63 protein-coding genes and 1 other annotated feature are annotated in these 56712 nt (G+C 37.4%); of the genes, 27 read left to right on the top strand and 36 right to left on the bottom strand.

Going from position 1 to position 56712, the window contains the following annotated elements; translation table 11 throughout:
* Positions 1-591: 591 nt before the first annotated feature.
* Positions 592-1236 (bottom strand): alpha/beta family hydrolase, encoded by a 645-nt coding sequence (locus ACE1TG_RS17730; RefSeq protein WP_375053737.1) that lies wholly within the window; start codon positions 1234-1236, stop codon positions 592-594.
* A gap of 391 nt (positions 1237-1627) precedes the next feature.
* On the opposite strand from ACE1TG_RS17730, the gene ACE1TG_RS17725 reads away from it, so the two are divergent.
* On the top strand, positions 1628-2809 hold the full coding sequence (locus ACE1TG_RS17725) for an FtsW/RodA/SpoVE family cell cycle protein (RefSeq protein ID WP_375053736.1): 1182 nt from the start codon (positions 1628-1630) through the stop codon (positions 2807-2809).
* The gene (gene prpE, locus ACE1TG_RS17720; protein ID WP_375053735.1) at positions 2809-3549 is read left to right on the top strand and encodes a bis(5'-nucleosyl)-tetraphosphatase PrpE; all 741 of its coding nucleotides are present in this window, start codon (positions 2809-2811) and stop codon (positions 3547-3549) included. The genes ACE1TG_RS17725 and prpE overlap by 1 nt, the downstream gene beginning before the upstream one ends.
* Here the strand turns inward: prpE and ACE1TG_RS17715 are convergent.
* From ACE1TG_RS17715 to yjbM, 3 genes are read right to left on the bottom strand one after another with little or no spacing between them, the layout of a single operon-like run.
* Positions 3537-4418 carry an RluA family pseudouridine synthase gene (locus tag ACE1TG_RS17715; protein ID WP_375053741.1) on the bottom strand — a complete coding sequence of 294 codons (882 nt, stop codon included), beginning with the start codon at positions 4416-4418 and terminating at the stop codon, positions 3537-3539. The two genes, prpE and ACE1TG_RS17715, sit on opposite strands and share 13 nt — an antisense overlap.
* 33 nt (positions 4419-4451) lie before the next feature.
* Positions 4452-5261 carry an NAD kinase gene (locus tag ACE1TG_RS17710; protein WP_375053734.1) on the bottom strand — a complete coding sequence of 270 codons (810 nt, stop codon included), beginning with the start codon at positions 5259-5261 and terminating at the stop codon, positions 4452-4454.
* A gap of 14 nt (positions 5262-5275) precedes the next feature.
* On the bottom strand, positions 5276-5884 hold the full coding sequence (gene yjbM / locus ACE1TG_RS17705; protein ID WP_375053733.1) for a GTP diphosphokinase: 609 nt from the start codon (positions 5882-5884) through the stop codon (positions 5276-5278).
* Positions 5885-6082: 198 nt separating this feature from the next.
* Between yjbM and ACE1TG_RS17700 the strand changes: the two genes are divergently transcribed.
* The 4 genes from ACE1TG_RS17700 (at position 6083) to ACE1TG_RS17685 (ending at position 8743) form a co-directional block, all read left to right on the top strand.
* Positions 6083-6679, top strand: a complete 597-nt coding sequence (locus ACE1TG_RS17700; RefSeq protein WP_375053732.1) for a CYTH domain-containing protein — start codon at positions 6083-6085, stop codon at positions 6677-6679.
* 70 nt (positions 6680-6749) lie between these two features.
* The gene (locus ACE1TG_RS17695) at positions 6750-7127 is read left to right on the top strand and encodes a globin domain-containing protein (protein ID WP_375053731.1); all 378 of its coding nucleotides are present in this window, start codon (positions 6750-6752) and stop codon (positions 7125-7127) included.
* Between the two features lie 20 nt (positions 7128-7147).
* Positions 7148-8044 (top strand): ClpXP adapter SpxH family protein, encoded by an 897-nt coding sequence (locus ACE1TG_RS17690; protein WP_375053730.1) that lies wholly within the window; start codon positions 7148-7150, stop codon positions 8042-8044.
* A gap of 516 nt (positions 8045-8560) precedes the next feature.
* Positions 8561-8743: a hypothetical protein gene (locus ACE1TG_RS17685; protein ID WP_209478880.1), complete on the top strand. Its 183-nt coding sequence runs from the start codon at positions 8561-8563 to the stop codon at positions 8741-8743.
* A gap of 135 nt (positions 8744-8878) precedes the next feature.
* Here ACE1TG_RS17685 and pepF read toward each other — a convergent pair whose 3' ends face one another.
* From pepF to ACE1TG_RS17635, 10 genes are all read right to left on the bottom strand, one after another.
* A complete protein-coding gene (pepF, locus tag ACE1TG_RS17680) occupies positions 8879-10690 on the bottom strand; it encodes an oligoendopeptidase F (RefSeq protein ID WP_375053729.1) in 1812 nt (603 codons plus the stop codon).
* A 91-nt stretch (positions 10691-10781) separates the two neighbouring features.
* Positions 10782-11963 (bottom strand): competence protein CoiA, encoded by a 1182-nt coding sequence (locus ACE1TG_RS17675; protein ID WP_375053728.1) that lies wholly within the window; start codon positions 11961-11963, stop codon positions 10782-10784.
* 219 nt (positions 11964-12182) lie between these two features.
* Complete coding sequence (mecA, locus tag ACE1TG_RS17670) at positions 12183-12890, bottom strand: adaptor protein MecA (protein WP_375053727.1); 708 nt, start codon at positions 12888-12890, stop codon at positions 12183-12185.
* A gap of 316 nt (positions 12891-13206) precedes the next feature.
* On the bottom strand, positions 13207-13602 hold the full coding sequence (gene spxA, locus ACE1TG_RS17665) for a transcriptional regulator SpxA (RefSeq protein WP_092493689.1): 396 nt from the start codon (positions 13600-13602) through the stop codon (positions 13207-13209).
* A gap of 338 nt (positions 13603-13940) precedes the next feature.
* A complete protein-coding gene (locus ACE1TG_RS17660) occupies positions 13941-14528 on the bottom strand; it encodes a GNAT family N-acetyltransferase (RefSeq protein ID WP_375053726.1) in 588 nt (195 codons plus the stop codon).
* A 279-nt stretch (positions 14529-14807) separates the two neighbouring features.
* Positions 14808-16034 (bottom strand): putative glycoside hydrolase, encoded by a 1227-nt coding sequence (locus tag ACE1TG_RS17655; protein ID WP_375053725.1) that lies wholly within the window; start codon positions 16032-16034, stop codon positions 14808-14810.
* A gap of 316 nt (positions 16035-16350) precedes the next feature.
* The gene (locus ACE1TG_RS17650) at positions 16351-17289 is read right to left on the bottom strand and encodes a cation diffusion facilitator family transporter (RefSeq protein WP_375053724.1); all 939 of its coding nucleotides are present in this window, start codon (positions 17287-17289) and stop codon (positions 16351-16353) included.
* Between the two features lie 51 nt (positions 17290-17340).
* Positions 17341-17670, bottom strand: a complete 330-nt coding sequence (locus ACE1TG_RS17645; protein ID WP_375053723.1) for an ArsR/SmtB family transcription factor — start codon at positions 17668-17670, stop codon at positions 17341-17343.
* Between the two features lie 172 nt (positions 17671-17842).
* Positions 17843-18178: a hypothetical protein gene (locus tag ACE1TG_RS17640; protein ID WP_375053722.1), complete on the bottom strand. Its 336-nt coding sequence runs from the start codon at positions 18176-18178 to the stop codon at positions 17843-17845.
* A gap of 51 nt (positions 18179-18229) precedes the next feature.
* Positions 18230-19417 carry an amidohydrolase gene (locus ACE1TG_RS17635; RefSeq protein WP_375053721.1) on the bottom strand — a complete coding sequence of 396 codons (1188 nt, stop codon included), beginning with the start codon at positions 19415-19417 and terminating at the stop codon, positions 18230-18232.
* Between the two features lie 193 nt (positions 19418-19610).
* Positions 19611-19785 (top strand) — a binding site (T-box leader).
* A gap of 57 nt (positions 19786-19842) precedes the next feature.
* Between ACE1TG_RS17635 and trpS the strand changes: the two genes are divergently transcribed.
* Positions 19843-20838, top strand: coding sequence for a tryptophan--tRNA ligase (gene trpS, locus ACE1TG_RS17630; protein WP_375053720.1), 996 nt, complete (start codon positions 19843-19845; stop codon positions 20836-20838).
* A 196-nt stretch (positions 20839-21034) separates the two neighbouring features.
* On the opposite strand, the gene ACE1TG_RS17625 is transcribed toward trpS, so the two are convergent.
* Together ACE1TG_RS17625 and ACE1TG_RS17620 are read right to left on the bottom strand one after the other, a co-directional pair.
* Complete coding sequence (locus ACE1TG_RS17625) at positions 21035-21796, bottom strand: YjbA family protein (RefSeq protein WP_375053719.1); 762 nt, start codon at positions 21794-21796, stop codon at positions 21035-21037.
* Positions 21797-21896: 100 nt separating this feature from the next.
* A complete protein-coding gene (locus tag ACE1TG_RS17620; protein ID WP_375053718.1) occupies positions 21897-22103 on the bottom strand; it encodes a YuzI family membrane protein in 207 nt (68 codons plus the stop codon).
* A 573-nt stretch (positions 22104-22676) separates the two neighbouring features.
* Between ACE1TG_RS17620 and ACE1TG_RS17615 the strand changes: the two genes are divergently transcribed.
* From ACE1TG_RS17615 to ACE1TG_RS17605, 3 genes are all read left to right on the top strand, one after another.
* Positions 22677-22952: a hypothetical protein gene (locus ACE1TG_RS17615; RefSeq protein WP_375053717.1), complete on the top strand. Its 276-nt coding sequence runs from the start codon at positions 22677-22679 to the stop codon at positions 22950-22952.
* Positions 22953-23592: 640 nt separating this feature from the next.
* Entirely contained in the window at positions 23593-24303 is a 711-nt protein-coding gene (locus ACE1TG_RS17610; protein ID WP_375053716.1) for an ABC transporter ATP-binding protein, read from the top strand.
* A complete protein-coding gene (locus tag ACE1TG_RS17605) occupies positions 24296-26857 on the top strand; it encodes an ABC transporter permease (RefSeq protein ID WP_375053715.1) in 2562 nt (853 codons plus the stop codon). The genes ACE1TG_RS17610 and ACE1TG_RS17605 overlap by 8 nt, the downstream gene beginning before the upstream one ends.
* Positions 26858-27420: 563 nt before the next feature.
* Here ACE1TG_RS17605 and fabF read toward each other — a convergent pair.
* The 4 genes from fabF to ACE1TG_RS17585 all read right to left on the bottom strand — a co-directional run bounded on the left by fabF (position 27421) and on the right by ACE1TG_RS17585 (position 31343).
* On the bottom strand, positions 27421-28659 hold the full coding sequence (fabF, locus tag ACE1TG_RS17600; protein ID WP_375053714.1) for a beta-ketoacyl-ACP synthase II: 1239 nt from the start codon (positions 28657-28659) through the stop codon (positions 27421-27423).
* A gap of 29 nt (positions 28660-28688) precedes the next feature.
* Positions 28689-29627 carry a beta-ketoacyl-ACP synthase III gene (locus tag ACE1TG_RS17595; protein WP_375053713.1) on the bottom strand — a complete coding sequence of 313 codons (939 nt, stop codon included), beginning with the start codon at positions 29625-29627 and terminating at the stop codon, positions 28689-28691.
* Between the two features lie 91 nt (positions 29628-29718).
* Complete coding sequence (locus tag ACE1TG_RS17590) at positions 29719-30693, bottom strand: BMP family ABC transporter substrate-binding protein (protein ID WP_375053712.1); 975 nt, start codon at positions 30691-30693, stop codon at positions 29719-29721.
* 80 nt (positions 30694-30773) lie between these two features.
* Positions 30774-31343, bottom strand: a complete 570-nt coding sequence (locus ACE1TG_RS17585) for a hypothetical protein (protein WP_375053711.1) — start codon at positions 31341-31343, stop codon at positions 30774-30776.
* Between the two features lie 396 nt (positions 31344-31739).
* Between ACE1TG_RS17585 and ACE1TG_RS17580 the strand changes: the two genes are divergently transcribed.
* The gene (locus ACE1TG_RS17580; protein WP_375053710.1) at positions 31740-31919 is read left to right on the top strand and encodes a DUF2929 family protein; all 180 of its coding nucleotides are present in this window, start codon (positions 31740-31742) and stop codon (positions 31917-31919) included.
* 131 nt (positions 31920-32050) lie between these two features.
* On the opposite strand, the gene ACE1TG_RS17575 is transcribed toward ACE1TG_RS17580, so the two are convergent.
* On the bottom strand, positions 32051-32392 hold the full coding sequence (locus ACE1TG_RS17575; RefSeq protein ID WP_375053709.1) for a hypothetical protein: 342 nt from the start codon (positions 32390-32392) through the stop codon (positions 32051-32053).
* Between the two features lie 94 nt (positions 32393-32486).
* Between ACE1TG_RS17575 and ACE1TG_RS17570 the strand changes: the two genes are divergently transcribed.
* Positions 32487-33311 carry an undecaprenyl-diphosphate phosphatase gene (locus ACE1TG_RS17570; RefSeq protein WP_375053708.1) on the top strand — a complete coding sequence of 275 codons (825 nt, stop codon included), beginning with the start codon at positions 32487-32489 and terminating at the stop codon, positions 33309-33311.
* A 55-nt stretch (positions 33312-33366) separates the two neighbouring features.
* Positions 33367-33636: a YrhK family protein gene (locus ACE1TG_RS17565; protein ID WP_375053707.1), complete on the top strand. Its 270-nt coding sequence runs from the start codon at positions 33367-33369 to the stop codon at positions 33634-33636.
* A gap of 27 nt (positions 33637-33663) precedes the next feature.
* On the opposite strand, the gene ACE1TG_RS17560 is transcribed toward ACE1TG_RS17565, so the two are convergent.
* Together ACE1TG_RS17560 and ACE1TG_RS17555 are read right to left on the bottom strand one after the other, a co-directional pair.
* Complete coding sequence (locus ACE1TG_RS17560; protein WP_375053706.1) at positions 33664-34788, bottom strand: TIGR04053 family radical SAM/SPASM domain-containing protein; 1125 nt, start codon at positions 34786-34788, stop codon at positions 33664-33666.
* A 287-nt stretch (positions 34789-35075) separates the two neighbouring features.
* On the bottom strand, positions 35076-35315 hold the full coding sequence (locus tag ACE1TG_RS17555; protein ID WP_375053705.1) for a DUF2249 domain-containing protein: 240 nt from the start codon (positions 35313-35315) through the stop codon (positions 35076-35078).
* Positions 35316-35512: 197 nt separating this feature from the next.
* On the opposite strand from ACE1TG_RS17555, the gene ACE1TG_RS17550 reads away from it, so the two are divergent.
* Complete coding sequence (locus ACE1TG_RS17550) at positions 35513-36211, top strand: Crp/Fnr family transcriptional regulator (protein WP_375053704.1); 699 nt, start codon at positions 35513-35515, stop codon at positions 36209-36211.
* A 17-nt stretch (positions 36212-36228) separates the two neighbouring features.
* Here ACE1TG_RS17550 and ACE1TG_RS17545 read toward each other — a convergent pair whose 3' ends face one another.
* Both ACE1TG_RS17545 and ACE1TG_RS17540 read right to left on the bottom strand, forming a co-directional pair.
* Positions 36229-36483 (bottom strand): hypothetical protein, encoded by a 255-nt coding sequence (locus ACE1TG_RS17545; RefSeq protein WP_375053703.1) that lies wholly within the window; start codon positions 36481-36483, stop codon positions 36229-36231.
* Between the two features lie 17 nt (positions 36484-36500).
* The gene (locus tag ACE1TG_RS17540; protein ID WP_375053702.1) at positions 36501-36665 is read right to left on the bottom strand and encodes a hypothetical protein; all 165 of its coding nucleotides are present in this window, start codon (positions 36663-36665) and stop codon (positions 36501-36503) included.
* A gap of 135 nt (positions 36666-36800) precedes the next feature.
* Here ACE1TG_RS17540 and ACE1TG_RS17535 point away from each other — a divergent pair, with 135 nt between their 5' ends.
* From ACE1TG_RS17535 to ACE1TG_RS17520, 4 genes are read left to right on the top strand one after another with little or no spacing between them, the layout of a single operon-like run.
* Positions 36801-37052, top strand: a complete 252-nt coding sequence (locus ACE1TG_RS17535) for a DUF2249 domain-containing protein (RefSeq protein ID WP_375053701.1) — start codon at positions 36801-36803, stop codon at positions 37050-37052.
* Positions 37049-37264, top strand: coding sequence for a DUF2249 domain-containing protein (locus tag ACE1TG_RS17530; RefSeq protein ID WP_375053700.1), 216 nt, complete (start codon positions 37049-37051; stop codon positions 37262-37264). Before ACE1TG_RS17535 ends, ACE1TG_RS17530 begins: the two co-directional genes overlap by 4 nt.
* 1 nt (position 37265) lies before the next feature.
* Entirely contained in the window at positions 37266-38513 is a 1248-nt protein-coding gene (locus ACE1TG_RS17525; protein ID WP_375053740.1) for a hypothetical protein, read from the top strand.
* A gap of 22 nt (positions 38514-38535) precedes the next feature.
* The gene (locus tag ACE1TG_RS17520; protein WP_375053699.1) at positions 38536-38838 is read left to right on the top strand and encodes a metal-sulfur cluster assembly factor; all 303 of its coding nucleotides are present in this window, start codon (positions 38536-38538) and stop codon (positions 38836-38838) included.
* A 47-nt stretch (positions 38839-38885) separates the two neighbouring features.
* Here ACE1TG_RS17520 and moaD read toward each other — a convergent pair whose 3' ends face one another.
* The 5 genes from moaD to ACE1TG_RS17495 all read right to left on the bottom strand — a co-directional run bounded on the left by moaD (position 38886) and on the right by ACE1TG_RS17495 (position 41426).
* Positions 38886-39119 (bottom strand): molybdopterin converting factor subunit 1, encoded by a 234-nt coding sequence (gene moaD / locus ACE1TG_RS17515; protein WP_375053698.1) that lies wholly within the window; start codon positions 39117-39119, stop codon positions 38886-38888.
* The gene (locus tag ACE1TG_RS17510) at positions 39112-39579 is read right to left on the bottom strand and encodes a molybdenum cofactor biosynthesis protein MoaE (protein WP_375053739.1); all 468 of its coding nucleotides are present in this window, start codon (positions 39577-39579) and stop codon (positions 39112-39114) included. The genes moaD and ACE1TG_RS17510 overlap by 8 nt, the downstream gene beginning before the upstream one ends.
* Positions 39579-40076 carry a molybdopterin-guanine dinucleotide biosynthesis protein B gene (mobB, locus tag ACE1TG_RS17505; protein WP_375053697.1) on the bottom strand — a complete coding sequence of 166 codons (498 nt, stop codon included), beginning with the start codon at positions 40074-40076 and terminating at the stop codon, positions 39579-39581. Before mobB ends, ACE1TG_RS17510 begins: the two co-directional genes overlap by 1 nt.
* A gap of 202 nt (positions 40077-40278) precedes the next feature.
* On the bottom strand, positions 40279-40590 hold the full coding sequence (locus tag ACE1TG_RS17500) for a metal-sulfur cluster assembly factor (protein WP_092493660.1): 312 nt from the start codon (positions 40588-40590) through the stop codon (positions 40279-40281).
* 74 nt (positions 40591-40664) lie between these two features.
* Positions 40665-41426: an alpha/beta fold hydrolase gene (locus tag ACE1TG_RS17495; RefSeq protein ID WP_375053696.1), complete on the bottom strand. Its 762-nt coding sequence runs from the start codon at positions 41424-41426 to the stop codon at positions 40665-40667.
* A gap of 142 nt (positions 41427-41568) precedes the next feature.
* Between ACE1TG_RS17495 and ACE1TG_RS17490 the strand changes: the two genes are divergently transcribed.
* The 4 genes from ACE1TG_RS17490 (at position 41569) to ACE1TG_RS17475 (ending at position 43396) form a co-directional block, all read left to right on the top strand.
* A complete protein-coding gene (locus tag ACE1TG_RS17490; protein WP_375053695.1) occupies positions 41569-42417 on the top strand; it encodes a Cof-type HAD-IIB family hydrolase in 849 nt (282 codons plus the stop codon).
* A gap of 140 nt (positions 42418-42557) precedes the next feature.
* Positions 42558-42707 carry a hypothetical protein gene (locus ACE1TG_RS17485; RefSeq protein WP_175476774.1) on the top strand — a complete coding sequence of 50 codons (150 nt, stop codon included), beginning with the start codon at positions 42558-42560 and terminating at the stop codon, positions 42705-42707.
* Positions 42708-42905: a DUF3813 family protein gene (locus ACE1TG_RS17480; protein ID WP_375053694.1), complete on the top strand. Its 198-nt coding sequence runs from the start codon at positions 42708-42710 to the stop codon at positions 42903-42905.
* Between the two features lie 227 nt (positions 42906-43132).
* The gene (locus ACE1TG_RS17475; RefSeq protein WP_375053693.1) at positions 43133-43396 is read left to right on the top strand and encodes a NifU N-terminal domain-containing protein; all 264 of its coding nucleotides are present in this window, start codon (positions 43133-43135) and stop codon (positions 43394-43396) included.
* A gap of 190 nt (positions 43397-43586) precedes the next feature.
* On the opposite strand, the gene ACE1TG_RS17470 is transcribed toward ACE1TG_RS17475, so the two are convergent.
* Positions 43587-44048, bottom strand: coding sequence for a hypothetical protein (locus ACE1TG_RS17470; protein WP_375053692.1), 462 nt, complete (start codon positions 44046-44048; stop codon positions 43587-43589).
* Positions 44049-44076: 28 nt separating this feature from the next.
* Positions 44077-44922, bottom strand: coding sequence for a YitT family protein (locus tag ACE1TG_RS17465; RefSeq protein WP_375053738.1), 846 nt, complete (start codon positions 44920-44922; stop codon positions 44077-44079).
* A 137-nt stretch (positions 44923-45059) separates the two neighbouring features.
* On the opposite strand from ACE1TG_RS17465, the gene ACE1TG_RS17460 reads away from it, so the two are divergent.
* The 4 genes from ACE1TG_RS17460 to ACE1TG_RS17445 all read left to right on the top strand — a co-directional run bounded on the left by ACE1TG_RS17460 (position 45060) and on the right by ACE1TG_RS17445 (position 50254).
* A complete protein-coding gene (locus tag ACE1TG_RS17460) occupies positions 45060-45920 on the top strand; it encodes a DegV family protein (RefSeq protein ID WP_375053691.1) in 861 nt (286 codons plus the stop codon).
* A 144-nt stretch (positions 45921-46064) separates the two neighbouring features.
* Positions 46065-48296, top strand: a complete 2232-nt coding sequence (locus ACE1TG_RS17455) for a beta-propeller domain-containing protein (protein ID WP_375053690.1) — start codon at positions 46065-46067, stop codon at positions 48294-48296.
* Between the two features lie 724 nt (positions 48297-49020).
* Positions 49021-49212 (top strand): YppF family protein, encoded by a 192-nt coding sequence (gene yppF, locus ACE1TG_RS17450; RefSeq protein WP_375053689.1) that lies wholly within the window; start codon positions 49021-49023, stop codon positions 49210-49212.
* Positions 49213-49387: 175 nt separating this feature from the next.
* A complete protein-coding gene (locus tag ACE1TG_RS17445) occupies positions 49388-50254 on the top strand; it encodes an SDR family oxidoreductase (protein WP_375053688.1) in 867 nt (288 codons plus the stop codon).
* A 327-nt stretch (positions 50255-50581) separates the two neighbouring features.
* Here ACE1TG_RS17445 and ACE1TG_RS17440 read toward each other — a convergent pair whose 3' ends face one another.
* From ACE1TG_RS17440 to ACE1TG_RS17425, 4 genes are all read right to left on the bottom strand, one after another.
* Positions 50582-52081: an alpha-amylase family glycosyl hydrolase gene (locus ACE1TG_RS17440; RefSeq protein ID WP_375053687.1), complete on the bottom strand. Its 1500-nt coding sequence runs from the start codon at positions 52079-52081 to the stop codon at positions 50582-50584.
* A 146-nt stretch (positions 52082-52227) separates the two neighbouring features.
* Positions 52228-53232 carry an NAD(P)/FAD-dependent oxidoreductase gene (locus ACE1TG_RS17435; RefSeq protein ID WP_375053686.1) on the bottom strand — a complete coding sequence of 335 codons (1005 nt, stop codon included), beginning with the start codon at positions 53230-53232 and terminating at the stop codon, positions 52228-52230.
* Positions 53233-53250: 18 nt separating this feature from the next.
* Entirely contained in the window at positions 53251-54267 is a 1017-nt protein-coding gene (locus ACE1TG_RS17430; RefSeq protein WP_375053685.1) for a FecCD family ABC transporter permease, read from the bottom strand.
* Positions 54267-55283 carry a FecCD family ABC transporter permease gene (locus ACE1TG_RS17425; protein WP_375053684.1) on the bottom strand — a complete coding sequence of 339 codons (1017 nt, stop codon included), beginning with the start codon at positions 55281-55283 and terminating at the stop codon, positions 54267-54269. Before ACE1TG_RS17425 ends, ACE1TG_RS17430 begins: the two co-directional genes overlap by 1 nt.
* A gap of 151 nt (positions 55284-55434) precedes the next feature.
* Here ACE1TG_RS17425 and ACE1TG_RS17420 point away from each other — a divergent pair, with 151 nt between their 5' ends.
* Positions 55435-56400 carry an iron-hydroxamate ABC transporter substrate-binding protein gene (locus tag ACE1TG_RS17420; RefSeq protein WP_375053683.1) on the top strand — a complete coding sequence of 322 codons (966 nt, stop codon included), beginning with the start codon at positions 55435-55437 and terminating at the stop codon, positions 56398-56400.
* The last annotated feature ends 312 nt before the right edge of the window (positions 56401-56712 follow it).

The raw sequence follows: 56712 nt of genomic DNA, 5'->3' as shown, positions 1-56712 counted from the left end.
TGTAAGCTTTTTGACTCCCCAATCAAGAAAATATGAAGAGAAGGAGTCAAAAGGTAATAAAGATAAACATTTACTTAAAACAGATTGATTTGTTATACTAGTGTTATCCATAAGAAATCTCCTTTATGTAGAATTACGGATAACGTTGGTTGCGGATATCCTTCTACATTAGGAGATTTTTTTTATTTCGTCCAGTAATTATTTGGAAATTCATTTGAAAATGGATACCAGTTACAGGAAATATTTAACCTGTGGATACATTTGCAAGGCTAGTGAATGAGGATCCGGTTTACTGTTTTGGCGGATCCTCATTCCGTTATTTGTTAAAAAAACCTCGTTTGAAGCATGGGTTCGGATCCTCGTTCCGCTATTTGTCATTTCTGCCTCAAATTTGGCTGTTTTTCTGTTATTAACGGAACGAGGATCCGTCTCACCCGTCCAAGAGCACCTTTTCTGCTATTTAACGGAATGAGGATTCACTTCGACTGATTGTCGGATCCTCATTCCAAGTTTTAATACTTTATTCCCTTATTGAGAATAGGTAGAAACTCACCAATACCTTATTAAACTCTTGCAATCATAACCTAACCACTATGTTACAAAGTCTTTTAACTTTGTCATTATGTTATTTAATACTGAAATTGATGTAGAGGTATCAAATTGCTCAATATCTAATGAATGGTTTGCATTAGCAATTTCTATAATTTTGAAGTTATTTTTTTGAGAAAGTGTGATAATCTTCTCTGGAATGTAGTGGGCATCTTCATTTCCAATAATTAGAAGTGTTTTATTTTTACTCTCTAATAATCTTTTATAATATAAAACGTGTTGTAATAATGGGGTGAGGATAATCATTTTTGCATTCAAATAGTTACGATCATTGGCAAACTTAGAAGTAATCGGAATAGTACCAAGTGACTTACCTAAGAAGATTGTCTCATCATATTCCCCTCTTTCAATCACTTCGGTAACCACAGGGGTTACATCTGCAACAATCAGGTTTGCCAACTCATCTTTCGGTAGATTTAATTCACTTTTATAGTATGAATAATGGATATGCACGACATCAAAATTATTTTCAAGCATTACCATTGTTGAATAATAAAATAATGGTTTATCATATGTGTAACCTGCACCAGAAAACATAAAGCAAACAACTTGTGAATTATTTTGAATATGGGTGTACTGAATAACTTTATTCTCTTGTGTTTCTATTGTCTTTTTTTCTACTTTCATCGGTTCTCCCCCCAAACTATATTTTACGCATTTTAACACTCGTTATTTAAACTTATCTTGTTAAACTATCCCGACCGTTAATATCTGTATTTATTTTAACACAAGTGCGATAGCACGAGGAGTCTCAATCCATGCCCACGGAAAGCGTCCGTATGTAGTGGACATCAAATTGCCTAGCACATTTACAATTCATTTGGATTTACTACTTCATCCATAAAATATGAAATTGTTTCAGTTATGAAAGTATAAAAACCTTCATACAGCATAAATGCAACTATAACATTCTATTAGAAACAAGCTTTTTGAAATGAGGACTTAATTTATTTATCATTTTCGTGTAAAATTATTAAAGAAACATACAAGATTTACACAGAGAGCATGGTTTAAATATATGAAAAATCTTAATATTGATTATACATTAGTGTTTATACTAATCCTTTTAGGGTTAGTAAGTCTATTTAGTTTATATACAATCGTACCGAGTTTACCCGAAAAGTATGACGGTTCCAACTTTCTGCTTAAACAAGCATTATGGTTCGTCACAGGTGGAATCGTAATTTTTATAATTATGCTTATTGATTATGATCGTTTTCACCAGATAACATGGATTTTATATGGTCTTGGCCTAACTTCACTATTCATGCTTTTTATTGGTTTTCCAGCTGGAATCGTTCATGAAGCGAATGGGGCTGTCAGCTGGTTTAAATTCCCTGTAATAGGAACAATCCAGCCTGGGGAGTTTATGAAGATTATCCTTATTATGACGCTTGCTCATGTAATGGTTCGTCATAACAATAAATATCTGGATAAGACGATTAAAAGCGATTTGGGTCTGCTTGCAAAAATACTTCTAATAGCCGCACCCCCAATGGCTTTATTAGCTGTACAGCCGGATTTGGGCGGGTTGTTAGTGCTGATAGCGATAACTGGCTTTATGATCCTCGTGTCAGGTATTAAGTGGCGAATTCTTTTTTCCATTGCTTTTATCGTCATCGATATCGTCCTGCTGGCCATAGCCGCGTGGTATTTATTTCCTGGTCCAATTGCTGACTTTCTGGAAGAATCCGTATTTGATCACGTATCAAGCAGATTCTATGGCTGGTTAAACCCGCAGCAGAATTATGATGCAGGCTACCAGCTTATACTGGCTATGATGGCAATTGGGTCAGGTAAGTTATTTGGTAAAGGTATTGGTGATATGGAAGTATATGTACCAGAGCGCCATACCGATATGATTTTCACGGCAATCTCAGAGCAATTTGGCTTTGTCGGTGCAAGTATTGTTGTCATGTTGTTTTTCTTATTGGTTTACCGTCTGATTCACATCGCATTGTTAAGTAATGACACGTATGGCAGCTATCTTGTAACAGGAATGATTGGTATGTTTGCCTATCAGATTTTCCAGAATATTGGAATGTCCATTCAGCTGCTGCCTATCACGGGACTTCCTCTTCCATTTATAAGTTACGGTGGCAGTTCAACAATTACCTATATGCTGGCGATCGGTATTGTTCTTAATGTCCATTCGAGAACGAAAGAATATATGTTTAGTGAGGCAAGGTGGAAAGAATAATGAGTATTGATGTTATCGGTGATGTACATGGATGTATGGAGGAGCTTCAAGAGCTCTTTCATGCATTAGGTTACAAATACGAACAACATATCTTTGTACACCCCGATGGCAGAATCCCAGTATTCTTAGGGGACATTACCGATCGGGGCCCGCATTCTATAGGGTTAATTAAACTGGTATATGACATGGTTATCGTACACAAGAAAGCCCATTACGTTCCTGGCAACCATTGCAATAAATTATATCGTTATTTTTTAGGAAATAATGTCAATCAGCGTTATGGCCTGGAAACAACAGTATCGGAATATACATCATTGCCCAAAGCTGAACAGCACGCGGTCAAACAACAGTTTTTCAAGTTATACGAAAATGCTCCACTATATCTGACGTTACCGGAAGTAAATGCAATTGTGGCTCATGCCGGAATTAAAGAAGCATATATAGGACGAACAGATAAACGGGTAAAAACCTTTGTGCTTTATGGTGATATTACGGGAGAGTTTGATGAAGACGGCCGTCCGATCAGACGTGATTGGGCCTTGAATTACCACGGAACTAGCTGGATTGTCTATGGTCATACACCGATAAAACAGCCACGTATCATTAATAATACGATTAATATTGATACTGGATGTGTGTTTGGAAATTCGTTGACTGCTTTTCGGTTACCAGAGGAAGAAACTGTTTCTGTACCATCAAAGCAGCCATTAATTGAGGAAAAGTTCCATTACTTTGAGTAAAACAAATCAGCCATATCATGAGCTGTTGGTATCGTGAAATGCATCCATTCTTTTGTTAAAGGATGTATAAAGGAAAGCTTATAACAATGCAGTGCCTGACGATTAATCGCATCATTGGAAGCACCATACAGGTCATCCCCTGCTATCGGATAGCCTGAATCTGAAAAATGCACACGTATTTGATGCGTCCTCCCTGTCTCCAAGTGAACATCCAGTAATGAATGGGTTGCGGACTCTTCCACAACATTATAATGCGTAACAGCAGGCTTACCTGTTGCTGCTACTGTTCGTTCAATAATGGAACCATCTTTGCGTCCAATTGGGGCATCGATGGTTCCTTTTTTATGCTTTAAATGACCTTCTACTATTGCATGGTATCGTCGGTTTACCTTGCCTGCCTTCTGTGATGCTGCCAAAATGGAGTGACTGTAACGGTGTTTAGCGATGAGCATTAACCCTGAGGTGTCTCTGTCAAGTCGTGTTACAATGTGAACTGTATATGGTATATCGTGATTTTCGTAATAGAATAGTATCCCATTCGCAATCGTTCCAGAAGGATGAATGCTGGATGGTATTGTCGCAATGTTTGCCTGCTTATTAATAATTAATACATCCTCATCCTCATAAACGATCGAAAGTGGCATTTCTTCAGGTATCATGAAAGGACCCTTTTTCTCTTTTGGAAATGTTACAGAAAGCTCATCACCAACCGCTAATTGGTAGCGCACTGTTTTGGGAGACCCATTTATACAGATTCCCCCACCTTCATGAACGATAGCTTTAATGACGTTTCTGGAAAAAGCTTGTACCCGCTGTAGATATTCCCTAATAATCATTCCTTGATGTTCATTTTCAATTATCCACTTCAACACGCTTCACCTGCCACACATTTTACCTTATTACTAAAATTCCTTATCATCATCTGAAACAAATGAATCACGTACCCTGTCCCAGAATGGGAATGGTCTAAACCTTGCAAATCTGACTCGCTCTTTTGCCACACGGCATTGAATTGATTTTACATTTGTATAATTTTGCGTAAAGTGATCTATCGTAATTAAAAAACTGCGATCCACAACAGGTTTCAAAAGGCATGTATGGTGTTTCGGCAAAATTAATGGTGAGCCAATCGTACGGAAAACACGATTGTTAATCGAAGCCATTTCGGTAAGCTGAATTGCCTCAAGAGATGGGTGGATGATTCCGCCGCCTAATGCCTTATTATACGCTGTACTGCCTGAAGGTGTTGAAATACAAAGGCCATCACCACGGAATGTTTCAAAGTGATCGCCTTTTATTTCCACATCAAACACAACTGACCCTTCTGCTGTTTTTATTGTTGCTTCATTTAAAGCGAGAAAACGGTCCTCTTTTCCTCCATCTTGACCACGAATAATCACTTCCAATAATGGATATTCGACAACCTGAAAAGGAGTTTTGGCGATTTCAATGATCAACTTTTCAACCTCATCCGGCACCCAATCCGCATAGAAACCTAAATGTCCAGTATGTACTCCAATAAATGCAGTGGAATCAATGCAGTTCACATAGCTGTGAAAAGCCTCGAGAAAGGTGCCATCACCACCAACCGAAATGACTAACCCAGGATCATCCTCATCATATTCCAAATCAAAATCAGTTAAGTATTGTCTCATGGTAGCTTTAATTTTGTTTGATCTTTCGTCGCCTTTTGATACTATCGCAAATTTCACAGTCAGCTCTCTCCTTACTTTCGATGGAATATACGTTGTGCTTCTTGCACCTCATTTTTAATAATCGACATTTCTTCATCCAATTTGAATGCTGCTTCTGACGCTCGCTGCAGTCTTGATTTAATATCTTTCGGAATGCTTCCTTTATACTTGTAGTTTAATGAATGTTCATTTGTCGCCCAGAAATTCATGGCTAATGTGCGAATCTGAATTTCAGCTAAAACCATCTTAACGCCATGTATCGTTTCAACTGGATACTCAATAATCATATGATATGATCTGTAGCCACTTTCCTTTTTTCTTGATACATAATCTTTTTCCTCAATAATCGTTAAATCTTTACGTGATTTAATCATATTAACAATTGTATAAATATCATCAACAAACTGGCAAACAACTCGAACACCTGCAATATCCTGCAGTTCCTGTTCAACCCGTTCCAGTGGTATATCTCTGCTATCAGCTTTCTCTAAAATACTGGGTACTGGTTTTACCCTGCCTGTTATAAACTCAATTGGCGAATGTCTTGATTCATGTTCAAATTGTGCACGAATTCCTTTCAGTTTTACTTTCAATTCTTCCACTGCTTGTGAATAAGGGGCAAGTATTACATCCCAATTCATCCTCACACCACCCTATATCATCTTTTCCCCCATTTTATCATACTATATGAAAATGGATAATCTTTGCATATTTGTATATCATTCGCCATAATAAACAAAAGTGAAAGGGACAGGTTAACTTTAATATTTAATTACAACCACCTGCCAACCTTTTTATTTTTTTAAACTTCTATTAATAATCATAACGGAGGTTTCTAATTGGCTCAGGAAATTGAAATTGAATATAAAAATTTATTGACAAAAGACGAATTTGAACGCGTCTTATATAGTTTGCCTTTCCCAAATGATGCCCAAACACAAACAAATCATTATTTTGAAACAGCTGACTTTACGCTTAAGAAAAATGGCTGTGCATTAAGGATCAGGGAAAAAAATAACACATTTACACTAACTTTAAAAGAACCAAATGACACTGGTTTGCTTGAAACACATGATACATTAACAATACAGGAAGCTAACCAATGGATAAACGAAGATTACATTGCAAAAAAATACACATCAATGCAATTGGAAAATAAAGGAATTAATCTAGATGATTTAAAATACTTTGGAAGTTTGACAACCAAACGGCGTGAGCTGAATTATCAGGGCGTGTTATTGGTGCTTGACTACAGTACATATGGTGACACATCTGACTATGAATTGGAATTAGAAGCTGCTTCCGAAGAACTTGGCATAAAAATGATGCAGGATACATTGGATAAATTTAACATAAAGCGACGTCATACACCTAATAAGATACAACGATTCTTCTCCTCCAAGTTAAATAACGACAGCAATTATTCTGTAGAATAAATCAGATTAGTTGCTCTTAAATTTTTACGTTGCTACAATTAACACAAACAGAGTAGGAGAGAATAACTGTATGACCAAACCTGGAACAATGTTCGAAGCGATTGGCGGCTTTGATTCAATTGATAAAATAGTGACAAATTTTTATAAACGAGTGGGCAACCATCCAAAGCTGATTCCAATTTTTCCAGAAGATTTAACGGAAACTGCCCGAAAACAAAGAATGTTTTTAACACAGTTTTTCGGCGGTCCAAGATTATATTCCGAAGAACGTGGTCATCCGATGTTACGCAGACGTCATTTACCTTTTGAAATCACGCCTGAACGAAAAGACGCTTGGTTGGAATGTATGAATGCAGCACTGGAAGAAGCAGAAATTGAGGAGCCATACAAGACAGCTATATTTGAAAAACTGACCATGACAGCACACCATATGATGAATACCCCGTAATAACAGAAAGGAGAATCGATGTGAGTTGGAGTCAATCTGGGCTAATGAGCTCAAAAAGTACAAACACATCGGCAAAGTATAGCTACTTCGATTTTGTAAAAAAACCAATTGAAATTTATGTTTTTGTAGACCCGCTCTGTCCGGAGTGCTGGTCGCTGGAACCTTATCTAAAGAAGTTATCTATAGAATATGGACGATTTTTCACGATACGCCCAATTATCAGCGGGCATTTAAATACACTTAATAAAGATAAATTTGATAAACCAAAACGATTACGAGATATCTGGGAAAAAACAGCTAATCGCACAGGTATGAGTTGTGATGGTGATTTATGGATTGAGAATCCTGTTTCGTCTCCATGGATTGCATCACTTGCCATAAAAGCAGCAGAACTGCAAGGAAAAAAAGCAGGTCGAATTTTTTTGCGGAAGATACAGGAGAATGTTTTTCTAAAAAAGCAGAATATCTCAGATGAAGCAGTATTGATAGAATGTGCGAAACAATCAAACCTTGATATTGAGGAATTTAAAGATGACCTATATTCGACGTCTTCTAAGAAGGCATTTCAGTGTGATTTGAAGCTGACAAAGGAAATGGAAGTAGATTATATCCCGACAATTGTGTTCTTTAATCAGGTTTCTGAAGAAGAAGGAATTAAAATTTCCGGACTTTATCCATATGATATTTATGTTCAGGTACTGAAACAGATTCTTCAGAAGGATCCTGTACCTTCAAGCAAACCACCATTGGAAGACTTCCTCAAGAATTATGGTGTTGTCGGTAATAAAGAAATTTCGGTAGTATATGACTGGACAACAGCTAAAACAGAAAAAGAGATGAAGAAGTTGCTGTTAAAGCGATCAGTAGAAATGATCCCCGTGAAATACGGAACATTCTGGAGATATAATGATAAATAATACGCAAAGCATCGTGTTGTGCTTTGTGTATTTTTTTGGCTGATTTTAAGGGCTCTCTAAATATTGGTGAACATCTCCCGTTTTTTTTACGACTAACTTTTTCACTTACGCGCCGTATATTTTGGAAGACCTTTTAGCTGGGCATAGATGAAAAGTCTAGTAAATGTCAGTACATCTAGCTTTTTAACATATTTTCAATCGCGGCGTGGTCAATCATTTTTGAAAAACTTTCGAATTTAATGGATAATTTCATATATAATAAAAAAGGATATACGGGGCAGCGTATATCCTAAATAGATCTCCGACCTTTTATTATAAACAAAGGGGGGGATGGGAGAAAGTTTCATAATCAAACAAAAGGGGTTTTTGTTTGTGATTCATCTCACATTTATAATATTATCAACAGTAGTGTTTTTTTTCAATTGCAGGTGAACCTTTTCACAAAAATGTCACACTTCTAATTCAATTTTCTGTCACATATGATTTACAAACAGATTAATGATTGGAGTGGATATCATGCAGGATCTCCTCCCGCTTATCTTTTTAATCACAACGGTTATTGTCATTTTCTTAAATATTCTCGGTCTCATGCAGTTGATACCACTATTTATTACGTTACCGATGTTATTTATTTCAATTTATCTAACCATTTATACGTTTACACATCGAAATGTTTACCGTGGAGGAATGCGAGGATAATATTAGAAAACTAGGCTTATCGCAAAGCCCTAATATAGATAAGACTTAGTTGCCACTTATGCAGTAAGAAAGGTTTTATACTTTCTTGACTGCTAATAAGGCCGTCACCACAAGCAACGGTGACAGCCTTTTTTCTTATCCTAACAACAGTTCTTCCATTTCATTAAGCTTTTCTTCAAACACATCAAGTGCTGCCAATATCGGCTCTTTCGATGTCATGTCTACGCCTGCTTTCTTCAGTACCTCAATCGGGTAATCACTGCTTCCCGCTTTCAGGAAGTCAAGATAACGATCTACAGCTCCCTCTTCCCCATTTAGAATTTGCGTGGAGAGTGCAGTAGCTGCTGAGTAACCGGTCGCATACTGATAGACATAATAATTCATATAAAAATGTGGAATTCTCGCCCATTCCAAACCAATTTCCTCGTCAGAAACAACGTCATCCCCAAAGTATTTTTTGTTCAGATTATAGTAAATTTCCGTCAGTTTCTCAGCAGTTAGGGCCTCACCCTCTTGCATGCGTCTATGAATATCATGCTCGAATTCAGCAAACATTGTTTGACGGAAAACAGTCCCGCGAAATCCTTCCAAAAAGTGATTTAGCAGATAAAGTTTTTGTTTCTTGTCGTCCACATGGTTTAACATATAATCATTGAGCAATGCTTCATTACATGTTGACGCAACTTCTGCTACGAAAATGGAATAGTTTCCGTAACGAAATGGCTGCGACTCATGTGTGTAATAGCTGTGTAATGAATGTCCAAGCTCATGTGCTAAAGTAAATAAATCATTCACTTTCCCCTGCCAATTAAGCAATACGTATGGATTTGTGCCATATGCACCTGACGAATATGCTCCGCTTCGTTTTCCTTTATTCTCTTCAACGTCAATCCAGCGATTCTCAAAGCCTTCTTTCACTTTACTCACATAATCCTCACCAAGGGGGGCAAAACTGTCAATTACATATTCCTGTGCTTTTTCATAAGGAATCGTCATATCAACATTTTTTACAAGTGGTGTATACATATCATACATGTGTAATTCGTCGAGTCCGAGTACTTTCTTGCGTAATTCGGCGTAACGGTGCAGCAATGGCAATTTATCATTAACTGCTTCAACTAGATTATCATATACCTGCTCAGGAATATTATTGCCGTCCAAAGCTGCGTGCCGCGCGGAATCATAATGACGTACCTTTGCATTAAAATTATCTGTCTTAACCGTACCAGTTAATGTAGCGGAAAATGTATTTTTAAACTTGCCATACGTTTCGTACATTGCTTTAAATGCAGCTTCACGTACACTGCGATCTTTAGATTCTAAAAATCCAATATAACGTCCATGGGTCAAATCAATCTCTTCCCCATCTTCATTTTTAATTGTAGGGAAAGTTAAATCTGCATTATTAAGCATGCCAAAGGTATTCTCAGCGCTGGACATTGGCTCTGATGCTTCTGCCAATAAAGCCTCTTCTTTTTCACTTAGTACATGTGGGCGCTGACGTGAAATCTCATCGAGCGTTTTTTCATATAACTTTAATTCTTCCTTTTCTTTCATAAAGCTTTGCAGCTTTTCTTCGTCTGTAGACAGGATTTCCGGAACAATATAACTCATGGAACTTGATGCAATTGTCAGCAGATTCTCAGCCTTTGAATTCATCTCCTGATATTTGGAGTTGGTTGTATCCTGATCAGATCGCATATGTGCATATGTAAATAGCTTGCCAAGTCGTTCTGACAGTTGATCCTGCAGTTTTAGTACGTCATACAAATTTTGTGCAGACTCCGTTATTTTACCTTGAAATTTTTCTATTGATGGGATGTCATTCTTCAGCGATTGCAATTCTTTCTCCCATGCGTCATCCGTTTTAAAAATATCCTCAAGCTTCCACGTTTTTTCTTCTGGTATTTCACTTCTTTTTGGTAATTCCTTTGTAGCCTTTGCCACTATGGTTTCCTCCTTTGTCCTCTTTCCTTACTATTTCTAGATAAAATGAAAAAAATCCTTCATTTAATTAGTATAACGAAATAATTGGTAATCATGCCCGTATTTTGTTTGCGATAAGCAAATTTAATAGCTTTTCATCGCCAGCCAGGGCATCCTCAATATTTTTATAAAATTTTATAGAACTTTTTTTGGCAAAATAATTGGGAGAAACCTGTTGGATTACATCTAACTGTTCCAGTAATTGAAGGTATTGATGAATCGGATTAACCGTTTGCTTAATTAAGGGGAATGCTTTCGGATGATGGATATGACGACGAAGGAAATGCTGACACGATTTAAGTGAAATATGACTTTCGATTGGGAGTGGATCGATGATTTCAAGACAAAGCCTGCTTTGCCAGTCCCATGGTGGTGTTTTCATCATAAATTGTGAACTAATTGGCAAGTGGATTACTGATGGGAGGAACTCCTTGTATGTCTGTTTGAGATAAAGCCATTGGTACCAATTCAACTCCCGACCATATAAGCGGTTTTTCGCCTTTAACCGAAATGAACGTTTTTCCCGCTTCCAGAATTGCAGCAAATCATTTTTAGAAAAAAATTGGGCTTTAAATAAATCTTTAAATGTCATTTGATTTAATTTTTCCGTATAAAATTTGCCGATTGCCGTTTGTGTTTTTGAAAAGTATATATCCTGAAATGTAATGAACTGAAGGCTGTTGGGACAAAAGAAGAATAGCATGAGTGGTAATGCGGTAGAGAATTGGTGAATAAATTGAAGCAGGAACTGATCAATTTTTAAGTAACTCCGATTGCTTTGTGTCAGGCGGTTTGAACCGAGGATCCAAATTGGTGTTATACCTGCGCTAAGATATCCTTCATTACGCTCACAGATTTGCTTTACCGGAATCCGTGCACATTGATACTCGATTGCTACGAGTTTATTGTTTATGGTAATTAAAATATCTGGCCGCTGCTTAATATCAGGTAAATATGCCTCCAGCTGGACAGTAAGCTGTTGATGCTTTAGCCATTGGTATAATAACAGTTTCCCCTTTTCATGATACGGTCCTTCCCCGCCCTCACTCGAAGGACAATTGCTTTTGGAACGATGAGCAAAATGCGGAATCATTAACGTACCAGCTTTCATAATTACTGGCTCATTACAGGTTGGACAGGTAAATTCCTCCCGTTCTTTTAGTAATGAAATTTCTTTCTTAGTTAAGGCTGCTAGCGTAACAAAACTTCCATATTTAGTTTTAGCCTGAAGCATTAAATCTACACCTCCATCTTTACCTATTCGACGGAGAGTGACAAAATCCTTTAATTAAAAATAGGCGCTTTCGTAAATTTTGTTATTTTTCAAGATGTTACTACACGTTAATGGATTAGAAAACTTGGCTTATCGTCAATTCCTACTATAGATAAACTTTAGTTGCACTTATGCAGTAAGAAAGGATTTACACTTAACTGCCAAAAAAAAGACACTCTATTAAGAGCGTCCAATGGTAGCTGGAAAATGGGAACGTACTTGTTCAAACGTATTATCTGAAAATATTTGTTTCCCGTATTCTTCCAGAAAATGAATGGTTACTTCCGTGTCATTCGCAAATTCAAATACCTGACTGATCATGTCTTCTTGCTGATCATCTTTAACTTCCTCATCTTGTGGAAATTCTAAATACAGATAATATTTATCGTTGTAATGGAAGAGAGTATCTTCTATTTTATCTGTGTTATCTTGGAAATAATGACTTAACTGAATAACATCTTCAAAATCATTAAACATTACATTTAGCGACAGATTTCCATCTTCGTCCTCTTCTTTTTTGGATTTGGAGGATTTTTCATCATTATCACCAAACTTGTCTTCCAGCATATCCTCAATTTTATCATCCACTGAAATATCGATTGTCTTACCATTCTCAGTTGGAAGCTCGATATTCTCACCATTTTTGGATACCTTTGCTTTCGTTACAACAATTTCAAGACCCTTATCCAAGGCTTGCACCTGAATCCATAACGGGCCTTCGACATTAAAATCTTCTTTATAATTAACTTCGTCCATCATTTGCCAGAAAAGTTGTTCACTGCGTTCACGATTATACCAGATTTCTTCACGTTCAAATCCGCGGTCTTCTATATCGATATATGAAATATAGAATTTTACGGTATTCTCATTTATACGCTCTATTTCCATCTTATTTCTCTCCCTTCTATTAGAAAAAGCTTGACTTCACGGTCAATAGTAATGGTGGAAGAGACTACTTCACCTTTAATATTAATTTTATTATTCGTGTTCCCTTTATTACACGTTATTAACCATTCTTTAATCTATATTATTATTGTATGACATCTTATACAAATTGAAAATTCATATGCCTATAAATTAATAATTAATTTCATATTTTAACCTATTCCGCTCGATTTGTCACTAGCTTTTAATAAAAAAAACGCAGACCTCTAACTTCAGGATCTGCGTTTTTGTTAGTGAATGTTATACATCGACAAGCATCTTAGTTTACTAATCGCTGAGCTTCACGTAATTGGAAAGTCCTAACCGTTCTTGGGAGGAACCTGCGAATCTCATCTTCGTTATACCCAACTTGCAAACGTTTCTCATCAAGAATAATTGGCCGACGTAACAATCCAGGATTTTTCTGAATTAGATTAAATAGATCTTTCATCGGAAGCTGATCAATATTGACGTCTAATTTTTGGAAGACTTTTGATCGTGTTGATATAATCTCGTCTGTACCATCTTCCGTCATACGTAATATTTCCTTTATCTCATCCAGCGATAATGGTTCAGAAAATATATTACGTTCTGTGAACGGGATATCATGTTCTTCTAACCATGCTTTTGCTTTTCTGCAAGATGTACAACTTGGTGAGGTATAAAGTGTTACCATGAAACTTCACTCCTCAATCTAAAAGTGTGTATGGTCATTTCATAAACATTTGAATAACTTATTAGATTAAAATAAGTTTAAATAACCTATATGTATAATTATACTACATTTGTCAAACAAAAGGTAGGGGATTTCCCAGAAAATCTGTAGTATTAATAAATGTTCATGAAATGTTCTCATTTAGTTTTAACTTACCCTAAACTATTTTTAATTAAACCTTTTAATTGAAAAAAACTGAGAAAACTTGGCTGATCGTATAAGGATTTTAAAAAAGCGTAATCTAAAATCCCTTACTGCTGAAAAAAATAGCCTCTTGCTGTCAAGAGGCTAATACCTGTTTATGCTTTTTCTTTTAGATTTTCAAATATATTATCAGACCCACGTGCTTCATTGTAGCTAAGTACTTCATCAACCGGCTGATAAGCTTGACCATATATTTCTTCGTCTTTATACGTATGAATATCTTCGTACATTTTTTTCATTTTTTCATAAATCACTTCTTCAGAATCGTCAGTTGGAGACCAATACAGGATTTCCATAGGAGTATCCTCATTTGTAGCTAATGAGCGGCGATTGTAACCGATGGATTGCGCGTGGGAAAAACCTTCCCGCTTATAAAAATGAAGTCTCTTGGCTGTATCTGTGTCATCGTAATCAACTGGCTCCACTTCCAGAATAATTGGCTTATCTTTAACTTTAAGCTTTTCTATCAGCTTATGTCCAGTTCCTTTACCTCTTGAATTTGCTGAGACCCATACATAATCAATAAATAAAAATGAATTAAACTCAGCATACATTAAGACGTGATCGTCACTCTCATCTTTATAGTATACATCGCCTTTTTCCTTTAAAAGCATATCCATATGCTCTTTGGACTTCATTTCCTCAATCGGGAAATATTTGTTTAATTTTTGATACCAATTCATAGATCTACTCCTTAATCTTTAGTAGTCTTTTACATTATAACGAATGAGCCTGCCTTTGTTAAATCGATTTTGATAGGGAATACGGCTTATGAATTACAAATATAGGGTAATATCATAACTTATCTTCTACAGAGTCCATTATCCTTTTATTTTTTAGAGATAGCCAGTTATTTCCACAAATTCGATTTTGAAGCTTATTATACGTAAAAAAACCGGGCTCTATACGTTAAAAGAGCCCGGTTTTTTTACGATTATCACCTATGGTTTTGTGCTTTTTTCTTAATCGAGCGGTGTATAGTCAACATTATCAGTGTAAGTATTTCCTGCATTCCAAATTAAAAATTCATTAATTCCATTTTCTTGCAATGCCGTTATTTGTGCTTCAACTTCGGCTTTTCCGTATTGTTTAGTAGCACCACTATATAGCCACGGAGCTTCAAAATCCTGAATCCATGGTCTGGAGGTTGGTGGTTCTTCCAATTTCCCCAACACTTTACTCTCAACTTTGGCATATTCCGTCACCAATTTATATGGTTCTTTATCTGGAAAAGGAATATCAAAATAAGACGTCCAATGACTTGGATAAATCATAGATGAGATAACATCCACGTTCTTTGAAATCTTTGTAAAGTTCTGTCCAATACCTGGTGCTTCTGGAATTGTTGCAGTATAACCAAATATATCTACTGCGACATCTACATCATAATATTCCAGTTCTTCCTTTGCATATGAAACAAAGTCAGTTACTGCCTTCACACGACGTTTAACATTGCTCATTTTATCATCTTTATAATCCCCTAGGCTATAATTCAACTCACTATCGTAATTTTCAAATCCCTCCGGAAAACGGACATAATCAAATTGAATTTCCTGAAAACCAAGCTCTGCTGCTTTCTTGGCAATTTCTAGGTTGTATTCCCATACTTCTTTTTGAAATGGATTAACAAAAGCTTCCCCTTTATTATTGGTCCAGACTTTTCCATTTTTTGTAAAGGATAATTCCGGACGTTTATTGGCTAACACAGAATCTTTAAAAACAACTACTCTCGCAATTGGATAAATCCCTTTTTCTTCGAGGACTTTAATCAGCTTTCTCGGGTCATCAATATAATTAATGCCGATATCCTCATATGGTGAGCCTTCTTTCGGCTTAAATGTTAAATTACCATGATCCTCTTTTATATCAATTACCATTGCATTCAAATCTGACTTTTCTACTAGATTACTAAGCTTTTCAAATCTGCTTCCTCCAGCAGATGGTCCTGTAACATAAATACCCCGAACAGCATCCGGATATTCAAAGTCAACCCCAGCATCATAGGTAAAACGCTGTAATTTTTTGCTCGTGTCAATTGGGGTGATGCTTGTCTGTCGTTCCATATGTAGACTGGCTTTATAGATTTCCTCGCCGCTGCTTGTATGTAAAGTCATTGGAATTGCAATACCAAGTAGGAGAATAATACTTATTGTTGCTATTATCATGATGCTTTTTTTCTTTTTCTCCATTTTCTATCAATCTCCCATTCCCATTTTAATTATATTATAACGGATAAAGAGATAATTTAGAATATGATATTTCAAAATTTGTCGAAAAAAATCATACAATTTCGCTTGTAATTTATAAGTAAATGGTGTATGTATCTTTGCTCTTTTATTCATCTTCAAGATAATTCTTTACTAAAGTTTACGATATGAAACAGATGAATAGAACCAATTTAGAAAACCAAAAATGTTATGCCGTATATCAAAGAAAAAATGGCTTATTTTCTCAAGCCATTTTTCCGTATAACATCTGTTATTCAAGTAAATTCAGGTAGAACAATCAATGGTCATGCTGGTGAACTGCTTGTTCGTGATCATTCTGGCACATCAGTGAATCTTCATGTGGATGTTCATTATTTTCCATTTGTATCGTTACATGTCCCACGCCTTTATGTTCCAGGACGTGCTCAATTGATCGTAGTAGTTTTTGACTTTCATGAACAGATAAGTTTCCATCTACAACTGCGTGACAAGAGAGTGCATTTTGACCACTCGTTATACTCCACACGTGGAGATCATGTATGCTTTTTATACCTTCAGCGTTTTCCATCGTATTTATTATGTCATCTAAATCTACGTTCTTTGGTGTTCCTTCCATTAACACGTGAATAGCATCTTTTGTAACTCGCCATCCACTAATCAGCACTAAAACTGCAACGATAACACTTGCTAGTGGATCGGCCCATCCCCAATTGAAAAATATAATGAGTAGTGCAGCAGCAATTGCGCCGACGGAACCCAATAAGTCACCTAACACATGAAGAAAAGCAGCGCGTAAATTTAAATTTTCTTCTGTATCGCCGCGCAGTAATATCCATGCCACAAAAATATTAACCAACAGGCCAATAGAAGCGACAATTAACATTCCAGTCGTTGCAACTTCGGGTGGTTCTGTAAATCTTTTATAAGCCTCGTAGAATATATAAATTGAAATAAGTATGAGTGTGACTCCATTAAATACCGCTGCTAATATTTCGAATCGCTTGTATCCATATGTTTTACTGTAGTTAGCTACTTTTTCCCCGAATTTGAAGGCTAAAAGCCCCACCCCTAGTGATACGGAATCGCTTAACATATGACCTGCATCCGATAATAATGCAAGACTATTGGTAAGGAAACCTCCGATAGCTTCAATAATCATATAGGCCGTTATTACTGAAAAACTGATCATTAAGGCTTTTTTGTTTGCACCATGTGAATGGTCATGATCGTGCCCCATTTTTGTAATACCTCCTATGCAACACTTCGTTAATTTAGATATGCTATTTTATTAATGATGGCAAGCGTGATCCAACGTTTGCTTTAATATATTCATCACATGTTCATCGTCATGAGAGTAATATAGTGTCGTACCCTCTCTGCGGTATTTAACTAATCTTAAATTTTTCAGGAAACGCAATTGATGTGAAACAGTTGACTGCCTCAGGTGCAGCGTTTCTGCAATCTCATTTACGGAGTATTCTTTGTAAAAAAGTAAATGAAGAATTCGAATCCTTGTTGGATCCCCTAATGCCTTGAAAGTCTGAGATACTACAAACAATGTTTCTTCATCCAGGTCTTTCCTTATTTCGTTTTCTTCAGCTTCTTTATTATCTTCCATTATATTTCCCTCGCCTTCCGTTTCAATTCAGTTGCATGTATATGTGTATATTAGTATATGTTCATATTATACTTTTAATACAAGCTCGATGTCAATCAGAGAGGGAGTGGATTAAGCCCATTGTTAAACCTGGATTTAACACCTCTTTTGCGCAATCATCTCTTTCTCCCTTCTATCGATTCCACACTTCTTTCTGTTGATTCCGTACCTTCTTCTGCCGATTCAGCACCTTCTTCTGTTGATTCAGCACTTCTTTCTGTCGATTCAGCACCTTCTTCTGTTGATTCAGCACTTCTTTCTGTTGATTCAGCACCTTCTTCTGTTGATTCAGCACTTCTTTCTGTCGATTCAGCACCTTCTTCTGTTGATTCAGCACCTTCTTCTGTTGATTCAGCACCTTCTTCTGTTGATTCAGCACCTTCTTCTGTTGATTCAGCACTTCTTTCTGTTGATTCAGCACTTCCATGAGGAACCTTTCGCTAGAATCAACGCCTCTTCTGGCTCTCATCCCTCCGTAATCAGGAGGGCACTCCGGTTCATGTGGCACAAAACAAGTCAGTTAATCCATATCCAAATAACTGCAAGCAACATGACCCACTGATTTGGCTGCAATAAGAATCGCATCCTCGTCTATATCGAATTTTGGGTGGTGGTTGAAGTAAGGATCTGTAACACCTTTTGGGGTACACCCAATAAAGAAATAAGTACCAGGGATTTTTTCCAAGTAATACGCAAAATCATCTGATGGTGCCATCCTAGGGAATTCTTTCACTTCTGTAATGTTTTTATCCTTAACCCCTTCCAAGGTCTCTGCAACAAATGCAGTCAATTCGGGATCATTATATAATGGTGGATAGTCAGGTGTATACGTTAGCTCACAAGTTACCCCAAACAATCCCTCTAAGCCACTTACAATCCGATGAAATTCTTTATCGATAACCGCTTGTGTTTCATCATTCGAATAACGAATATCTCCTTCAATCTCAATACTGTCTTTAATAACGTTAAAGCTGCCTTTTCCATCAAATGATCCAATCGTAACGACACCAGTTGCTAGCGGGGCTACCCTGCGACTGATAATCGTTTGTACTGCCGTTACAAAGTAGGATCCTGCCACGATAGCGTCATTTGCCTTATGAGGGGATGAGCCGTGGCCCCCGCTTGCCTGTATTCGCAATTTAAAATAAGTACGTCCATTAAAAGAATAGCCACTATGATAGCCAACTGTTCCTGCTTTAGCCATTGGTAAAACATGAATGCCAAAGATTGCCTCTAATTCATCAAGTTTTCCGGAATCCATAATGCTCTTTGCACCACCAGGAGGCTGTTCCTCTGCATGTTGATGAATAATTTTAACTGTTCCTTTAATGTTATCCTTTAATTGGATGAGGCAGTCGGCCAAAATTAACATATATGCTGTATGGGCATCGTGTCCGCAAGCATGCATCACGCCTTCATTGCTCGATTTAAATGAGACATCTGTTTCTTCTTTAATTGGCAATGCATCAAAGTCAGCACGAAGGCCCATTGTTTTGCCTGGCAATCCCCCTTTTATCGTTACAATGATTCCATGTCCATTTCCGACATTCGTTTCTACTTCAACATCCTTTTCTTTATAAAAATTGGCAATATAGGCTGCTGTTCTTTCTTCTCTAAAAGAAAGTTCAGGATGTTCATGTAAATTGCGACGGATTTCAATCATTTCATCTTCCCGTTCTTCCAGCATTTGCATTAATTCATTCCGCATTAAGTAAGACCCCTTTCAATTTCAGTTAGGTAAGGCATAACGAAACAACTCATCTTATAATTACGCCATTTGTATAGCCATTTAAATCTTTATATTAGTAGTATTTAAATTAGAGCAAGTCTCACACTTAAGTTCATACTTTCCTCGAACTTGATTTTCTCCTATCTTATCATATATAATAAAGCAAATAATAAACTTAGCGTTGACGAAGATAAAGTACAATTACCCACTGATTTTTAGAGAGCTTGTGGCTGGTGGAAACAAGCATCAAGGTTAATTGGAATTGGACTTTCGAGCTAAATAACTTTTAAAGTGATTCTGCATGAGCAGAATAATCAGGGTGGCACCGCGGTTCATTCGTCCCTTTTTTTAACAGGGATAAATGGGCTTTTTTTAATGGAAAAAAATATATTGGAGTGTGGAAAATGAAAACAATATTTTCTGGGATTCAACCTAGCGGAACGTTAACGATTGGTAATTATTTAGGTGCAATACAGCAATTTGTAGAGTTTCAGGAGAATCATGATTGCTATTTTTGTATTGTGGATGAGCATGCAATAACTGTACCTCAGGATCGACTGAAGCTAAGGCAAAACATTCGTTCACTTGCAGCTTTATACCTTGCAGCTGGAATTAATTCGGACAAATCAACTTTGTTTATTCAATCGGAAGTTCCAGCACATACACAGCTGGGCTGGATGCTGCAGTCCATCAGTTATATCGGTGAACTGGAGAGGATGACACAGTTTAAAGATAAATCAACTGGTAAAGAGACCGTTTCATCTTCATTACTAACATACCCGCCACTAATGGCTGCGGATATTTTGTTATATAAAACAGATATTGTCCCTGTTGGTGAGGATCAAAAGCAGCATCTGGAGCTAACACGAAACCTCGCACAACGCTTTAATAATAAATTCAATGACATTTTTACGATACCTGAAGTTCACATACCTAAAGTCGGAGCCCGTATCATGTCATTACAGGAACCAACAAGTAAAATGAGCAAGTCAGATGACAATGAAAAAGCATTTATTTCCATGCTTGATGAACCGAAAAAAATTGAGAAAAAAATCAAAAGTGCTATCACTGATTCAGAAGGTATAGTGAAATTTGATAAAGAGAATAAACCTGGCGTCTCCAACCTGATGACCATCTTGGCAAGCTGTACTGGCAAAACGGCGGAAACGATCGAAGCAGATTATGCTGGAAAAGGTTATGGTGAATTCAAGCAGGGCGTCGCGAATGCTGTTGTGGATGTACTGAAACCTATTCAAGATCGCTATAATGAGTTAATTGATTCAGAAGCATTGGATGAGATTTTAGATAAAGGGGCAGAAAAAGCTTCATTAACAGCTAATAAGTCATTAGCAAAAGCTAAAAAAGCAATGGGATTAGGACGCGTGAAGAAAAAGCGTTAAATAGAAAGGGTGCTCCGATTTTAATTATATCGGAGCACCCTTTTTTTCGTGAAATGTTGGCTTTATCGTTTTTTTGTCGAACTTTATAGATTCTGTGTCGATCTTTATCTATTCCAGCAGTGTCATTATCGATTTCATGTCGAACTTTATCTATCCAGCCATATCCACCCTAAAATTCGGCAATCTCAGCCAAGCTCTACTTCTGCTTCGACGTATTTTGCTCTGGCGCTTGTTCAAGCTCCCACATTCTTTCCAGAAATGGCTGTCCTTTAATCATCTTACTGCACAACTCTTCATGGCCAGTACTCCACCCCTGCTTAACACCATCGTAAAGTGCTTCCCACACTTTATCCTCGTCCATATATCTGATATAAGGGTATTTTTTCGGGTCCCATTCAGTCAGCCAGTAGCGGAGTTCCTCTAAATGATTCGCAGTTCTTAATTGATCAAGGGCAATCATCAGCAATTGCTTGAGCTGTCTTTCTCTACGTGTCAGTCCATGAACAAGTTGAGGTGCCATCGATAGCATATGATATTCTTTTTCTACTATTTCTCCCTCGAATTTAAACGACTCTGGTTTGGTGGTTTTGATCATATCGAACACAAGCTGTTCCTGTCGTGGAATTAGTCTGCTTTTACGAATAGGGATCCGATAGCCGATTGAATCAAAGGCAATTATATCTTTCCCATCGGTAACGACACATGCGTAATCAAGTACCGTTCTCTCCTGACCTTTGCGGACATATGCGCGTTTATGGATCATATCTAAAAGTCCTTTAGGTAAATCATGCATGTCATTTTCTATGTAGTTGTAAAGCACTTCAGATATGTATAGTAATGGAACCTGATCTAACAGCTCAATCCCATCTTCCTTCCGCCACTCATGAAAATAACAAACACTATAGCCATTTTCTTCACCTTCAAACCAATTAACCCAAACATCGTGTAAATACAACATATACAACCCTCGCTTCTTTGCACTTTATGTTTTTCTAAAATGAAATCATTTAAAATACATTATGACCATCATGCAAAAAAATATTCGATTTGCGAGAAGTTTACATATTGTTTGGGTATCGGAAAAGTGCAATTGCCATTAAGATGAATCCGATTGGCAAAAAATAACATTCCAGCCGTCCTGATATGAAAATAAAATAATCCCCCCAGGAAATCCCTGAAGGCAGGAAATTCATATATGCTATTGTTGTTACCCCACCAGTAACAGCTAGTCCAAAGCCAATTAAAAATAAAAAGACAGTCCCCATTTTTTCCACCACCCATGCTTGTCCGTTGCATTTATCTTATTTTATGCATGGGCGTTAGAATACATGAATAGGAGTAAGGAGTATACAAGGAAATGGCTTTATTCACATCCAAACTCCTCTCAATTCAAGACAAAACCAAAATTAAAAAAAGCTGACCTCTCAATAACGGGTTCCGTTTCCTACCACAAACATTAAAAATGTAATGTAAAATGACCATCAAATTGTATGCTAATTTGATGGTCATTTTTTGTTGGTTTAATAGCATTTTCGACTTAATACCTATTAAAATTGCAGTGTAATTTGTACCCCAATTTGTTTGGTAACAATAGCCAGTGTAAGTCCACATTTTAACCTACAAATTCGTATGCAAATTGATATACATAAAATTACCAATAAATTGGAAGTTATTTTATTTTCGCTAGATTTTACAAGATATTCAGAATATTTATGTTAAAATAAATGCATCGATTGTGAACCATTACACTTAAACTAACGCCGCAGGATTGTGGAATAAGGAGAAATATGAAACGTCTAATAATGAACTGACGTTTGTGTATGAAGGAGGTTGAAAAAATGAAAAAAATTAGTTTTATTATTTTACTTTTCTTTATACTTTATTTCGTCACTGGCTGTGAAAGTGCGAGTCCAAAAATAACAGAAGAAGAAGCAGAGTCAATCGCTATTGAACACCATTCTGCTGAGATAAGTGAAGATTCAATTATATCAGTAAGTCATAAAGGTGGCGAGTATATAGTTAAGTGGGAAATTAACGCAGATTGTAATTTTGGCACTTATTATATAGATGACCAAAGCGGTAAGATAGTTAAAGGCGAAGAAACCAGTTGTTAGTTTAATGAAAAGCAAATGAAAGATATACAATTAACGGGGGCTTTAGTTTAACAAAGCAATTAAAAAATAAATATTAGAAATAACTCCGTACAATTGAACGGAGTTATTTTATTTTAAAATAACACAACCTCTGTACGGTGCAATTTACCCTGTGACTGACAATCCGTTATGAAAATTGCTGTCTCCTTAACAAGCATACATATATTTTTATACCTTTGGAAACTACGGGTTTGGAGAGTTCATAGGACAGAACCTTCTTGTTTGTGACCAATTTAAGTCTGGACCAATAAGATTCGGTCTATTTTTCTTTAACTTTATAAGTTTTCTAAAAATTTGTGTTAAAGTGAATATAGAGATTAAAAAGAACTATACGAACGCAACAGGATTCTTATATTATTGAGAACCGAAACAATGATGATGAAAATAATTATTAAAAAATGTTACAGTATTGCACTAAAAATATTGGTTCAGAAAAGGTGAAACTTATTATTGAAGAATAAATTAGTTATGGAATAAGAGTACGACTATCTATGAGGCATAAACGGACTAAATTTCTCAATCAGTTATTTAGTGTGTGGGTGTATTTATTGAATATTGGTAATTAAAAATAATTTCCTGATGGAATATTAGAGGTGATCACATGCATAAAAAAATAACATTAGAAAACGTAAGGAAAACATTTGGAAAAAGTGAGGCTAGGACAGTTGTATTAGAAAACATCTCCTTAACCCTGGATAGTAAAGATTTTATCAGTGTCATTGGGTCTTCAGGTTCAGGTAAATCAACTTTATTGAGTATTATTGGAACCTTGGAAAAACCGACGGATGGGAAAGTCTTTTATGATGTACAGGATGTGAATAAACTCCGCGCTAATAAACTTTCTGAATTACGAAATCAACATGTCGGTTTTATCTTTCAACAGTTTCATCTTTTACCCACACTTACAGCAATGGAAAACATCTTGGCGCCTTTATTTCACCGTAATGTATCGTATAATAAGGAGTCTAGAGCAAAAGAATTACTTGAGTTAGTTGGTCTTGCCGACAAACATTCATCATTGCCATCACAGCTATCTGGTGGACAACAACAGCGTGTCGCAATTGCTAGATCTTTAATTGCTGAACCTGATTGGATTTTTGCTGATGAACCAACCGGGAATTTAGACTCTACAACGAGTGAAAATATAATTAACTTGTTGACGAATATCAAACAAACAACAAATTGTGGAATTGTTTTAGTCACACATGACAGCGCTTTATCAGGACAAGCCGATCGTGTTATTGAAATAAAGGATGGTCATATTGTAAAAGATCAAAGGAAACACCAAATAGGGGCTGATACCAATGATTAAATGGATTACAAATCATTGGTGGCGTAATAAAGGCAAATTTGTCCTATTATTGATCGGTGCTTTACTAATAAGTACAGGGCTTAGTTTTTTGATTGGATTATCCGAAACAAGTAAAGGTACCATCGTTAATACCTTGGAAGAAAAGTGGAAAGCTTCCTATCACATCGTCGTTCGTCCACCCGGTTCAAAAAGTGTTACAGAAGAGAAAAACTTGCTTGACCCAAATTATCTTAGTGGTCTTTCTGGCGGAATATCAATGGAAGAACTTGAAACTATTAGGGAGGTGGAAGGAATTTCGATAGCTGCCCCAATTAGTATCCTAGGCTATACAAGCGTGGGTGCAAATATGGGGAATATGGAATTTAAGGATAGTGGGATTTATAGATTAAAAAATAAATATGTAGAAAATGATGGCATTCGTGATTATGCAAGAGCGATTAACAGTTACTTTGCGATAGGTATAAAAACACATGTAGATTCATTTGAAGCAGTTAATAAGTATGGGTTGTATACAGTGAACCAAGATAAGACAGATTTATCTGGTCGTTTTACGATGTTGTTAGCAGCTATAGACCCCGAAGCAGAAGCTAATCTTGTAGGATTAGAGGAAGCAACTGCTAAAAGTGACACGAGCAGATATTTTAAAGAAGAGGAACCCGTTCAAAGTAGAATACATGAAGGATTAGGTGCAAAGGTAACAAGTTTACCAGTTTTACTGAGTGGTTTTTCTTCCATCAATTACACTTATTCGCATACATTAGAGAAGTTAGAAATACCTACAGATACACAAGAACAAGTAAATTCTCTTTTAAAGGAATTGGAGGCAAGTGGTGGGAGTAAACATCTGGATACCTTGTCTGCAACCCCACCAATAGACTCCCTATCATTTAACTCCACAGAAGCACATCAAGTATTGATTAATCAGTTATTAAATGAAGGTACAAACTATTTGACTCTAAATGAGAAAGCCAGCCCGTTACAATACAAGTCCATCAAAAGCCCATTTCCTAATCGGTGGGAAGTTGCATATGAAATAGAAATACCTAAAACTAATAATGGTTATCCTTATCCTTCTTATCGAAAAGTTAAGTTATACAATGCTGATATGTCTAAACTACCAAGGCTTGATCCACAATACATTGGTGTTTACAACCCCAATAAATTAGCAATATCAACCGACCCAACTACAGAGGTTCCAATGGAAACATATCGTGCACCAACTGCAACCCATATGTTAGATAAGAATGAAAGTCCTGTGAATCCGCCATCAGAAGTTTCCGCAACATCAAATCCATTTGGTTATCTGATGCAATCTCCTACCATGTTAACGACGATGGATGCTGCAAAAAAATTTCTAGGGGCAAAGCCAATATCCGCCGTTCGAATTAAAGTAGATGGGGTTAGTAGTGTAAACGAAGCAAGTCAAGCAAAACTAGAAACCATCGCTTCAGCTATTGAGCAACAAACGGGGCTCAAAACAGATATTACATTGGGCTCGTCCCCAAGCCCATTATTGATCCATGTACCAGCTGTTGAAGATGTACCTGAACTGGGCTGGATTGAACAGCCGTGGATTAAATTAGGAGCCTCCATAAACATTTTAAAGGAAGCAAAACTTGGTTACACAGGGATTATTGGCTGCTTAGTAGTGGTTTCAATTATTTATGTATTTGCTACAAACCTCATCGCCTATCTCTCAAGGCGGCAAGAGTTTGCTATATTGAAAGCAATAGGATGGAAAAATAGTAAATTGCGCAATATATTAATGCTGGAATCACTCCTAATTGGAGGGTTCGTTGGCATCATTACATTGATCGTTTTATTTGTGTTAAAAAGTCAACATCCAGAAGCATTATCCTTGCTTAAAATAGGGCTAATCATATTTTTCATTTTCTTCATCTACTTTTTAGGGGCTTTATATCCAACTTACTTAATCAGTAAAGTAAGTCCTATGCAAGTTATGAAACAAGGAGAAATAAGTGTAACTGGAGCTCGTCTAGGAAGTACAAAAGGTATTATAAGCTTAGTACGAAATAACCTTCTTGGACGTTGGCTTAGAAACTCTGTGTCTATTCTTGCAATCGCCTTGCCAAGTGCATTATTAATTTTGTTTGTTAATACAACATTTCAATTAGATGGTGTGCTATTTACTACGTGGCTAGGAGAATATGTCTCAATGAAGGTTGGCGCACCACATTATCTCTCTACTGGAATATCGTTAGTTATTGCGATATTAACAACAGCTGAACTAATTTGGCAAAACGTGTTAGAAAGAACGAGAGAAATTGCATTGCTAAAGGCATTAGGTTGGAAAAACAACCGTATTCGTTCCATGGTTTTGATTGAAGGGGCATTCATCGGATTTATTTCAGGGCTAATAGGAAGTATTATTTCAGTTATTATTTTGTTTTTTATGTATGGACATTTGCCGTTGAATCAATGGTGGATATTCGCCCTAAACATATTAATTCCAGTGATAGTAGGAATTATAAGCGCTATATTCCCATCAAGGAAAGCGGTTAAGATTGAACCTAGTCAAGGATTGAATGCCTAATTATGTTCTTAATAAATACCTGGTCCCCATCTACAAAGGGATAACATTGTATTGTCGTTTCAAGAAAGAGTTTAATAAATTTAAATAAAGATATAATTAAAATTCATAATAAAGCTGATTTCCTGTGGGAATTAGCTTTTTTCTTATGAAAAAATATTAAAAATAAGTATTTAAGTAGCCTTGGAATGGGTTGGAGATTGTAGCTTGAGTGGGGGGAGTATAGTTTAGTTAAGCATATGAATCCAGCAGTTTACTTTGGCTATCCAAGTGTTATCGCTCTCATCATCACAGCATTTTATAGCATTAGCAGTTCCGCGTATGGAAGAAAAGTTGACTAAATACTTACTGTCATGGTTAAAATGTGAAACATTTCACTTAAAGTAAATGGTGCGTTAGTTCAAGAAGCAGTTGAAAATAAATAGAAGAAAAATCTCAGTTCACTGAACTGAGATTTTTAATTTTTAATTACAAATATCACTACAAATTTAGTTACATTTTTAAAGTGTAATTCTGTGTGACAGCAAACGGAACCCTTAACCTCTCAAGGCCAGTCTTTTGCTTAACTAGTTAAACTTTTTAAACAGCAAGGATACATTATGTCCGCCAAAGCCGAGTGAATTACTCATCACAATGCTGACGTCCTGTTTCCTCGATTCGTTGGTAACATAATCAAGATCACAATCCGGGTCTGGCGTTTCATAGTTCATTGTTCCAGGGATTAGACCGTCCGCAATTGATTTTACCGAAATTACTGATTCGATACCACCAGCTGCTCCTAACAAGTGCCCTGTGACCCCTTTTGTCGATGATATAGGCAATTTAGATGCATATTCATCAAAAACTGTCTTAATAGCAACTGTTTCAAACTTATCGTTAAGATGTGTACTTGTTCCATGGGCATTTACATAATCAACATCTGAAGGGGTAATGCCTGCGTCGTCAATTGCCTGCTGCATGGCTCGTGCTGCTCCTTCACCATTTTCTGCTGGAGCAGTAATGTGATATGCATCACCTGTTGCACCATAGCCGACAATTTCACCGTAAATACGTGCACCTCGTTCCCGTGCTGATTCCAGCGTTTCTAAAATCAGAATACCTGCACCTTCACCCATAACAAATCCGTCACGATCCAGATCAAATGGACGGCTTGCTTTCTTTGGATCTTCATTAGTTGATAATGCTTTCGCAGATGAGAATCCTGCAAATGCCATATTCGTTATCGGCGCTTCGGTTCCGCCTGCAATGATATAGTCAGCATCCCCACGCTCAATAGCCTTAAACGCATCACCAATTGAATTGGCTCCAGACGCACATGCAGTTACGGTACAAGAGTTAATACCTTTTGCCCCAAACTGAATAGATACTTGACCTGCTGCCATATCGGGAATCATCATTGGTACGAAGAAAGGACTCACACGGCGGTACCCTTTTTCCATAAACTTCGTATGCTGATCCTCTAAAGTTCCCATTCCACCAATGCCAGAGCCAATCCAGACTCCGACCCGGTTCGCATTGTTTTCATCAATTGTCAGATTGGCATCGTCAAGTGCCATCTTGGAAGCAGCCACAGCATATTGAGTAAACAAATCCATCTTTCTTGCATCTTTTTTATCCATGAAATGTGTTGGATCAAAATCCTTCACTTCCGCTGCTACATGTGCAGGAAAATCATCTTTATTAAGTCTAGTTATATAATCAATTCCGGAATTCCCTGCAACAACATTGTCCCACATTGTCTGTACATCATTACCTACGGGGGAAACTGCTCCGAGTCCTGTTATAACTACTCTTCTTTCCTCCATTGCGTATTCCTCCTATGACGTAAACTAAATTATTTGCCCCAGCGAAGCGCAATTGCACCCCACGTTAATCCTCCGCCAAAGCCAACTAAAACGACTAAATCATCATCTTTTATTTTACCACTATTAACACCTTCAGATAAAGCTATCGGAATAGAAGCTGACGAATTATTTCCATACCGTTTAATGGAAGTTGCCATCTTCTCTTCTGAAATACCTAATTTTTCACGAGCCGCTTCCATGATTCTAATATTTGCCTGGTGTGGCACTAAATAATCAACGTCTTCTTTATTGTATCCAGCTTTTTCAACGACATTTACCGAAGAATCGGGCATTTGTCGCACTGCAAACTTAAATACTTCTCTACCATTCATAATAAGGTGATCCTCATCGTTCTGGTATAACTCTTTTCCGCCTGAACCATCTGCTCCAAGTTCAAATGACAGAATTCCTTTACCTTCTGAAACTGGCCCGACTACAGCAGCCCCAGCACCATCACCAAACAGCACACATGTATTACGATCAGACCAATCGGTAATTTTAGAAAGCTTTTCAACTCCAACTACTAAAATGTTTTTATACGCATTTGTTTCAATAAACTGTTTTGCCGTAACTACACCATACATAAATCCTGAACAAGCTGCACTTATATCCATTGCCGCAGCTTTACTTGCTCCCAATCTGTCCTGAATCATACACGATACAGATGGAAACGGCGTGTCTGGTGTGACCGTTGCAACAAGTATCATATCAATATCTTCTGCCTTAACATTTGACTCTTGCAATGCATCCTGGGCTGCAAAAAAAGCCATATCTGACGTATTTATATCATCGCTCGCAATTCTGCGTTCTTCAATTCCAGTTCTAGTTCTTATCCATTCATCATTAGTATCGACGATTTTTTCCATATCATTATTTGTCACTACGTTGGTTGGGACGTAATGTCCAGTGCCTAAAAGACCAACATCCATATTTTCATCCCCTTATAACTAATGTTAATATCAAATCTTATGACTTGGTACTAATTTTAATGCATTCTTTCCCAATGTGCAAGAAAAATAATTAACCTGACTCTTGTTCATTTGGCAACAATCCGGTTTCTTTATACTCTTCAACAGCTTCCTCCATCTTATCCTTAAATTCCTCAGGGACATCCTGGTTGTATTCCCCTAAGGAGATGACTTCATCCTTAAAGTCATACGTTAACACGCCGCCGCGCAGTTCCCCTTCATCAAATTTCTCTGCTGTAAGGACATACAATTTTCCAACGTGCTGTATGGTGCTTGTGAGAACCGTATCTTCAGCGATATCAGATTGATCTGAAACATATCCAATAGCATAAAGTCCATCCTCGCTTGCACGTTTAATAATCGAAGCACTAAATGTATCACCAGTTGGATAAAATACATCAACATTATTGCTCCGCATTTGTTCATACTTTTCCAATGCAATATCTGTGTTATTATTCCAGCCGTTCACATAATTTAAGTGCACCTCAACTTCTGGGTTCTGGTATTTTGCCCCTTCATAAAAACCCTCTATCTCAGGCTGCCATTCAAACGCTCCAATTACCCCTACATGATCCGTTTCAGACATTTTTGCTGCAATCATTCCTCCAAAGAATCCCATAGCGTGTGAATTAAAGTTAAGACTTGTCAAATCTTCGCCAAATTCACCACCATTAAAATAAACAAAATGAACATCTGGATAGGCCGTAGAAATTTCCTTAAAGTACTTCCCATATGTACTGCTGTGACCAAAGATGAGGTTCACCCCTTGGTTTACTAGTTCATTGACAGCTTTCCCGATTTCCTGTTCCGTTTTTATACCTTCCTTAAAATAAACATCGACATTAAACTCTTCTTCTATTTCAAGTAACCCCTGGTATCCTTTTTTATTCCATGGCTGATCATGAATAGACGTTTCAACAAGCATTCCAGCCTTCTGTAAGTTGCCTTGATTAAAATAATTTGTACAACCAGATAGAATCATAATTATAATTGCTGTTACAATCACAATGGAAATCTTTTTCAACACTCGCACTCCAATCCGGACAGATGTTAGCTTGTCTTTATTTTAAACATACACCATATCAAATGCTTTTTATTTTCAGCATATTAATAAAGTTCTTCAAATTTCTCATAGTGCTTTATAACCATTTCCAGATTCTCTTCTATAGTTCTATTGTTTCGAATATAGACGGAATTTTCAAGTTTTATCTCCTCATTTTGTTTATTATTTATTGATTTAACCTCTAAAACTTCAGGTAATTGGGACGACTTCTCCCACTGGATAAGGCTTCTCATAAAGTCTCCTATATATATTGCCTCATTTAAAAAAATATCCGAATCAAATGAAATAAACGTGCTTTGGAGGTACATTCCATCTCTTTTCATTGGCATCCACTCACCAAAAAGTAATGGAAGTTTAATTCTATGACTTGTATTCTGCTTTATTGTCAGAACAAATTCCTTATCTTTAATGTTTATTGATCGATCGTAAGTTGTACCTCTTTTCGAAGATGTTAAATGCTGGAATGATGCATTTCTTCCAACATACATGGATAGATTTTCTTTTTTTTCCGAGGAAAGATCATCCACTCCATCCACTTTATACCCATTTTCCAATAAACAATTAACAAGATGAAAGCCCATCCATTGAAAACAATTCTCTACCAAAAATAACATAAATATCCATCCTTCACTCTTATTCTTAACTAATTAATACTTTTATTTTTTATGTGGATTTGATAAACTATATGAGGAAAGTTTCACGAATCAGTACTTGTCGTAAAGAACAAAAGTGCAAGCGCCTGTTCAGCGCTGTATGGACTGCGCCCGCGTATCGCGGGTGGGTCGACGTTGCCGCGCAAAGCGGCGGTATTAGTCGATCTTCCTTTTCCCGTGTGAGATAAAGGATACACGAAGAGCGTTAGCGATTCGATGTTGACTTATCGTAGACACGGGGAGGGAAGTCCACTAGGCGCTAGGCGCTGGAGCTGGACGTCGCTGATTCGGATGTTCAGTTATCCACAGTACTTAAATTTTATAATTTCCTATACAATAAAAAATGAGGTGTAAATTATGCGATTTCTAATTCCATTAGTTTGGGCACTTTTTATAAGCGGTGTTATTTCATACGTTTTAAGCAGTATGGCAGGTAACCCATTCAACCTGACGAACACAGTTATACTTGCCTTAATTGTTACAATAGCAATCAGTATTTTAGGTGAAGGTGTTTTAAAAGGCAAAAGTGAACAATAATTTAGAAAACTTGGCAATTGCCAGGCCTTAGCGGCACTAATGCATTAAGAATTTTAATTTTTTCTTAACTGCTATATTACTTAAGACTGAACCCTTGCCTTCAAGGTAATGAATGGCAAGGGTTTTGTGTTTTAATACCAGGGTAAAACGCTTAGTGCCGTAAGGGCTGCCAAAGGTAAGATGAGTCGTCTGAATCTTCTTGGTCGCCCGAACCCGTAACCATAGCCATAGCCAGGATATCCATAACCGGGGTACCCATACCCGAAGCCAAATTGGCGTTGTTGGTGGTCAGACGGGAATGCATTTGCATGCTGCTCATCTCCTTGCCCTAAGGGAACAGCAACATATACATATTCATCATCAAGACCTGTTATGATGCCATCTACTTTTGAACCATCACTCATTTCAACCAGTACATAGGAATGCATATGGTTCTTACATAATTCGTACATATGTTGGAAATTCTGATTCATATTTTCAACCTCCTCACCAACTAGACTATTCATTGGCCTATAGGTTGGTGACTCATCATGGTTGAAAATCCAATTAACATTTGGAGGGAATACAATGGAAGTAATTAGTTCGCTTTGGGTATTAATAAAGTATTTCTTTTTAGGCCTTGTACAAGGTTTTACTGAACCAATCCCAATTTCATCAAGCGGTCATCTTGTTATATTACGTGAACTGTTTGGCGTCACTGAAGTAAAAGGGCTGTCGTTTGAAATACTGGTTAACTTTGGCTCACTTCTTGCCGTACTGATTATTTACCGTAAAGATATATACCGGTTGGTTGAAAACGGAATTCGGTATATGACAACGAGAGATACCGCTGCAAAAAGTGATTTCCAATTTATCCTGTTTCTCGTTATTGCAACGATTCCAACAGGTATTCTTGGAATATTATTTGAAGATTATATTGAAGCAAAATTAAGCAAAGTATCAGTAATCGGTTATACGTTGCTTATTACAGGTATCGCCTTATGGATCATTCGTAACTTACGCGGCAACAAGAATGATGGCGACATAACCATAAAGGACTCAATTATTGTTGGTTTAGCTCAAGCTGTCGCACTCATTCCAGGAATCAGCAGATCAGGTGCAACTATTGTCGCAGCAATGCTTGTTGGCATGAAATCGGAAACGGCTCTACGTTTTTCCTTTCTGCTTTACATACCAGTAAGTTTAGGAATAACGGTTATGTCTGCTGGTGAAATACTTGGAGATGATAACATAAGCGTACTAGCGATACCTTATATCCTGGCATTTGCAGCATCACTTGTTGCCTCCTATTATTCATTACGCTGGTTTATGAATATAATGGCACGCGGAAACCTTAAATACTTCGCATTCTATTGCTTTATCGTAGGAATTCTTGTTATTCTTTTCCTGTAATTAAGTTTCATAATTCCCTCCATTTGGGTAATATAACCTTGTGGAGGGATTTTTTATGGCGTTTATTAATGATGAAAAAAATTTTCTGGATATCCATCTGGGAACCTATGAACTATCATTTAACAAAAAATATCGATTGATCAGTTTATTGAATGACTTCACACTTGGACTTTGGTTCTTGATTGGAAGTGTGTTTTTTCTTTTTGAACCTTTAAAAACTGCAGGTGCCATTTTATTTATTGTTGGAAGTGCCCAGTTACTGGCCCGGCCGATTATAAAAATAGTACATGCCTTTCAATTTCATCATAAAAGAAAAAACTTCTAGCCATCACCTGCTAGAAGTTTTAGTGGTTTAGTTAACTTGTTTCTTCTTTTTCCGCATTGTTTTTGGAATATAAACACAATATGGCTCACTCTCCATGTAATCACCGGTAATGTTGTATGCCCTTGATCTTGACCCGCCACATACATGGCGGAACTCACATACCCCACATTTTCCTTTATATTTATCTGGGTCACGCAAATTTTGAAATACCTCTGACTCGCGGTAAATCGTTGCAAGTGGGGTCTCCCGTACATTTCCGGCTTTTATCGGTAACAAGCCACTTGGAAGAACATCTCCTGTATGTGAAATAAACACAAATCCGTTCCCATCATTGACCCCTTTAGGTGCACGGCCGAGCCCATCAATTTGACCTGTTTTGCCACTCATTAATGCATCTTCATAACGAATCGCATCATCATGATCTTTATTCTCGCGCATTTTTCCTTGAATAACAACACGACGATAATGCTGTGCTGCGGTTGTTTTTATATCGTATGGAACACGTTTTGACAGTTTATAAAGCCACCGTAAAACTTTCTCATGCTCAGCAGGTGAAATCATATCACTTTCTTTCCCGCGACCAGTTGGCACAAGGAAAAATACACTCCAAAGCACACAACCTAATTTCTCCACCATCTCGGCCATTTCATCCAAATAGTCGACATTATATCTTGAAATAACCGTATTTATTTGGAGGGGCATTTCCAGCTCATGTAAGTAGTTTATCGCATTCATCGTTAAATCGAACGAACCTGACGTACCGCGGAAATGATCATGAACCTCTGCACAATGTCCATCAATGGAAAATGCCCATCTTGCCAGACCAACATTTTTTGCCTTTTCCATTGCTTCTTTTGTTACATTGGGTGTTGCTGATGGTGTCATCGAAACACGCACACCTTTTTTCACCGCATATTCAGCGATATCAAAGACATCCGGACGCATTAATGGGTCACCGCCAGTAAAAACAAGCATCGGATTATTCATTTCATATATGTCATCAATTAATTTTTTACCTTCTTCAAACGTTAATTCCAGCGGGTGCCGATGGTATTGTGCTTCTGCCCTGCAATGCAGACATTTCAATTCACAGGCACGTGTCAATTCCCAAATAACGATAAACGGGTTTTCATTGTAATCTTGTGGAAACATGTTACACCTCCTAAATTAGTTGCTGCATTTAGCTTACCTATTTTCCTCATGACCAGATGTGACATTTCTCACTAATATGCAAATGTCATAAAATCGCCATTAGAAAACTTGGTATTCGTTTAAGGGATTCTTATGAAAGTGTATTTTGCTTTCTTAAACCCCCTTATACTCTGGAGTGCAAGCCTTTGGGCGAATTGCCTTCGTTACACTTATGCAGTAAAAAAGTAATTATACATTCTTACCTGCAAATTAAAACCCTTGGAATGATCACCAAGGGCTCAATTCATTTACTGTTTACCAATTGCTACACGCCAGAGTGATGGTCCTTCTTCTAAGTATTCCCACGTAAATGTATCTTCACGTTCAATCATGAACTGATAGTGAAGCGGTTTTGGATTATGATCATTGGAAAGCTGCATAAACTCTCCTGATTTCAGCTCATCAAATACTTCAAATATCTTCTGATGTCTAAACCTTGGTTCGATTTCCGGTGCGTGAATTTTCACTGCAAACTGCGTATCATTCATTTTATTTCCCCCTTAAATTGGAATTTGATAACCTTTAACCAACTACATCATAACGGTAAATTCTAGTCTTCGTTGTGAGTGAGAACACACCTTGGCATGATATTTATCACGCGCTCAAAAAGTTTTCACATTTGCTGATTATAAGTACCCATATAACGTGTTAGAATGTATATAAGTGTTAGTTTGTGGAAAGGAGCATGACTGTGAATACTCAATCCATTCAGGAACTATTACAAAAAGTTCCATTATTTAAAGATCTGACAGACTACGAAATGGAACCAATTGTTGACTTAGCCAAACACCGCATGTACCGTCATGGCACACATATTTTTATGCAAGGCGATCCATTGACAAATGTATATTTTATTCATCAGGGGAAAGTTAAGATTTATAAAACTGACTTTCATGGAAAAGAACAGATTGTAAATGTTCTGCAGCCTGGCGATATGTTCCCGCATCAAGGCTTTTTTAGACAGGACGATTGCCCGGCACATTCTGAAGTTCTGGAAGATGCTATCTTAATTTACATTCCTATTAAGACCTTCGAAAATTTCCTGATTACCCACCCGGAAATTTGTATCAAGCTTTTCCGAGTTTTAGGGGACAAAATTATGGACCTGCAAAATAGATTGGAAGAAAAAATTCTACATAACACATATGAACAAATTATAATGCTGCTTTTAAGACTCGCCAAAGACTATGGAAAAGAAACCAAGGATGAAATGATAAAAATAAATACCCATTTTACAAACCGCGAGCTTGCCAACATGATAGGTTCCAGTCGTGAAACCGTCAGCCGTACGCTCACACAATTAAAAAAACAAAACCTGATAACTGCTGATAAATCAGGATCGTTTATTCTAGATACTGATGCGTTGGAAGAAGAATTATTTTAAGAGGAGGTCATCCCAATTTAATTGAGGATGACCTCTTTTATTTTCATTTCATCTGTAGAAAATCTGCTCTTCTGTTGATTCGAGGCTTCCTTCTGGGGATTCGAGGCCTCCTTCTGGCGATTCGATGCCTCCTTCTGGGGATTCACCACCTCCTTCTGTTGATTCACGATCTCCTTCTGGCGATTCACGCCCTCCTTCTGGGGATTCACGCCCTCCTTCTGGGGATTCACGCTCTCCTTCTGGGGATTCACCACCTTCTTCTGTTGATTCACCACCTCCTTTTGGGGATTCACGCTCTCAATCTGGGGATTCGAGCCCCCCCTTCTGGGGATTCACGCCATCCTTCTGCTGATTCACGCCCTCCTTCTGGGGATTCACGCTCTTCTTCTGTTGATTCACCTCCTCCTTCTGCTGATTCACACCCTTCTTCTGCTGATTCACACCCTTCTTCCACTGATTCTCACACTCATTCTGGCAACACTCACACTCTCCTCTAATAAAATCTTCAAAACGTGATACAAGTCACTACTTTTTTAATTGAAAATCATTATCATGATAGTAGATTCAGAATAAAACATGAGGTGATTTCATGAAAACAGATGTAAAAGTTGTTGAACTTGATGTACGCGAAGATTTGCGCATGAAGAAGGAACCTTTCGATAAAATCATGGGTGCTGTCAAAGAAGTAAACGATGGGGAATCTTTTATTCTGCATGCACCATTCAATCCTGTTCCACTGCACGCAATATTAAGGCGTAAGGGATTTGACAGGGTTGTTGAAAAAGTAGAGCCAAAACATTGGAAAGTAACCTACACAAAAAAGGCGGCTGTTATAAAATGATTATTGATAATCGTGGCCTTGAACCACCTCAACCTATGATGCGCACACTAAAGACACTTGATAAAATGGAAAACGGTGCCTCATTTTCAATCATTAATGACCGCCGTCCATTATTTTTATATGAAGAACTGAATGATCGCGGATACCAACATGATACGGAAGAACAAGAAGATGGAAGCTTTAAAATTACAATAACGAAATCTGGTGAGTAGTATGATGCCTGGCGGTAGCCTGAATTCAGACACAAATATAAAATTACCTCTAGCCTTTATCATATATGCACTAGCGGCACTCGTTATTTCACAAACTATTTTATTTTTGAATAACGATGTACTGGCAACGGGACAATTCAGGATCCCAGACATTTGGATGGGAGCACACTTTTTGCTTTTAGGATATGCGGTAATGATTGCGATGGGAGCGATGTATCAGCTCGTTCCTGTTGCATTCTTAACACCAATCTGGAATCAGACCTTTGGCTTTGTACAGTTTCTGATAACTGCAATTGGTGTAACAACATTTGCTGTATTACTTGGACTCATGCCTGAATACGCATTATACGGTGGGATAGTAGCCATCATAGGAATTATTATGTTTATCATTCAAATGGCTAAAACGATTTTTAAACAAAAGAAAAAGAACACTATGACACTATTTGTGATTGGTGCGATTACAAGCTTTTTCCTAACAATCGTTGCGGGCTTTTTACTAGCCTGGAATATTACGGTTGGTGGTATCGCGAGTCATGGGACAATTTTATCGTCCCATATTGTCCTTGGAGTTTCTGGATGGTTCACATTATTGATTTTTGGATTTTCCTATAAGCTTGTTCCAATGTTCAGTTTGTCACACGGTTTTTTGATGAAATGGGCAAAACCCGCATTCATCACATATATTGCAGGCCTAATAATTTTAATAAGTTCATTTTGGATGGAAAATACGCTAGTCCAATCAATCGGCTGGTTTTTTCTTTTAGCAGGTTTTTTCTTTTTTGTTCTTGATATAAAAGAAATCTTAGCAAAACGGCTGAAGAAAAAGTTAGATAAGCCATTTTCATTTTCTGTATTAGCTATTTTCAATGGACTGGGTGTTCATATGCTTGCCTTCATGTTCAGTGTTAGTGGTATTCGTGAATCTGCTGTGTGGGGATGGCTGATATTTTTATATGTTATGAGCTGGATCATTTTTAGCATCCTCGGCTATCTGTATAAAATCGTCCCTTTTCTGTGGTGGACACATAAATACGCAGATAAAATTGGCAAGGAAAAGGTACCTACACTGAAAGAAATGATTAATGAAAAGCACGCCGTCATTCTATTCACATTATTTGTGATCAGTGTTGTTGGCCTTACCGGAAGTGGCTTACTGTATATCGGATTTTTAGTATTTGTTTTTCAGGGGCTGCTTACAGTTACGTCCCTGCTATACGCTTTATCAATTATTCAAGTTCTTATTAAGTAAAATCAGAAAGGAGACTTTCTTTATGTCATTGGATAAAAAAGTTGGAGCTGCCTTATTTGAAGTAATTGATCCGGAGCTTGGCGTAAATATCATGGACCTTGGACTTATTTATGGAATCGAGGTTGGTTTTGATGACAACATTAGAATTGTAATGACACTGACAACTCCCGGATGTCCAATGCATGACAGTATAAAATCAGGTGTCCTGCACCGTGTCAGTCAGGTTGAAGGTGTTGGTAAAATAGAAATAGATCTTGTATGGGAACCAGCATGGTCACCCGTAAAAATGAGTGATCGTGCTAAAGAAATGCTTGGAATGGGTTGAAAATGTATCGAACGGCTGCATAGACTGAGCCGAACGATACTTTTTTACTATCCGCCACTTACCGGCGGGATAAATGCGACAACATCACCCTTATTCACAATGGTATTTTTACTGGCGTACTCTTCATTAATCGCTACCATCGCATTGTCCAGCGTATCCAATTTATACGTTGATAATAGATTATTTTTCAACTCTGTCACGGTAATTCCATCCACTTCAACAGACACTTTTTCGCTGCCAACAGTATCCTGTAGCTCAGCAAAAAATAACACATCAATCATTTCGCAATTCCTCCTCGGAAGGTATATATGTTGTTTGTTCCTTCTGATCACCTACCCATTTTGTACCATCTTCCCAATGCTCTTTTTTCCAAATAGGAACAATTTCTTTGATTCGTTCAATTGCATACCTGCTTGCTTCAAAAGAATCATTACGATGCGGTGTCGAAACGGCAATAACTACTGCTATATCTGATATATCTAAGTGGCCAATCCTGTGAACAATTGATGTTTCTGCATTATTCCATTTATCATTAATTTCTTCACCAATTTGTGCTAATTTCTTTTCTGCCATTGCCTGATATGCCTGATACTCCAGGTATAATGTCCTTTTTCCTTTGGTAAACTCACGAACTGTACCAATAAACGTATTAACTGCTCCTGCTTCGGCACGGACCACTTTCTCTATACAATCACTAACTTGAATCGGTTTATCGGTGATCCAAAAATTGTTATCCAAAATTAACACCTTCTTACATAATCAGCTAGTTGTTCTATGTTTGAATTAAGATTATTTAAATTAAACGTTTGGAACTTACTATTTTTCATTAAATTTTCATCCCATGTACCTATTGCAATTATATTGGATAAGTCACTTAAGAGCGAAAAATCCTGCTCATTTTTTACCAGTACAACCTTTGGGTAAGATGCATTTTTATAACCTTCCACTAAAAGTAAATCAATCGGAAAATTGCTAAAAAGCTGAACTAGCTTATCAAGCTCCACCTTAACATTGAATGTCAATTGGGTTATATTTTCACCCTGTACACCACTGACCAGTGAACCGGCTTCAATATGCGTCGTACTATCGGTATCCTCCACTACGTCTGGTTCACCACCGTGCCCATGATGTTTTAGTGTACCAACTTTCATATCGCTTGAAGAAAAGTAACGAATCAGATTATTCATTACCGTCGTCTTCCCTGAATTTTTATAACCAACTATCTGACAAATTTGCATACTTTTACCTCATTTTATAAAAAAAAACGTGTGTTTTGTTGTTTTTATCTTCGCAGTTGATATTTCCGGAGCGAAGTTGTAGCATATCAGTAACTATCCACATTCCCATCACATTCTTTAGCTTTATAGCAGTTATAAACCTCGATTCATTTATATAAAAAAAGGCCGATTCATTTCATATGAACCAACCTCGTATTTAAAATCAATCTGGAACTCCAAGTGCAATCTTTGCATAACGTGACATTTTATCTTTGCCCCATGGTGGATTCCATACGATATTAACATTAATTTCTTTAACCTCAGGTATATCTGATAGTGCATGTTTTACATCTTGTTCAATATGTGCAGCCAATGGACAACCCATAGCTGTTAATGTCATCGTAACATCACAGATGCCTTCCTCATTTAAATCAACGTCATATATTAGCCCAAGATTAACAATATCAATGCCTAGCTCAGGGTCAATTACATTCTCAAGTGCGCCCATCATATTTTCCTTCAGAGCTTCGTCCATAACCAATACCCTCCTTCATTATACTACCTTTATTTAAACATATTTTCAGTAATTTTTAAATGATATAACTCACACTAGAGATGTTTTTCAAACCATTTTACAGTTTCAAGTATCGCAAAGCGACTTACTTTATGACCAGCGTTTGTCTCTTTAAGAAATTGTATATTCTCCTGGTTGGAATAATACTGTTTTGCGTCCTCAAAAAATGTATATGAATGATCAAATGGCACAACAGAATCATTTTCTCCATGCCAAAACAACAATGGCCGCTCCTGAAGTTTCTCTACATGATTTGATAAATCTAGATGCTGCAACTGTTCATAGAGCTGATCAATCATTTCGTCAGTTACTGGTAAATCACCCATTTTTTTAAAGCTGTTTACTAGCGTTTTTGCATAGGTTGTTATTTTGGGTGACCCCATTAATACGCCAGCAGCTTTAACCCATGGAAATTGTGTCAAGGCAGCCGCAGTTGTAATTCCGCCCATACTTGTGCCGGCAATACCAAATCGATTATCCAAGATTAAGTTTTTTTCATCTAATGCATCCTTGATAAAACTTAATTCCTTTACATTTTGCATGACGATATCCCAAAAGGAGATTTGCTTTTTAATTGTGGAAATTTCTGCCTCGCGCTCCCCATGATACATGCTGTCAGGAAGAATAACGCGGTATCCTTTTTCTGCTTGCAGGTAAGCCAAAGGAAGATTATGCTCTTTAGCACTGGTAAATCCGTGGAAATATGTAAGTGTTGGTAATGGTTCCTTTTCCTTTGCTGAATCAACGATAACTAAACATGGTATGGATTTGATTTCTTTGTGAAATATCCCAATCATTATCAGGGCCCTCTCCTATAATAATATTTTATATATTGAACATCATATTATTAAATTTGTGTAAATTGCAAGCAACAAGCAATATTATCCTTTACATATTCGAAAATGACTTATAAACTAAATTAATATGAGGTGAAAACTTATGGAAAATAAACGGCACTTAATCGCTTTAGATTTAGATGGGACACTTTTGACCGATGATAAAGAAATTAGTATCCGTAATCTAGAAACGCTTCAACAAGCAAAGAATGATGGGCATATTGTCGTTATAGCAACCGGCAGACCACACCGTGCAAGTATTGATTACTACCATGCGCTCGGTATGGACACACCAATGGTTAATTTCAATGGTGCATTGATCCACCATCCAACAGATCACAAGTGGGATGCATTGCATAGTCCAATGCCAATCAGAACGGCGCATAAAATTATTGATGCATGCCATAATTTAAACGTTAATAACGTTTTAGCCGAAGTTATGGACACTGTCTATCTTGATCAATACGATGAAAAAATTATCGACATTTTTCAAACAACACAACAGGATCCACCTTTTACAATTGGCAGTATTAAAAATGAGCTGAAAGAAGATCCAACATCCTTACTAATTCACCCAAAAGAAGAACATATTCATGAATTAAGAAGTCATTTGGATGATTATCACGCCGAACTTATCGAGCACCGAAAATGGGGTGCCCCATGGAACATAATTGAAATTGTCCGAAAAGGTATGAATAAGGCAGTAGGACTTCAAAAAATTGCACATTATTATCATATCCCCAAAGACCAAATTATAGCTTTTGGTGATGAAGACAATGATTTGGAAATGATTGACTATGCCGGTGTTGGTGTCGCAATGGGAAATGCAATAGATGAATTAAAATCCATTGCAAATCATGTAACCAAAACTAACGAACAAGATGGCATTGGTGTTTTTCTTGAGGATTATTTAAAACTTCAATTACAGGATCCCTCTAAAAATTTCCTTTAATATAAAACAAATAATGAACCATACTAGTAGTGAGCGCATCATAGCGTTCACTACTTTTTTCTTAGTTGACTTCCAGTACAGATTAACACCATTCACAGTTTGCTGGTGAATGTAACTGTTTTTCTAAGGAGGAATCACCGATGGGAAAACGTAACAAATCAAGGCGATTCAGTCAACACAGTGCTGATTCTGTTAAAAAACATGATGAGCGATTTCCTTATCGATCCCGATTCAGCGATGTTGAACGGAAGCGTGAGGAAGCGGACAGCCACACAGTAGGAGGGTTTTAGATGGAAAACAATTTATTTCAACAAGCTAAAACTGCCGTTAACCGTATAACGAATGCTCAAGGAGGAGCAGCAAACCAAAAGGATAAACAGGCTGCACAAAACGCCATACAGTCAGCCAAAGCCGAAAGTTCTCCTGAAGAGCAACAGCAACTACAGCAACTTGAGCAGAAATTACGTCAACACAATCAATTAAGCTAACCTCCATTAAGAAAGTCGACGACGCCCGATTAGCGAAATCGGAGTCAATAATGCATCAAATATGTGCGTTACTGATTTTCAAATCATTTTTCTGATGATAAGGGATTATAACGTGCAAACCTAAACATCCTTACCATTAAAAAGTGGTAAGGATGTTTTCCTTTTTTCCAAATTGGATTTCTGCTAAAATATAAACATGTAGGTACTATCTAGGGAGGTAATTATCAATGGGAGTAAGAGCTGAAGCTACGCCAAATCCAAATGCGCTAAAATTTACAACGGACAAACTTATATTTCAAGGCGACGGCAGTATTTCTGTAATGCCTGGAGATACAAGCGAGCATGAAATTTTAAATGATATGATGCAGCTTGAAGGTGTCGATAATGTTTTTGGATATCAGAACTTCATTACGATTAATAAAAAGTTCGACACAGAATGGGATCAACTGGAATCAAAGGTTAAGGAAGTATTTGAAAAACACGGCTATTAAAGTTACATAGGCGACATGTTAGAAAATTCGTTAAAGGGATTCTTATGAAGGCGTATTTTGCTTTCTTAGAGCCCCTTACACACTGGAGTGCAAGCCTTTGGGCGTCTAAGTTGCACTTATGCAGTAAGAAAGCGAAAACAGAGGTACAAATCACAATCTGATTTGTACCTCTGTTTTGTTAATGCTGATATCACAGATTTCTTAAATCGACAGGAAGGTAATTTTTATTTACCATTGTTCCATCCTGTTTTTTATCATATAACGTAATAACTGGCATTACTTGTGCATCTCTTACCTTTTGGGTAAGTTCTAGTTCCAACTGAAAACTTCCCCATCCCTGATCATTTTTTTCAAGGTCAACAGAAGTTTCCTTTACAATCTTCGAATCCCCCTGCTCAAATTTATAAAAAAATGTATCGTCTTTCGCTTTTGCTTCACCCGAAACCTGAATAGTACCTCCCTCGATTTTCATACCAACATTTCTGAATTGAACCGCTGCACTATCATTCGTTTTTTCACTCTTATCACCGTTTGATTTGGTGTTTGATTCTTCTCCACTATTCTCACTTGCTGATTCGGAATTTGCTCCATCTTCACTGCTGCAAGCCACCAAAATTAGTGCACAGAATAGCATGATGATTAATTTTTTCATTTAATATTACCCCTTAAATATTCTCGTTTTAGTTGTCACGTCTGAAGAAGCCAAATATTCCTGTTGTCTGAACGATATTCGTAAATGCATTTGGATCTACTTCACCAATTATCCGTTCCAAATCATATAACTCATACCGTGTTATTACAAGGTACATCATGTTCTTGTCTTCTTTCGTGTACGCCCCTTTAGCCGGAATTATCGTAATTCCACGTACCATTGTATCATGAATCGCCTTTTGCAGTTCATCAGCTTTATGTGTAATAATCATTGCTGTCAACTTCTCATGACGGGTATGGATTGCATCAATCACACGGGTTGTGACATAAAGCGTTAACAAGGTATACAGTGCGTTTTCAGGTTCATAAAGGAAACCAGCCATCGCAATAATTATTCCGTTTAAAATCAGAAAGTAAGTCCCAATTGGCCTGTCTTTCATGCGGGATAAAACCATTGCTACAATATCCATACCACCTGTTGAAGCACCAAGCTTCAATGTGATTCCAACACCAGTCCCAGCTATAACTCCACCAAAAACAGCATTAAGTATAATATCTTCTGAAAAAGTCACTATAGGCAAGAGCTCTAGGAATAGTGTAGTAAAAACAACAGAAATAACACTATAAACAGTAAAACCTTTACCGACCTTATACCAGCCTAAAATGGCAACTGGAATATTTAATATGAATAATAAAATACCTGTACTTATGCCGATTCCCAGGAAATCATTAAATACACTGGAAATAAGCTGTGCAGCACCTGTAAAGCCACTTGCATAAACATTTGCTCCAATTAAGAAGAAGTTTAGTGACATCGCATTCAGCATGGCACCGAATATAACAATAATAATTCGTCTTGCTTCAAATAAAAACATAGCTACCTCCCTGCTGCTATCAGCCTCGATTAATTTTATCATTATTTTTACATTTCATACAAATATACTTTGACTATCTTTCCATATAGCTTTAAACTTAAATAAATACAAGTACTAATAAGAATGGGGTGATTAAAATGAGTATTAAAATTTTGGCAGACTCAGCATGTGATCTCTCAAAAAATCATTATAACGATTATAATATCGAAATGGTACCATTAACGGTCCACTTAGACGAGAAAGAGTATGCAGATGGTAAAGAAATAAAGCCAAAAGCAATCTATGATGCAATGCGAGAAGGAAAGAGTCCCAAGACATCTCAAGTTTCTCCACAAACCTTTAAAACTATTTTCACATCGTACGCTGAATCAAACCAAACGTTAATTTACCCAGCTTTATCTTCAGAATTATCCGGTACATATCAGACAGCAAAGATGATGGAACAGGAAGTTAAGGAATCATATCCTGATGCATCCATTCATGTTATTGATACGAACTGTGTATCAATTGGACTTGGGTTGATTATCCTTCGTGCTGCCGAGCTTGCTAAAGATGGTGCAAGTATTGATAAGATCATCGATACCATTACATACCATTCGAAACATATGGAACACATTTTTACTGTTGATGATCTGGAATACCTTTATCGTGGTGGGCGTGTAAGTAAGACAGCAGCATTTGTTGGTACGCTCCTAAAAATCAAACCGATTCTCCATGTCGAAGATGGAAAGCTAATTCCTCTTGAAAAAATAAGAGGATCCAAAAAGTTATTGAACCGGATGCTAGACATTATGGATGAACGCGGAACTGACTTTAAAAACCAAACGATTGGCATAAGTCATGGCGACGACTTGGAAACAGCCGAAAAATATGCAGAGATGTTTAAAGAAAAATTTGGCGCACGCGATATTGTAATCGAAATGGTTGGTTCAGCTATTGGATCTCACGCAGGACCAGGAACAATCGCAATCTTCTTCTTAAATAATGAATATAAGTAATTATAAATACTGATCCAAAAAGTGGGTCGGTATTTTTTTATCACTAAATATAAAACTTTTTCATTTTTCTGTAATACATTTGTAACATTATTCCCCTTCTGTCGTCTAACAAATTAAAGACGCAAAAAATTTTGAGGTGACTAAATGATGAAGAAAAAAATCTGGTGGATAGCTGGTTCAAGTCTGATTGTTATTATTGCAGTAGCTTTTGTTTTCTTTTCCAACACAATAACAGCTAATATTCCTTCCAAATCGAGCTATGCACCTACTTTTAAGGACTGGACCGTTCATTTTACTGAAAAAATGAATCCCGATACGTTTACAAGCGAAACCGTAACAGTCATGAACAACAACAATGAACAAGTAGACGTTTCATTTAAATGGAATGAAGATAATACAGTGTTGACACTAGAAGCACCAAAGGATGGGTATAACATTGACCATACGTACATGATAACCGTTTCGGAGGATGTTGAAACAATTTCAGGCAGCAAATTGGACAATACATTTACGCATTCTTTCACAGCTGTAGCAGAAGTACCAAACATAAAAGATAATGAACAACTCGTAACATTACTTACTGAACGTATGGAACAGCGGAAAGAAATGACTGTACAGCGCAATGATAGTTCAACAGAGGAAAGTTCCAGTGGAGATGCAGCAATGGATACAGCAAGTAGTGGCGAAAAAGCCTCTACAACAAATGTTCAAGTTGATGGTATTGATGAAGGTGACATTATCAAAACAGATGGTGAGTTTGTGTATTTCGCCAGAGAATCTGACGTTGTGATAACCAGCGCTAATAAAGATAACAGTAGCGTATTAAGTACGATTTCTCAAGAAAATTTTCGTCCATCTGAACTTTATTTACACAAAGATAAACTGATTATGATAGGCCATAAATCAAAACCAATCCGGGAAACGCATTCGGCCAAGTCTGGCAGCATGGAAAGCCTTCCCATCCATAGCATGCAAACTTCTGTGTTCATTTACGATGTTTCTGATAAAGGCAATCCAAAGCAGCTTCGTGAAGTATCATTCGAAGGTTCCCTTACAGCTTCCCGGTTAATGGATGGACATATGTACTTAATTGCAAATCAGCATCCTCCCTACCGTATTCTTGAAGAAGATGCTGCAGATACTGATATGCGGCCTTTCATCAAAGATACAGCCGTTAGTGATAAAGCTAAGCCATTGAGTTTTGATTCCATGTACTTTTTCCCTGAAAGTCAGGACGAGAATTTCCTGTTGTTAGGTTCAATTGATTTAGACAATATGGATAAAGAAATAACTATGGAATCCTATCTTGGAGCTTCCAATCAAATGTATATGTCCAAAAAACATATCTATATTGCAGTAAATAAATACAACTACCAGAAAAAAGATGCAGGAACTCGTAACAGTACAGCTGATATCGCTATTGCCAGACCACCAGCAAATACAGAAATCAATCAATTTAAAATCGATAGCGGGAAAATAACCTATAACGCCTCTACCATTGTTAACGGTACGCTGATTAATCAGTTTGCCATGGACGAACGTAATGAAACATTTCGTGTTGCAACAACAAAGGGATCTATGTGGAATGAAAAAGAACCTTCCACCAATAACCTGTATACGTTCGATTTACAGATGAACGCTATTGGAAAACTAGAAGGATTAGCCGAGGGCGAACGAATTTACAGCGTTCGTTTCATGGATGAAGTTGCGTATATGGTAACATTTAAACAAGTTGATCCGCTTTTTGTTATCGATCTAAAGAATCCCAAAAAACCAACCGTTCTTGGCAAATTGAAAATACCTGGATTCAGCAACTACTTGCATCCATTAGATGATAACCATGTGATTGGTTTTGGTCAAAACACCAAGTTAATTGATACAAAGGATGAAAGTGAGCCACGTGTCAGAATTAATGGACTGAAGATATCAGTATTTGATGTAAGTGACCCAACAACCCCTAAGGAAGAATATAGTGAAATTATTGGCCAGGGACACTCCTATACAGAGCTCAATCACAACCATAATGCATTATATAAGCACCCGAATAAGAACATTTTTGGATTCCCTGCAACACTTTTTGAGACGAAAACTGTTCATAAGGGGGATGCAACCTATGAAGAGCAATCACTGGTTTATGAAGGAGCCTTTTTATACAACATAACACCTGAAAATGGTATTAAGGTTAAAGATAGTATTACACATCAAGAGAACATGAAACAAATGCAACACCCAAAATGGGAATCTGAGGTTAAGCGGATGGTATCAGTCGGCGACACCTTGTACACATTCTCACTAGACCAAATGAAAGTCTATGATATGTCAGAAGAGAATGTAACACAGACAGTTACATTGCCAGAACTGAAAGAAAGGTATTAACACTGATATTGGGCCCCCTTTAATTTTTAGGGTGTCCTTTTTTTATTCCCTCCCTCCTGTCTTCAGCAATACCGCTTAAATTATCCTATTTTGTAGGTTGATGTAAATGTTGCGAACTAGTGAAAGTTTTTTGTCCTAAAGATGGTAGAGTGCTTATATTCGTTCCGGCAGAATACTTCGCTTTCCATGGGCACGACCTTAGCCTCCTCAGAAGCAAAGAACGCTTCTTCCGGGGTCTTCGGAACGTGCTGTTCCCATAGGAGTCTACGTATTCTGCCTCCACTAGTAAAGATTTCTTAATTAGGGGCTGAAGTGTTCCCAATGGCTAAGATGCAATGTGATTAATTTACAGGATAAAGTGAGCAAAACCCAGCTGAGGAAATACATGGAAGCTCCTGCGGGAAAAACAACAGCTGAAGATCCCGCAGGAAGCGGTTTTGGCTTCCGAGGAAGCTGAAGCGTTGCCCTAAGGTGTGCGGAATGTATTTCCGAAGCGATGTCATAGCACTCAGCAATTTTTACATGTTACTTCGCATTCTATATCAAATACGTACCGTTGATCCCATGTCAACTCAAGTAGTGTATCTTCAGGCTTTCTTACTCCTTCAAGGTTCATGCGTTCATTTTACGCTGCGAAAGTTGAATTAATTAGCATTCTTTAAAATCCTCTAGCATATATTTCTGATAGGACAACCTTAAGCGAAATATTTTATGGAGGGTTTATATGAGCATGAGTATATTCGAACTAATAACCATTTTTGAAACGGACCGAAATCAGCCACCTGAATCCATTAACGCCCTTTTGGATTTCTATCAGCAAAAATACATCCACAGTGAAATTGACATAAATGAGTATCGAAAAATTTATTATTATTTGCATAGACAAGGCGCTATCTCAGCACATGAGTACGCTTGAGTGAAACAATTAGTCCTCCAATAGAGGGCTTTTTTTTAGCAGTTAAGAAACCATAACTTCTTTCTTACTGCATAAGTGAAATTAAGGCTTGGCGATAAGCCGAGTTTTCTAATGATTTAAATTATTATTTCGGGGAATGGATAAAACATCAAGAAACATTCCAGGAGGAGATAAGATGGTTAAACAAAACGAAAAGAAAACACCACCACCCCAACACCAATCCAAGCAACCTGGCGTCGAGTCGAAAATGCGCCCTGAGCCGGAATATATAAGTAAGAACTATAAACCAAGCGACAAATTAAGAGGCAAAACTGCCATCGTTACTGGTGGTGACAGCGGAATTGGACGAGCAATCAGTATACATTATGCAAAAGAAGGCGCAGACGTTGCGATTGTCTATCTTGATGAACATGAAGACGCAAAAGAAACACAGCGATTAGTTGAACAGCAAGATCAAAAATGCTTGCTGATTAGTGGGGATATCGGCAACCAGCCATTTTGCGAAGCGGCAGTCACAGAAGTACTTGAGACGTTTAAAAAAATAGATATTCTTATAAACAATGCAGCTGAACAACATCCTCAAGATGCATTTTTGGACATCTCAAGTGTCCAGCTTGAACGAACGTTTCAAACGAATGTTTTCGGAACGTTTTATATGACGAAAGCAGCATTACAAAATATGCACCAGGGTAGCGTAGTTATCAATACCTCATCGATCACAGCCTACCAAGGTAGTGAAGATCTGATTGATTATTCAGCTACAAAAGGTGCTATTACTTCATTCACTCGCTCATTGTCACAATCATTGGTGGATAAAGGGATACGCGTAAATGCAGTGGCACCAGGGCCGATTTGGACTCCGCTAATTCCTTCTACTTTCACAGCAGAAAAAGTTGATACTTTTGGTGGAAATTCGCCGATGAAGCGACCTGGAGAGCCAAAGGAATTAGCACCAGCATATGTTTATCTCGCAAGTGATGATGCAAGCTATGTAACAGGACAAGTAATTCATATAAATGGCGGAATGATTGTAAACGGATAGAGGTAAGTGAATTTATGTTTTTAAGCAAAAGTCACAATGAATGAGGTTTTTCATAGGGCGTTCAACCGGCCATCATGCTGAATAAAACAGTACTTTTAGTGGATAAGCGGATACACAAGCCCTTATTTACATTTAACAGGGGTGATTCTGCCACATAAACACTCTGGTGTCCACTAAAGATTATTAGTGTTATTCCAATGAGCACTTTTCTTACTTATGGGTGCAATATACACTGCCACTCCATAATAAGAATTGAACCGTAAATACCTGTTAAAAATGACCATCAATTACTATACAAAATTGATGGTCATCCAAAAACTGATCTACCTACGCTTCAGCTTCTTCTCTTTTTTTCTGTTTTCTGGTTAATAGGATGACACCTAAGACGAATAGTAGAAAAATACCTATAACCGTTCCAATAAATGTCCAGTTTAGTCCTGTATCATTCTGTTCAATGTAAACCTCGGCGGTTTCACGGGCAAGGCCAATCTTGAATTCACCTTTTTCATTTTCCCTGACAAGATTATCACCAAGCAGCCCTTTCAACTGTATGTCGGAGTCAATTTCATCAGTGGATATAGCTTGTGACTCCGTATCATTATTAATTGCGATATAAACCGTTTCACCTTCATATGAGCGTTTCATCAGACTCATAGCACCACTTGAACCCAATAGATCGTAATCCCCTTTTTGGAGTGCAGGAAATTGTGAACGAAGAGCTGCTACCCTATTAATAAACTCTTTTAAATCTTCATTTCCACTGTTAAATTGGACCATCTGTTGGCTATCCGGAAATTTACCACCACTCATTGGAATTTCAGACCCTTGATAGATCATTGGAGTTCCTGGTGCAGTGTATAAGTAGGTTAAAGCTAATTTCCATGTCGTTAACGGGTTCCGGCCGTTTTTAAGCAGCTTTTGCGTAAAACGCTCTGTGTATTTATTATCCAAATAGGTTAGGTTTTCACTTTTGCCATTGTCTACCCAGGTATCATAAAGGTGGGATACAGGCTCTCCTGCGCTTGCAAAAGTTTCTGTCATGGGTTGATATAACGAATGATTCTCTACCATATCAATTTGCGTATTTTCTTTTAAATTGCCTGTATAATCCTTGGCGTTTAAAATATCTCCAAGCATATAGAAATTTGGGTTTCCCTCATTAATGTGAGCTGTCAATTCTTTTAAAAAGGGTTCATTTGTATAATCAGCTGCATGAAATTTATACCCATCAATATTTGCTTCTTCAATCCAGTAATCTGCAGCATCCATTAGGAACTCTTGTACTTCTGGATTCGATTGATCAAGTACGGCAGCTTGATCAAGCCATTGGTATGACTGAACATTATTATTTTCTTTCAGCCAGTCACTTTTACTTGGTTCCTTTGTCATGGAATGTGTCGATGAAACGTAGTTTGTTACAAATTCCATTACTACCTTCATGTCACGTTCATGGGCTTCTTTTACTAGTTTTTTCAAATCGTCCATTGTACCAAACTGGTCATCAACTTTATAAAAGTCTTCAATCCAATACCCATGATACCCACCAGGTGCATTTTCCATAATTGGGGACAATACAATCGTGGTATACCCTAATTCTTTTAAGGAACCAAGTTTATTAGTTACTCCTTGTAAATCTCCACCATGATAAGCAAGGGGATCATCCAAATTAATTTGTTCACCTGCTGCTGGATCACCGTTATTGAAGCGATCAACTAACAGATTATAAATAATTTCACTATGTATGGTTTCTTTTTCTGCTCCTTGTGCCGGGTTAGTCATTCCGAGCGAAAAAGATATTATTATAAGTGTTATTAGTAAGTGTTTCATCATTGAACTCCTTTTAGAAATCTGGCCAATTATTAATATAAAAGCAGCTGCCAGAAAATGATAATCGCTACCTCCCTATTATTAACCTTTTTCTAAAATAGTCAATGAATACTGTGATATTGTCGAAAATCCTTCATATTTAAAATTTATTCCGAAAAGTCATAGGTTGTAGAAAATAAGTGAGATAGTTCTTCCTCTGGGTGTATATGCAATTTTGCGCTGTTTACAGCTATTGGTCCTTCGTTAAATCCGCCGGCGATCAGTTGAAGTTTGTGTTGATAGTTGGCTATATCACCGACTGCGAACATACCAGGGATTGAAGTCGCCATTTCGCCATTTACTTTAATTGTACCGCCTTCCATATCCAATCCCCAGTCTGCAATAGGTCCAAGGTCTATTTCGAATCCATGATTTACGATCAATGCATCGATTTCAAGCTCCTCCACTTCGTTTGTTTGCAGGTTTTTAACGAGTGCGCTTGAAATTTGTCCCTCATCCCCTACTAAGCTATCCACGGAATAAGGGGTCTTAACATCTACCGATGAGTTCTTCATCTTTGTAATATTACTTTCAATTCCAGTAAAAGCTGTTTTGCGGTAAACCAACGTGACTTGATCTGCTACAGATTCCAATTCGTTTGCCCAATCTACTGCGGAATTACCTCCGCCAGACAGGAGCACACGCTTTCCGCGATAACTTTCCAGGCGCCTTATTGTATAATCCAGGCTCTTTTCTTCAAATTGATGTGCATTGGGCAATTTCAATTTTGTTGATTTAAGCGTTCCAAAGCCTGTTGCTACAATAATCGTTTTTGTATAGTGTTTAGCACCATTATCACTTGTAAGGATAAACGTACCATCATGACGTTTTTCTGCATGTAAGCATTGTTCTCCTAAAACAATAGTAGGATTAAACGTCATTGCCTGTTCAATCAATTGATCGGTCAGCTTTTCGCCGGTAATGTGCGCTATACCTCCAATGTCCCTGATTTCTTTTTCAGGATAAAAATAAGGAACTTTTCCACCTAAAAAAGGCAGGTATTCAATAATTTTTGTTTTCATCTCACGCATGCCGCTATAAAAGGCAGTGAACAGGCCTACAGGTCCTCCGCCAATAATGGTAACGTCATAGACTTCATGTTGTTCGGACATAAAAAAAGCCTCCCAGAATTACTTGGTTTTAACTAAAAGATATACAAAATAAGGTGTACTGAGGACAGCCACAACAACTCCAGCAGGTATTTCTGTTGGTGTTAACAAATTTTTGCCGATTGTATCTGAAACCATTAACAAAAGTGCACCAATTAACGTTGATATTGGAATAATGTATTGATGCAGCGGCCCAATTATCCTTCGTGCAATATGTGGTACGACAAGTCCCAGAAAGGCAATTGCACCACCAACAGCAACACTGGCTCCAGCTAAAGCAACCGCGATGATCAGCAGCAAACGTCTATCCCCTTCAACTTTAGACCCTAACCCGGCAGCCACATCATCACCCAGGTTTAAGACATTGAGTACGTTTGCCTTATGAAGTGCATATGGAACGAGTATAAGAATCCATGGCAAGAGAGCTAATACAAATGACCAATCAGCACTCCATATATCACCGGAAAGCCAAACGGTTGCCTGTCTGAAGTCCTGCGGGTTCATTTTCAGCTGAAAAATAATTAACGCTGCACTGAAACCTGCATTAACACCTATCCCCACAAGTACCAGCCGTATTGGATTAACACCATTTTTCCATGCTATTGTATATACCAAAAATGCCGCAAATAATGCTCCAACTAACGCAAATAGTGGCATTATAAAAATGGAAACCGTTGAATTTATTGAATCCTGTATAAAAAATATAAATAATACGACCGCGAGACCTGCTCCAGTATTAATTCCTAGAATACCAGGGTCAGCCAGATCATTTTGGGTGACTCCCTGCAGAATTACTCCAGATACCGCAAGTCCTGAGCCAATCAGTAGTGCTAAAATAATTCCTGGTAAGCGAAAGTCAAACAGCACAAGACCTTGTCTCTGGGTCCCTTGCCCAATTATCGTCTTTACTACATCTAATGGCGCTATATTAATAACACCAGTACTAAGGCTGATAAAGAACATAGTGATAATTAGTACAATTAATAACGCTATAATACCAATGAATCGACCTGTTTTCTTTTGATATGTCGGGTTCATTATTTGCCACCCCCACTACTGCCACGAGCTAGATATAAAAAGAATGGTACACCAATTAGTGATGTTATCGCACCAACCGGCGTCTCATATGGGGCATTTATCAGCCGTGAGACAATGTCGGATAAAACTAGCAGAAGTGCACCGAATAATGCCGATGAAGGGATAATCCAGCGATAATCCGTACCCATGATAAACCGGGACATATGAGGAATGATCAGACCCATAAAACCAATGGCTCCGGCAACAGCGACTGCTGCTCCGGTTAAAATCAGTACAGTCAGAATGCCTAATATTTTAATCACGATATTATTTTGTCCAAGTCCTACCGCAACATCTTCACCAAGATTAAGTACTGTAATTGATTTTGCTATCATAAAAGCAATAAATATTCCGATAGCACCAGATATCAGCAAAACCTGAATAGCGCTCCAATTTGTTCCCGCCAAACCTCCGGCAAGCCAAAAACCTAATTGCTTTTCGAGTTGAAAATGAAGTGCAATGATAGTTGAAACCGAACTTAGTAGTGTCCCAATTGCAACACCTGCTAACGCAAGTTTAACCGGGGTCAAGCCTCCCGTTGAAAAAGAACCGACCATAAAGACCAGCACAACTGCAACACCAGCACCAGCAAATGAAGCCATCGTTAAGCCAAGACCAGTGACACCTGGGATAAATGCCATTGTCAGAACAAGAGCAAATGCCGCTCCATTGGTGACCCCCATGATTGAAGGTGAAGCTAACGGATTACGGGTCATACCCTGCATAATAGCACCTGATACAGCTAAAAATGCACCAACAAGAGCTGCAGCAACAGCCCGCGGAAGCCGCAGTTCCTGAATGACCTGGTGGGATGTTAAATCTCTATCAAAGATAAAAATCGCTTGCCAAACCGTTGAAAGATTTATATCTATAGCCCCGTAGGCAACTGATAGTCCCATTGCAAGTAATAATGCTATTATGGTTAAAATATTAATTATTATTTTTAAAAATGACGAATGCTGAATAGTAGATAACATAATTTTCTCCTGCACGTACAAATTAATTCCTAATGTAAAAGTATAAGCCTTCAAACTTTCCACTGCAATGCAAAAATTTAATTGACATTACAATTGAAAATGATTATCATTACCACTAGGAACTTATTATAACATAAGAGGAGACTTACATATGTATAAAATAAAAAAATCCCGTTTTTTATTTATGTGTTTCACATTGGTCTTACTATTACTCGTTGCAGCATGTGGCGATGATAGTTCAGATTCCAGTTCAGATGCTGGCGATCAAAACAGCGGACAGAAATCCGAGGTAACGGTAGACAGTAAAATGGGTGAAGTTACACTCCCTACTGACGCCGAGCGGATTATTGCCCCCTATCATGAAGACGCATTACTTGCACTTGGCGTTACTCCTGTTGCTAAATGGGCAATCGGACAAAGCGTCCAGAATTACCTGGAATATGAACTGAAGGATCTTCCAAAAATCGAATGGAATCTTCCACTTGAACAGGTACTAAATCAAAAGCCTGATTTAATCATACTAGAACATGGTATCGACAGTTATAAAGGATCATATGAAGATTATCAGAAAATCGCCCCAACATATGTCATGAAAGAAGAAACTACAACAAGCTGGCGTAAGCAAATAGAGAAGTTTGGTAAAATTCTCGGCAAAGAAGATAAGGCCGATGAAGTCCTAAATCAATATAAAGAAAAGGTAGCAAAAGCAAAAGAAACATTAAGTGGTGCAATCGGCGACGAAACTGTTGCAGCGATTTGGGCAACAGGTAATCAGTTTTTTGTATTTGAAGAAAACCGCCATAGTGCAGAAGTACTTTATTCAGAAATAGGGATTAATTCACCGGAACTCGTTAAAAATCTTGGAGAAGCCGAAACACAGTGGAATCCACTTTCATTAGAGAAGCTCTCTGAATTAAAAGCAGATCATGTTTTCCTGCTTGCATCAAAAGGTGAACAAGGTATCGATACATTGAAAAACAGTGATGTCTGGCAAAGTACCCCAGCAGCTGAAAATGATAATGTATATATTTTGAATGATCCGAGTAACTGGACTAATAAAGGGTTAATCGCTTCTAAAAAAACAATCGATGATGTACTTGAAGCGTTAACGAAATAACTATTCTACCAATACAATCGAATCTCAGAAGCAAAAAGTGTCATAATTTATTAAATTAAATATGACACTTTTTTGCATTGGCGTTCGATTGTAGTTATGAACAGACACAATTATCTCCATAAGTTTTTGGAAAATTGACAGCTTGAGCCGGGATATTGTGAACTTGAGCCGATTATGTGACAGATTTAAAGTTAGTCTTTTTAATGGACACGTCAAAATGAGAATCGTGTATAATTTTAAAAAAGGACGTGTTTATTATGGGAGAATGGAAAGAACGGGAATTTAAAGAGCATATATGTAAATTAATTGTTG

The organism is Virgibacillus sp. JSM 102003 (assembly GCF_041949995.1).
GTDB lineage: Bacteria > Bacillota > Bacilli > Bacillales > Amphibacillaceae > Lentibacillus.
This window is presented reverse-complemented; position numbering and strand designations above follow the sequence as displayed.

Coding starts and splice junctions, on each gene's coding strand:
- ACE1TG_RS17675 (WP_375053728.1), bottom strand. CDS start 11,963: ATGCTTCAGGCTAAAACTAAATATGGAAGTTTTGTTACGCTAGCAGCC.
- ACE1TG_RS17465 (WP_375053738.1), bottom strand. CDS start 44,922: ATGTTTTTATTTGAAGCAAGACGAATTATTATTGTTATATTCGGTGCC.
- ACE1TG_RS17480 (WP_375053694.1), top strand. CDS start 42,708: ATGGAAAACAATTTATTTCAACAAGCTAAAACTGCCGTTAACCGTATA.
- ACE1TG_RS17490 (WP_375053695.1), top strand. CDS start 41,569: ATGGAAAATAAACGGCACTTAATCGCTTTAGATTTAGATGGGACACTT.
- ACE1TG_RS17430 (WP_375053685.1), bottom strand. CDS start 54,267: ATGAACCCGACATATCAAAAGAAAACAGGTCGATTCATTGGTATTATA.
- ACE1TG_RS17660 (WP_375053726.1), bottom strand. CDS start 14,528: ATGAATTGGTATCAAAAATTAAACAAATATTTCCCGATTGAGGAAATG.
- yjbM (WP_375053733.1), bottom strand. CDS start 5,884: ATGAATTGGGATGTAATACTTGCCCCTTATTCACAAGCAGTGGAAGAA.
- ACE1TG_RS17425 (WP_375053684.1), bottom strand. CDS start 55,283: ATGTTATCTACTATTCAGCATTCGTCATTTTTAAAAATAATAATTAAT.
- mecA (WP_375053727.1), bottom strand. CDS start 12,890: ATGGAAATAGAGCGTATAAATGAGAATACCGTAAAATTCTATATTTCA.
- ACE1TG_RS17560 (WP_375053706.1), bottom strand. CDS start 34,788: ATGTTTCCACAAGATTACAATGAAAACCCGTTTATCGTTATTTGGGAA.
- ACE1TG_RS17435 (WP_375053686.1), bottom strand. CDS start 53,232: ATGTCCGAACAACATGAAGTCTATGACGTTACCATTATTGGCGGAGGA.
- ACE1TG_RS17640 (WP_375053722.1), bottom strand. CDS start 18,178: ATGAGAGCCAGAAGAGGCGTTGATTCTAGCGAAAGGTTCCTCATGGAA.
- ACE1TG_RS17550 (WP_375053704.1), top strand. CDS start 35,513: ATGACTGTGAATACTCAATCCATTCAGGAACTATTACAAAAAGTTCCA.
- ACE1TG_RS17645 (WP_375053723.1), bottom strand. CDS start 17,670: ATGGAAGATAATAAAGAAGCTGAAGAAAACGAAATAAGGAAAGACCTG.
- ACE1TG_RS17610 (WP_375053716.1), top strand. CDS start 23,593: ATGCATAAAAAAATAACATTAGAAAACGTAAGGAAAACATTTGGAAAA.
- ACE1TG_RS17520 (WP_375053699.1), top strand. CDS start 38,536: ATGTCATTGGATAAAAAAGTTGGAGCTGCCTTATTTGAAGTAATTGAT.
- ACE1TG_RS17455 (WP_375053690.1), top strand. CDS start 46,065: ATGATGAAGAAAAAAATCTGGTGGATAGCTGGTTCAAGTCTGATTGTT.
- ACE1TG_RS17555 (WP_375053705.1), bottom strand. CDS start 35,315: ATGAATGATACGCAGTTTGCAGTGAAAATTCACGCACCGGAAATCGAA.
- ACE1TG_RS17445 (WP_375053688.1), top strand. CDS start 49,388: ATGGTTAAACAAAACGAAAAGAAAACACCACCACCCCAACACCAATCC.
- ACE1TG_RS17650 (WP_375053724.1), bottom strand. CDS start 17,289: ATGGGGCACGATCATGACCATTCACATGGTGCAAACAAAAAAGCCTTA.
- ACE1TG_RS17655 (WP_375053725.1), bottom strand. CDS start 16,034: ATGGAGAAAAAGAAAAAAAGCATCATGATAATAGCAACAATAAGTATT.
- yppF (WP_375053689.1), top strand. CDS start 49,021: ATGAGCATGAGTATATTCGAACTAATAACCATTTTTGAAACGGACCGA.
- ACE1TG_RS17460 (WP_375053691.1), top strand. CDS start 45,060: ATGAGTATTAAAATTTTGGCAGACTCAGCATGTGATCTCTCAAAAAAT.
- ACE1TG_RS17635 (WP_375053721.1), bottom strand. CDS start 19,417: ATGCGGAATGAATTAATGCAAATGCTGGAAGAACGGGAAGATGAAATG.
- ACE1TG_RS17625 (WP_375053719.1), bottom strand. CDS start 21,796: ATGTTGTATTTACACGATGTTTGGGTTAATTGGTTTGAAGGTGAAGAA.
- ACE1TG_RS17525 (WP_375053740.1), top strand. CDS start 37,266: ATGATGCCTGGCGGTAGCCTGAATTCAGACACAAATATAAAATTACCT.
- ACE1TG_RS17615 (WP_375053717.1), top strand. CDS start 22,677: ATGAAAAAAATTAGTTTTATTATTTTACTTTTCTTTATACTTTATTTC.
- ACE1TG_RS17475 (WP_375053693.1), top strand. CDS start 43,133: ATGGGAGTAAGAGCTGAAGCTACGCCAAATCCAAATGCGCTAAAATTT.
- ACE1TG_RS17485 (WP_175476774.1), top strand. CDS start 42,558: ATGGGAAAACGTAACAAATCAAGGCGATTCAGTCAACACAGTGCTGAT.
- ACE1TG_RS17620 (WP_375053718.1), bottom strand. CDS start 22,103: ATGGGGACTGTCTTTTTATTTTTAATTGGCTTTGGACTAGCTGTTACT.
- ACE1TG_RS17565 (WP_375053707.1), top strand. CDS start 33,367: ATGGCGTTTATTAATGATGAAAAAAATTTTCTGGATATCCATCTGGGA.
- ACE1TG_RS17570 (WP_375053708.1), top strand. CDS start 32,487: ATGGAAGTAATTAGTTCGCTTTGGGTATTAATAAAGTATTTCTTTTTA.
- ACE1TG_RS17725 (WP_375053736.1), top strand. CDS start 1,628: ATGAAAAATCTTAATATTGATTATACATTAGTGTTTATACTAATCCTT.
- ACE1TG_RS17575 (WP_375053709.1), bottom strand. CDS start 32,392: ATGAATCAGAATTTCCAACATATGTACGAATTATGTAAGAACCATATG.
- prpE (WP_375053735.1), top strand. CDS start 2,809: ATGAGTATTGATGTTATCGGTGATGTACATGGATGTATGGAGGAGCTT.
- ACE1TG_RS17420 (WP_375053683.1), top strand. CDS start 55,435: ATGTATAAAATAAAAAAATCCCGTTTTTTATTTATGTGTTTCACATTG.
- spxA (WP_092493689.1), bottom strand. CDS start 13,602: ATGGTAACACTTTATACCTCACCAAGTTGTACATCTTGCAGAAAAGCA.
- ACE1TG_RS17500 (WP_092493660.1), bottom strand. CDS start 40,590: ATGGACGAAGCTCTGAAGGAAAATATGATGGGCGCACTTGAGAATGTA.
- ACE1TG_RS17585 (WP_375053711.1), bottom strand. CDS start 31,343: ATGTTATTTTTGGTAGAGAATTGTTTTCAATGGATGGGCTTTCATCTT.
- ACE1TG_RS17605 (WP_375053715.1), top strand. CDS start 24,296: ATGATTAAATGGATTACAAATCATTGGTGGCGTAATAAAGGCAAATTT.
- ACE1TG_RS17695 (WP_375053731.1), top strand. CDS start 6,750: ATGACCAAACCTGGAACAATGTTCGAAGCGATTGGCGGCTTTGATTCA.
- fabF (WP_375053714.1), bottom strand. CDS start 28,659: ATGGAGGAAAGAAGAGTAGTTATAACAGGACTCGGAGCAGTTTCCCCC.
- ACE1TG_RS17595 (WP_375053713.1), bottom strand. CDS start 29,627: ATGGATGTTGGTCTTTTAGGCACTGGACATTACGTCCCAACCAACGTA.
- ACE1TG_RS17730 (WP_375053737.1), bottom strand. CDS start 1,236: ATGAAAGTAGAAAAAAAGACAATAGAAACACAAGAGAATAAAGTTATT.
- ACE1TG_RS17440 (WP_375053687.1), bottom strand. CDS start 52,081: ATGAAACACTTACTAATAACACTTATAATAATATCTTTTTCGCTCGGA.
- ACE1TG_RS17470 (WP_375053692.1), bottom strand. CDS start 44,048: ATGAAAAAATTAATCATCATGCTATTCTGTGCACTAATTTTGGTGGCT.
- mobB (WP_375053697.1), bottom strand. CDS start 40,076: ATGCAAATTTGTCAGATAGTTGGTTATAAAAATTCAGGGAAGACGACG.
- ACE1TG_RS17685 (WP_209478880.1), top strand. CDS start 8,561: ATGCAGGATCTCCTCCCGCTTATCTTTTTAATCACAACGGTTATTGTC.
- moaD (WP_375053698.1), bottom strand. CDS start 39,119: ATGATTGATGTGTTATTTTTTGCTGAGCTACAGGATACTGTTGGCAGC.
- ACE1TG_RS17535 (WP_375053701.1), top strand. CDS start 36,801: ATGAAAACAGATGTAAAAGTTGTTGAACTTGATGTACGCGAAGATTTG.
- trpS (WP_375053720.1), top strand. CDS start 19,843: ATGAAAACAATATTTTCTGGGATTCAACCTAGCGGAACGTTAACGATT.
- ACE1TG_RS17580 (WP_375053710.1), top strand. CDS start 31,740: ATGCGATTTCTAATTCCATTAGTTTGGGCACTTTTTATAAGCGGTGTT.
- ACE1TG_RS17495 (WP_375053696.1), bottom strand. CDS start 41,426: ATGATTGGGATATTTCACAAAGAAATCAAATCCATACCATGTTTAGTT.
- ACE1TG_RS17530 (WP_375053700.1), top strand. CDS start 37,049: ATGATTATTGATAATCGTGGCCTTGAACCACCTCAACCTATGATGCGC.